At 60.3% G+C, this 46,475-nt stretch carries 47 protein-coding genes; 24 read left to right on the top strand and 23 right to left on the bottom strand.

From position 1 onward, the window contains the following. Window positions 1–143: 143 nt before the first annotated feature. Complete coding sequence (locus GIV35_RS20130) at window positions 144–1,466, bottom strand: putative porin (RefSeq protein WP_003193136.1); 1,323 nt, start codon at window positions 1,464–1,466, stop codon at window positions 144–146. Window positions 1,467–1,751: 285 nt separating this feature from the next. Here GIV35_RS20130 and GIV35_RS20125 point away from each other — a divergent pair, with 285 nt between their 5' ends. The 3 genes from GIV35_RS20125 to GIV35_RS20115 all read left to right on the top strand — a co-directional run bounded on the left by GIV35_RS20125 (window position 1,752) and on the right by GIV35_RS20115 (window position 3,458). Then, on the top strand, window positions 1,752–2,876 hold the full coding sequence (locus GIV35_RS20125) for a GNAT family N-acetyltransferase (protein ID WP_213153241.1): 1,125 nt from the start codon (window positions 1,752–1,754) through the stop codon (window positions 2,874–2,876). A gap of 77 nt (window positions 2,877–2,953) precedes the next feature. Further along, window positions 2,954–3,232 carry a BrnT family toxin gene (locus tag GIV35_RS20120; RefSeq protein ID WP_003193132.1) on the top strand — a complete coding sequence of 93 codons (279 nt, stop codon included), beginning with the start codon at window positions 2,954–2,956 and terminating at the stop codon, window positions 3,230–3,232. Beyond that, window positions 3,210–3,458, top strand: a complete 249-nt coding sequence (locus GIV35_RS20115; protein ID WP_032895852.1) for a BrnA antitoxin family protein — start codon at window positions 3,210–3,212, stop codon at window positions 3,456–3,458. Before GIV35_RS20120 ends, GIV35_RS20115 begins: the two co-directional genes overlap by 23 nt. Before the next feature lie 148 nt (window positions 3,459–3,606). On the opposite strand, the gene aqpZ is transcribed toward GIV35_RS20115, so the two are convergent. The 5 genes from aqpZ to GIV35_RS20090 form a co-directional block, all read right to left on the bottom strand. Further along, window positions 3,607–4,308: an aquaporin Z gene (gene aqpZ, locus GIV35_RS20110; RefSeq protein ID WP_044275039.1), complete on the bottom strand. Its 702-nt coding sequence runs from the start codon at window positions 4,306–4,308 to the stop codon at window positions 3,607–3,609. A gap of 175 nt (window positions 4,309–4,483) precedes the next feature. Then, entirely contained in the window at window positions 4,484–6,316 is a 1,833-nt protein-coding gene (locus GIV35_RS20105; protein WP_073527169.1) for an ABC transporter ATP-binding protein, read from the bottom strand. An 82-nt stretch (window positions 6,317–6,398) separates the two neighbouring features. Then, the gene (locus GIV35_RS20100) at window positions 6,399–6,962 is read right to left on the bottom strand and encodes a peptidylprolyl isomerase A (RefSeq protein WP_014719428.1); all 564 of its coding nucleotides are present in this window, start codon (window positions 6,960–6,962) and stop codon (window positions 6,399–6,401) included. A gap of 3 nt (window positions 6,963–6,965) precedes the next feature. Continuing rightward, complete coding sequence (locus GIV35_RS20095) at window positions 6,966–7,769, bottom strand: alpha/beta fold hydrolase (protein ID WP_054920239.1); 804 nt, start codon at window positions 7,767–7,769, stop codon at window positions 6,966–6,968. A gap of 14 nt (window positions 7,770–7,783) precedes the next feature. Then, window positions 7,784–8,707: a LysR family transcriptional regulator gene (locus tag GIV35_RS20090; protein WP_003193120.1), complete on the bottom strand. Its 924-nt coding sequence runs from the start codon at window positions 8,705–8,707 to the stop codon at window positions 7,784–7,786. A gap of 49 nt (window positions 8,708–8,756) precedes the next feature. Here GIV35_RS20090 and GIV35_RS20085 point away from each other — a divergent pair, with 49 nt between their 5' ends. The 3 genes from GIV35_RS20085 to GIV35_RS20075 all read left to right on the top strand — a co-directional run bounded on the left by GIV35_RS20085 (window position 8,757) and on the right by GIV35_RS20075 (window position 10,895). Further along, window positions 8,757–9,071 carry a 3-phosphoglycerate kinase gene (locus GIV35_RS20085; protein WP_034128295.1) on the top strand — a complete coding sequence of 105 codons (315 nt, stop codon included), beginning with the start codon at window positions 8,757–8,759 and terminating at the stop codon, window positions 9,069–9,071. 151 nt (window positions 9,072–9,222) lie between these two features. Continuing rightward, window positions 9,223–9,822, top strand: coding sequence for an FMN-dependent NADH-azoreductase (locus GIV35_RS20080; RefSeq protein ID WP_034128296.1), 600 nt, complete (start codon window positions 9,223–9,225; stop codon window positions 9,820–9,822). A gap of 203 nt (window positions 9,823–10,025) precedes the next feature. Next, window positions 10,026–10,895, top strand: a complete 870-nt coding sequence (locus GIV35_RS20075; protein ID WP_034128297.1) for a carboxylate/amino acid/amine transporter — start codon at window positions 10,026–10,028, stop codon at window positions 10,893–10,895. Here GIV35_RS20075 and GIV35_RS20070 read toward each other — a convergent pair. Beyond that, complete coding sequence (locus tag GIV35_RS20070; protein WP_223023659.1) at window positions 10,852–11,880, bottom strand: NADP-dependent oxidoreductase; 1,029 nt, start codon at window positions 11,878–11,880, stop codon at window positions 10,852–10,854. The two genes, GIV35_RS20075 and GIV35_RS20070, sit on opposite strands and share 44 nt — an antisense overlap. A 61-nt stretch (window positions 11,881–11,941) precedes the next feature. After that, the gene (locus GIV35_RS20065; RefSeq protein ID WP_213154258.1) at window positions 11,942–12,730 is read right to left on the bottom strand and encodes an SDR family NAD(P)-dependent oxidoreductase; all 789 of its coding nucleotides are present in this window, start codon (window positions 12,728–12,730) and stop codon (window positions 11,942–11,944) included. Between the two features lie 125 nt (window positions 12,731–12,855). On the opposite strand from GIV35_RS20065, the gene GIV35_RS20060 reads away from it, so the two are divergent. Then, on the top strand, window positions 12,856–13,422 hold the full coding sequence (locus tag GIV35_RS20060) for a TetR/AcrR family transcriptional regulator (protein ID WP_213154261.1): 567 nt from the start codon (window positions 12,856–12,858) through the stop codon (window positions 13,420–13,422). Between the two features lie 16 nt (window positions 13,423–13,438). On the opposite strand, the gene GIV35_RS20055 is transcribed toward GIV35_RS20060, so the two are convergent. Beyond that, a complete protein-coding gene (locus GIV35_RS20055; RefSeq protein ID WP_200648009.1) occupies window positions 13,439–14,731 on the bottom strand; it encodes a mechanosensitive ion channel family protein in 1,293 nt (430 codons plus the stop codon). A gap of 192 nt (window positions 14,732–14,923) precedes the next feature. On the opposite strand from GIV35_RS20055, the gene GIV35_RS20050 reads away from it, so the two are divergent. Continuing rightward, window positions 14,924–16,270 carry a DEAD/DEAH box helicase gene (locus GIV35_RS20050; RefSeq protein WP_003193110.1) on the top strand — a complete coding sequence of 449 codons (1,347 nt, stop codon included), beginning with the start codon at window positions 14,924–14,926 and terminating at the stop codon, window positions 16,268–16,270. Between the two features lie 47 nt (window positions 16,271–16,317). Here the strand turns inward: GIV35_RS20050 and GIV35_RS20045 are convergent, their stop codons facing one another. Next, window positions 16,318–16,593 (bottom strand): hypothetical protein, encoded by a 276-nt coding sequence (locus GIV35_RS20045; protein WP_105227694.1) that lies wholly within the window; start codon window positions 16,591–16,593, stop codon window positions 16,318–16,320. A gap of 153 nt (window positions 16,594–16,746) precedes the next feature. Here GIV35_RS20045 and GIV35_RS20040 point away from each other — a divergent pair, with 153 nt between their 5' ends. The 5 genes from GIV35_RS20040 to copD all read left to right on the top strand — a co-directional run bounded on the left by GIV35_RS20040 (window position 16,747) and on the right by copD (window position 21,172). After that, window positions 16,747–17,136, top strand: a complete 390-nt coding sequence (locus GIV35_RS20040) for a hypothetical protein (RefSeq protein ID WP_034128303.1) — start codon at window positions 16,747–16,749, stop codon at window positions 17,134–17,136. Window positions 17,137–17,262: 126 nt separating this feature from the next. After that, window positions 17,263–19,020 (top strand): copper resistance system multicopper oxidase, encoded by a 1,758-nt coding sequence (locus tag GIV35_RS20035; protein WP_223023661.1) that lies wholly within the window; start codon window positions 17,263–17,265, stop codon window positions 19,018–19,020. 10 nt (window positions 19,021–19,030) lie between these two features. Continuing rightward, on the top strand, window positions 19,031–19,858 hold the full coding sequence (locus tag GIV35_RS20030) for a copper resistance protein B (protein ID WP_197883405.1): 828 nt from the start codon (window positions 19,031–19,033) through the stop codon (window positions 19,856–19,858). Between the two features lie 49 nt (window positions 19,859–19,907). Further along, the gene (gene copC, locus GIV35_RS20025) at window positions 19,908–20,294 is read left to right on the top strand and encodes a copper homeostasis periplasmic binding protein CopC (RefSeq protein WP_213154256.1); all 387 of its coding nucleotides are present in this window, start codon (window positions 19,908–19,910) and stop codon (window positions 20,292–20,294) included. Continuing rightward, window positions 20,291–21,172, top strand: a complete 882-nt coding sequence (copD, locus tag GIV35_RS20020) for a copper homeostasis membrane protein CopD (protein WP_105227686.1) — start codon at window positions 20,291–20,293, stop codon at window positions 21,170–21,172. Before copC ends, copD begins: the two co-directional genes overlap by 4 nt. Here the strand turns inward: copD and GIV35_RS20015 are convergent. The 3 genes from GIV35_RS20015 to GIV35_RS20005 all read right to left on the bottom strand — a co-directional run bounded on the left by GIV35_RS20015 (window position 21,169) and on the right by GIV35_RS20005 (window position 23,216). Continuing rightward, window positions 21,169–22,035, bottom strand: a complete 867-nt coding sequence (locus GIV35_RS20015; RefSeq protein ID WP_236264994.1) for a DUF6279 family lipoprotein — start codon at window positions 22,033–22,035, stop codon at window positions 21,169–21,171. The two genes, copD and GIV35_RS20015, sit on opposite strands and share 4 nt — an antisense overlap. Before the next feature lie 66 nt (window positions 22,036–22,101). Next, entirely contained in the window at window positions 22,102–22,824 is a 723-nt protein-coding gene (locus GIV35_RS20010) for a TorF family putative porin (RefSeq protein ID WP_057976196.1), read from the bottom strand. 212 nt (window positions 22,825–23,036) lie between these two features. Beyond that, on the bottom strand, window positions 23,037–23,216 hold the full coding sequence (locus GIV35_RS20005; RefSeq protein ID WP_003193095.1) for a hypothetical protein: 180 nt from the start codon (window positions 23,214–23,216) through the stop codon (window positions 23,037–23,039). A 324-nt stretch (window positions 23,217–23,540) separates the two neighbouring features. Here GIV35_RS20005 and GIV35_RS20000 point away from each other — a divergent pair, with 324 nt between their 5' ends. Both GIV35_RS20000 and GIV35_RS19995 read left to right on the top strand, forming a co-directional pair. After that, window positions 23,541–24,377, top strand: a complete 837-nt coding sequence (locus tag GIV35_RS20000; RefSeq protein ID WP_054897831.1) for a CvfB family protein — start codon at window positions 23,541–23,543, stop codon at window positions 24,375–24,377. A gap of 159 nt (window positions 24,378–24,536) precedes the next feature. Next, a complete protein-coding gene (locus GIV35_RS19995) occupies window positions 24,537–24,935 on the top strand; it encodes a DUF2177 family protein (protein WP_080757723.1) in 399 nt (132 codons plus the stop codon). On the opposite strand, the gene GIV35_RS19990 is transcribed toward GIV35_RS19995, so the two are convergent. After that, window positions 24,879–26,057 (bottom strand): MFS transporter, encoded by a 1,179-nt coding sequence (locus GIV35_RS19990; protein WP_223023662.1) that lies wholly within the window; start codon window positions 26,055–26,057, stop codon window positions 24,879–24,881. The two genes, GIV35_RS19995 and GIV35_RS19990, sit on opposite strands and share 57 nt — an antisense overlap. A 104-nt stretch (window positions 26,058–26,161) precedes the next feature. Between GIV35_RS19990 and ptrR the strand changes: the two genes are divergently transcribed. Both ptrR and GIV35_RS27290 read left to right on the top strand, forming a co-directional pair. Further along, window positions 26,162–27,055, top strand: coding sequence for a putrescine utilization regulator PtrR (gene ptrR / locus GIV35_RS19985; protein WP_034136141.1), 894 nt, complete (start codon window positions 26,162–26,164; stop codon window positions 27,053–27,055). Between the two features lie 142 nt (window positions 27,056–27,197). Continuing rightward, complete coding sequence (locus GIV35_RS27290; protein ID WP_003193089.1) at window positions 27,198–27,320, top strand: PA1414 family protein; 123 nt, start codon at window positions 27,198–27,200, stop codon at window positions 27,318–27,320. Window positions 27,321–27,464: 144 nt separating this feature from the next. Here GIV35_RS27290 and GIV35_RS19980 read toward each other — a convergent pair whose 3' ends face one another. Together GIV35_RS19980 and speB are read right to left on the bottom strand one after the other, a co-directional pair. Further along, entirely contained in the window at window positions 27,465–28,847 is a 1,383-nt protein-coding gene (locus GIV35_RS19980) for a sodium:solute symporter (protein WP_236264992.1), read from the bottom strand. A 163-nt stretch (window positions 28,848–29,010) separates the two neighbouring features. After that, window positions 29,011–29,961, bottom strand: a complete 951-nt coding sequence (speB, locus tag GIV35_RS19975; protein WP_065909690.1) for an agmatinase — start codon at window positions 29,959–29,961, stop codon at window positions 29,011–29,013. A 185-nt stretch (window positions 29,962–30,146) separates the two neighbouring features. On the opposite strand from speB, the gene GIV35_RS19970 reads away from it, so the two are divergent. The 7 genes from GIV35_RS19970 to GIV35_RS19940 all read left to right on the top strand — a co-directional run bounded on the left by GIV35_RS19970 (window position 30,147) and on the right by GIV35_RS19940 (window position 37,930). Next, window positions 30,147–31,040, top strand: a complete 894-nt coding sequence (locus tag GIV35_RS19970; protein WP_032895879.1) for a LysR family transcriptional regulator — start codon at window positions 30,147–30,149, stop codon at window positions 31,038–31,040. Window positions 31,041–31,047: 7 nt separating this feature from the next. Beyond that, a complete protein-coding gene (locus tag GIV35_RS19965) occupies window positions 31,048–31,647 on the top strand; it encodes a tRNA-uridine aminocarboxypropyltransferase (protein WP_105227670.1) in 600 nt (199 codons plus the stop codon). A gap of 105 nt (window positions 31,648–31,752) precedes the next feature. After that, complete coding sequence (gene cysM, locus GIV35_RS19960; protein ID WP_236264991.1) at window positions 31,753–32,655, top strand: cysteine synthase CysM; 903 nt, start codon at window positions 31,753–31,755, stop codon at window positions 32,653–32,655. Further along, window positions 32,655–34,007, top strand: coding sequence for a 23S rRNA (uracil(1939)-C(5))-methyltransferase RlmD (gene rlmD / locus GIV35_RS19955; RefSeq protein ID WP_236264989.1), 1,353 nt, complete (start codon window positions 32,655–32,657; stop codon window positions 34,005–34,007). Before cysM ends, rlmD begins: the two co-directional genes overlap by 1 nt. Before the next feature lie 121 nt (window positions 34,008–34,128). Beyond that, on the top strand, window positions 34,129–36,372 hold the full coding sequence (gene relA, locus GIV35_RS19950) for a GTP diphosphokinase (protein WP_005790193.1): 2,244 nt from the start codon (window positions 34,129–34,131) through the stop codon (window positions 36,370–36,372). 153 nt (window positions 36,373–36,525) lie between these two features. Further along, window positions 36,526–37,359 carry a nucleoside triphosphate pyrophosphohydrolase gene (gene mazG / locus GIV35_RS19945; RefSeq protein ID WP_236264988.1) on the top strand — a complete coding sequence of 278 codons (834 nt, stop codon included), beginning with the start codon at window positions 36,526–36,528 and terminating at the stop codon, window positions 37,357–37,359. A gap of 25 nt (window positions 37,360–37,384) precedes the next feature. Beyond that, window positions 37,385–37,930, top strand: a complete 546-nt coding sequence (locus GIV35_RS19940) for a DUF2058 domain-containing protein (RefSeq protein ID WP_014719402.1) — start codon at window positions 37,385–37,387, stop codon at window positions 37,928–37,930. Window positions 37,931–37,996: 66 nt separating this feature from the next. Here the strand turns inward: GIV35_RS19940 and GIV35_RS19935 are convergent, their stop codons facing one another. The 7 genes from GIV35_RS19935 to purM all read right to left on the bottom strand — a co-directional run bounded on the left by GIV35_RS19935 (window position 37,997) and on the right by purM (window position 46,429). After that, complete coding sequence (locus GIV35_RS19935; protein ID WP_213154222.1) at window positions 37,997–40,117, bottom strand: TonB-dependent receptor; 2,121 nt, start codon at window positions 40,115–40,117, stop codon at window positions 37,997–37,999. A gap of 2 nt (window positions 40,118–40,119) precedes the next feature. Beyond that, window positions 40,120–41,340 carry an MFS transporter gene (locus tag GIV35_RS19930; RefSeq protein ID WP_236264987.1) on the bottom strand — a complete coding sequence of 407 codons (1,221 nt, stop codon included), beginning with the start codon at window positions 41,338–41,340 and terminating at the stop codon, window positions 40,120–40,122. Then, entirely contained in the window at window positions 41,330–43,255 is a 1,926-nt protein-coding gene (locus GIV35_RS19925; protein ID WP_236264985.1) for an IucA/IucC family protein, read from the bottom strand. The genes GIV35_RS19930 and GIV35_RS19925 overlap by 11 nt, the downstream gene beginning before the upstream one ends. 188 nt (window positions 43,256–43,443) lie before the next feature. Continuing rightward, a complete protein-coding gene (locus GIV35_RS19920) occupies window positions 43,444–43,632 on the bottom strand; it encodes a hypothetical protein (RefSeq protein ID WP_034128323.1) in 189 nt (62 codons plus the stop codon). A gap of 366 nt (window positions 43,633–43,998) precedes the next feature. Beyond that, a complete protein-coding gene (locus tag GIV35_RS19915; RefSeq protein WP_116667000.1) occupies window positions 43,999–44,712 on the bottom strand; it encodes a DUF3108 domain-containing protein in 714 nt (237 codons plus the stop codon). An 8-nt stretch (window positions 44,713–44,720) separates the two neighbouring features. Next, window positions 44,721–45,371: a phosphoribosylglycinamide formyltransferase gene (gene purN, locus GIV35_RS19910; protein WP_105227660.1), complete on the bottom strand. Its 651-nt coding sequence runs from the start codon at window positions 45,369–45,371 to the stop codon at window positions 44,721–44,723. Continuing rightward, on the bottom strand, window positions 45,371–46,429 hold the full coding sequence (gene purM, locus GIV35_RS19905) for a phosphoribosylformylglycinamidine cyclo-ligase (RefSeq protein ID WP_014719398.1): 1,059 nt from the start codon (window positions 46,427–46,429) through the stop codon (window positions 45,371–45,373). The genes purN and purM overlap by 1 nt, the downstream gene beginning before the upstream one ends. Window positions 46,430–46,475: the final 46 nt, after the last annotated feature.

The following is a 46,475-nucleotide window of genomic DNA, read 5'->3' as shown; positions in this document are numbered from 1 at the left end:
ATGTTGGCCAGAAGCTGTTTGGAGCTTCCTCGGATAGGCCTGATACATAGATGCAACCGGGTACCAATGTTTGAAAAGCGGGTTGAAAGTGGAGGGCGAGTCCATACATAGGAGCGAGCTTGCTCGCTCCTACATGTTAAGCGTTAGAACTTGGCTTCAGCATCCAGCTGCAAGGTGTTGGTATCGGCATCCCGCTGAGTCCGGCTGGCAAAGTCAGCCTTGGTCAGGAAGTAGGTGGCGCCAATGGCGAAGTTCTTGTCGATGTCGTAGCTGACTTTCATCTTGTGACCGCGCGAGCCGGTGGTGCCGTTGGCGAAGTCCGAATCGGTGAAGGCGCCTACGACGGCATTACGTTGAACGTCGCGGTAGTTGTAGTCCAGGTTCAAACCGAACACCTTGGACTTGGCACCCAGCAACCAGGCGGTGTCCTGGTCGGTCACTGCATCGTTGTTTTTCACGTATTGGCCGTAGAACGACAGCGGCACGGCCAGGCCACCGATGTCTGCTTGCGCAAAGCCTTCGTACAGGCGGAATTCATTGTTGGCCGAGTTGCCGTTGACCGCCAGTGCGCAAGGCGTGGTGGTGGTTGTGCAGCGGCTGTCCTCGTCATTCTTGTAGGCGTAGATACTGCCGCCCAAGGTCATTTTCAGGTTGTCGGTGACCGAGAACCGCGTGCCCAACTGGCCGGACGTCAGGCGCAGGTCATGGCGAAATTGCACGCCGTCACCGTCCACGTTGTCCTTGAGGTTGTAGTTACCCAGGCTGCCGAACAGCTCAGCGCTGCTACCCAGTGGGTATTTGTAGGTGACGGCCAGGCCTTCAGGGTTGATGTCGCTATCCCAGATCACATCGCCCATGTTCACCCACGGCTGCAGCATCTTGCCGCCGATCACGTGCAGGTTCTTGATCTGGTCCGGGTGGTAGTCGATGTAGCCGAGGTCCAGCCAGATCGACTTCTTATCGAAGTAACCATCCTGGTCCTGGTTGGTGGAGCGTGCATCATCGCCGCCGCCGGTGGCGATACGGATACCAGTGTCCACTTGCGGGTTGATTTCGGTGTAGGCACCCAGGCGGGCACGGATACGTTGACGGTCCTTGTCACGCCCACCGTTGTTGGGCTCGCCGTCGATCTTGATGGTTTCCTGGCGGAAGCGCACGTCACCCTTGAACTGGGTCTTGGCTGCCCAAGCCAATTTCTGGTCGAAGCTGCTCAGCTCGTTGGTTTTTTTCGCAGTGGCCGCGATCTGCTCGTTGGTCTCTTGTTGAGCCTGGCGTGCGATCTGCTGCTCTTTCTGATCCCTGGCCAGTTCCATTTGCAGTTCGGTGTACTGTGCCGCGGTGATCTGGCCGTTGGCCTTGAGCATGTCGAGCAATTTAGCGTCGACTGCAGCGCTGGCCGGAACGCTCAGTGCCAGCAACAGGCCGCCACACAGGACCGCCGCAGTTTTAGTGGAAGCAAGACGCATATCAATCTCCGAAAGTGAGGAGGGAGGGCAACACCCTCCAGGACACAACCGACCCATGACGGACGGAAAAAATGTCGCCCGGTAGACCCGGACGCTCTAAAAACTGGCGTCAGTATCGCGACCGTTTATGACGGAGTAGTGGCTAAGTGATTTCATCTAGATGACAAATCGTTACGCTACGGAACTAAGGGTTTTGACGTCTGTCCGCGTGTTTTGAGGATGTGTGCGCGGCTGTGATCAGCGATACTCCCCAGGTTTTCATGCCAAGAAACGATGAGGATGCCGATGCCGCTGCAACGCCTGGACAGCCTGTCCGATATCGCTGCGCACACGTGGGATGCCCTGATGCCACAGGCCCAGCCGTTTATGCAGCATGGGTTTCTCAGTGCGCTGGAAGACAGCGCCAGCATCGGCCCGCATTCGGGCTGGCAGACGGAGCACTTGCTGCACTGGGAAGGCGACCGGTTGATGGCGGCATTGCCGGGTTATCGCAAATGGCATTCTTATGGCGAGTACGTGTTCGATCACGGCTGGGCCGACGCCTGCGAGCGCGCCGGCATCGACTATTACCCCAAGTTGCTGACGGCCGTGCCCTTCAGCCCGGTCGGTGGGCCGCGTGTGTTGGCTGCCAGTGCCGCAGACGCTTTCGAATTGCTCAATAGCCTGCCGGGGTATCTGGAGATCGAAGGCCTGTCGAGCGCCCATATCAACTTTACCGATGCCCTCGCCGATGAAGCCATGGCCCAACACCCCGGTTGGTTGCAACGCCTGGGTTGTCAGTTTCATTGGCAGAACCGTGGTTACCGCGACTTCCAGGATTTCCTCGACGCCCTGAGTTCACGCAAGCGCAAACAGATGCGCAAAGAGCGCGAACAAGTGGCAGGGCAGGGTATCGAGTTCGAGTGGTTGCAAGGCCATGAGCTGAGCGAATCCCAGTGGGATTTTGTTTACGCCTGCTACGCCAACACCTACGCGGTGCGTCGGCAATCGCCCTACCTGACCCGCGCATTTTTCAGCCTGTTGGCTGAGCGCATGCCCGCAGCCATACGCGTAGTCTTGGCCAAACAAGGCACGCGCCCGGTGGCGATGGCCTTCAGCCTGATCGGTGGCGACAGCTTCTATGGCCGCTACTGGGGTTGCCTGGCGGAATTCGACCGCCTGCATTTCGAAACCTGTTTCTACCAGGGCATGGACTACGCCATCGCCCACGGCCTGCAACGCTTCGATGCAGGTGCCCAGGGTGAGCACAAATTGATTCGCGGGTTTGAGCCGGTGATTACGCGGTCATGGCACTACCTGCGCCACCCTGGGTTGAAGAACGCTGTGGAAGATCTTCTTGAGCGCGAACGGGTCGGGATTCTGGCGTATGCCGAAGAGGCGAGGGCGGCCCTGCCTTATCGGCAGGTCTGAACCATCGGTCTGGCAACCCTGCTGACTAACAATAAAACCGCTAATCTGTATGTACAGACGTACATACAGGATGTGTCATGCATTTTGAGTGGGATGAATCTAAGAACAAAGCCAATATTTCTAAGCACGGCATCGACTTTAACGACGTCCCAGATATTTTTCGGCATCCAATGCTGGCCTTGCGCGATGATCGGGCAGATTATGGCGAAGAGCGTTGGATCAGTATTGGCTGGATCAAATTGTTAATGGGTGTGGTCGTATATACCGAGCGGTGTGGTGATGTGATCCGTATCATATCTGCGCGAAAAGCAACCAAGAAGGAGGCCAAATACTATGACGCAAACATCGAAAACTGATTGGGAGCGCCTGGCCAACATGAATGATAAAGAAATCGACACCAGCGATATTCCTGAGCTGGACGCCGAATTTTTTCGACGCGCCGAGTTACGTGTTCCGGTGAAGCAGGCCGTGACCATTCGACTGGATGCCGATGTTCTGGAGTGGTTCAAAGGCCAAGGCACCGGATATCAGACACGTATTAATCAATTGTTGCGTCAGTACATGCAAGCCCACCAAGGTTGAAGCGCATTCAATTGAAGTCAGCCAGTAAAACACCCTGTAGGAGCGAGCTTGCTCGCGAAGAACGTGCAGACGACGCGGGTTTACAGCTGTAAGCACTGCGTCATCGTTGGCGTTTTTCGCGAGCAAGCTCGCTCCTGCAGGGATTGGGTCAAGCGGTTTTTTCTGCACCCAACCATCGGTACGTAATGCCGCCGATCACCGCGCCGAGGATCGGCGCGAGCCAGAACAGCCACAATTGCTGCAGCGCCCAGCCGCCGACAATCAACGCAGGCCCTGTGCTGCGGGCCGGGTTGACCGAGGTGTTGGTCACCGGGATGGAGATAAGGTGGATCAGCGTCAGCCCCAGGCCAATGGCGATGGGCGCGAAGCCTGCCGGGGCTCGACGGTCGGTGGCGCCAAGGATGATCAGCACGAACATCGCCGTCATCACCAGCTCACAGACAAAGCCTGCCGCCATTGAATAACCACCGGGTGAATGCTCGCCATAACCATTGCTTGCCAGCCCGGAGGCCAGTTCGAACCCGGGTTTGCCGCTGGCGATGAAGTACAGCAGTGCGGCGGCGATGGCGCCACCGATCACTTGCGACACGATGTAGGCCGGCAACTCCTTGGCCGGGAATCTGCCGCCGACCACCAACCCCACCGAGACGGCCGGGTTAAGGTGACAGCCGCTGATATGCCCGATGGCAAATGCCATGGTGAGCACCGTGAGCCCAAAGGCCAGGGATACGCCGAGCAGGCCGATGCCGACGTTGGGGAACGCTGCGGCCAACACCGCACTCCCGCAGCCACCCAACACCAGCCAAAACGTACCCAGTCCTTCCGTTACGGAACGTTTGAACAGTGACATGAACACTTCCTTAGATTGCTCTATCTGATTAACGGTCTGTGTGGCTTCCCTGCTGCCTTAAATCAGGGCCATCCTGGGGCCTGATTGCAGTACAGCAGGATTGTGTCGCAAGACCAGCCAGATAGAGAAAGCTGTCAGAATTGTTCGGAATTGAGCGGGGCTTTACCCAGCAAAATCAGTCTATGCCGACAAAACCCCCGGTCTGATGCTGCCATAACCGCGAATAAAGCCCGCCGTATGCCAGCAACTCGGAATGGCTGCCGCTTTCAGCAATCTGGCCTTTTTCCAGCACCACCAGGCGGTCCATTCGTGCGATGGTCGACAACCGGTGTGCAATCGCGATCACCGTCTTGCCCTGCATCAGGGTTTCCAGGCTCTCCTGGATCGCCGCTTCCACTTCCGAGTCCAGCGCGGAGGTGGCTTCGTCCATGATCAGGATCGGCGCGTCCTTGAGCAGCACGCGGGCGATAGCGATACGTTGGCGTTGCCCGCCGGAGAGTTTCACCCCGCGTTCACCCACATGGGCATCCAGCCCGGTGCGGCCCTCGGAATCCGACAGCAGCGGGATGAATTCATCGGCGCGGGCCTTGTGCACCGCCGCCCACAGTTCTTCGTCTGTCGCGTCGGGCTTGCCATACAGCAGGTTGTCGCGGATCGAGCGGTGCAGCAACGAGGTGTCTTGGGTGATCATGCCGATTTGTGCGCGCAGGCTCTCCTGGGCGACCTCGGCGATGTCCTGGCCGTCGATGAGGATGCGCCCGCCCTGCAGGTCGTAAAGGCGCAGCAGCAGGTTGACCAGCGTCGACTTGCCCGCGCCGGATGGGCCGATCAAGCCGATCTTTTCCCCGGCCTTGATCTCAAGGTTGAGGCCGCCAATGATTCCGCTCTTCTTGCCGTAGTGGAAGTCCACTTGCTCAAAGCGTACCTGGCCGTGGGGTACCGTCAGGCGCGGAGCGTTTTCACGATCGATAACGGCCAGTGGCTGGGCGATGGTCTTCAGGCCGTCTTGCACAATGCCGATGTTTTCGAAGATGCCGTTGACCACCCACATGATCCAGCCGGACATGTTGACGATGCGGATCACCAGGCCGGTGGCCAGGGCAATCGCGCCCACGGAAATCAGCGACTGGGTCCACAGCCACAGGGCCAGGCCAGTAGTGGTGACAATCAGCAGGCCGTTCAGAATACAGATCACGGTGTCCATGCTGGTGAGCACGCGTGCGGCCAGTTGGGTTTTTTCGGTCTGCTCGATGATCGCTTGCTTGGCGTATTCCTGTTCGTTCTGCGTATGGGCGAACAGCTTCAAAGTGGTGATATTGGTGTAGCCGTCGACGATTCGGCCCATCAACTTGGAGCGCGCCTCCGAGGAGACCACCGAGCGTTCTTTCACCCGAGGTACGAAGTAACGCAGGGCCAGGCTGTAGCAAACGATCCAGGTGATCAGCGGAATCATCAGCCGCCAGTCGGCCTCGGCAAACAACACCAGGGCACTGATGGCGTAGATCGACACGTGCCAGATAGCCTCCGCGGTCGCCACCGCCGAGTCACGCAAGGAGTTGCCGGTTTGCATGATCCGCTGGGCGATGCGCCCGGCGAAATCGTTTTGAAAGAAATTCAGGCTCTGCTTGAGCACGTAGCTGTGGTTCTGCCAGCGAATCAGGCTGGTCATGCCAGGGTTGATGGTCTGGTGCACCAGCAAGTCATGCAGGCCGTTGAAGAGCGGGCGCAACAACAGGGCGACCACGGCCATCCAGATCAGCTCTGCGCTGTGGATCTGGAAAAAATTCGCTGGTGGCGTGCCCTGGGCCAGGTCGATGATGCGGCTCAGGTAGCTGAACAACGCAACTTCGATCAGGGCGCCGACCAGCCCCACCACCAGCAGTGCGGCGAAGCACGGCCACACCTGGCGCAGGTAATAAAGATAGAAGGGCAGGACTTTTTCGGGAGGGGCCGCGCTGGGGGCGTCGCGGAAAATATCGATCAGTTGTTCAAAGCGACGATAGAGCATTGGGTTTGACGCCCGCCGGGCGGGCTCTCCTTTCAAAGGTGCACGGTGCCATGCGGGCACCGTGCAAAGCTGCCTGCAGACCTCAGTCGATGCGCTTGGCCGACTTGATGATCACAGGATCGATAGGCACGTTCTGCATGCCTTGCTTGGTGGTGGTCTGGGAGTTGACGATGATGTCGACCACGTCCATGCCCTTGACCACTTTGGCGAACACGGCATAACCGGCATCGCGGCCCGGGTCGAGGAAAGCATTGTCGGCCACGTTGATGAAGAATTGGCTGGTGGCCGAGTTCGGGTCATTGGTGCGAGCCATGGACAAGGTGCCACGCACGTTATGCAGGCCATTGCTGGCTTCGTTCTTGATCGGTGCTTCGGTCGGCTTTTGTGACATTTGCTGGGTGAACCCGCCGCCCTGGACCATGAAGCCGGGGATCACGCGGTGAAAGATCGTGTTGGTGTAGAAGCCCTTGTCGACATAGGCCAGGAAGTTCTTGGTGCTGATCGGCGCCTTGACCGGGTCCAGTTCGATTTCAATCTGGCCGTTGGTGGTGTCGAGCAACACGTGTGGCGCCTTGGCCGGCTCGGCCGCCATCAGGTTGGCAGCGAACAGGGCGGAACCGGCAAAGAAGGCGATTTTTTTCAGCATGGGTCAGTGATCCTGGGTAGTGGTTTCGACGGTCTTTAGAAACTCGAGCAAGGTCGCGTTAAAGACCTCGGGTTGATCCAAGGGCGTGGCATGGCGGGAATCTTCGATGACCACCAGCCGCGCATCGGGCAGCAGTTTTACATAGATTTCTTTCTGCGCCACGGGGGTGTAGTCATGGTCGGCGCTGATGACCAGGGTTGGACAGGCAATTCTCGACAGTTGTTCCTGCACGCCCCAGCCCACAATGGCGTCGAAGCTGGCGAGATAAGCACGTTTGTCGTTGCTTGCCCAGCGTTCGGCCATCTTGCGGCGCAGGTCGGCCTGCTCAGGTTTTGGGAACAGCCGATCGCCCAAGGCCTTGCCGATGGTGCCCAGGCTGAGCACGCGGGCCAGGGTCCAGCGTTTGGCCCACTGCCAATAGTCGTCGGCACTGCGCACCTTGACCTCAGGCGCGCTGTTGACGATGCACAGGCTCTTGACCCGCAGGGGTTCATCCACCGCCAGTTGGAAGGCGATCATGCCGCCCATGGATAAACCCACCACGTGGGCCGCTGGCAGGTCCAGGTGTTCGATCAGGGCGACCAGGTCGAAGGTAAACCCTTTGATGCTGTAGCGCTCCCGGGGTTTGTCCGAGCGACCATGGCCGCGCACGTCAACCACGATCAGGCGGTAGTGGCGGGCGAGTACCGGTATTTGCAGTTCCCAATCCTGGCTGCTGGAGCCCAGGCCGTGGATCAGGATCAGGGGGTTGCCATGGCCGTATTCCTCGTAATGCAGGCTGCAGCCTTCATGATCGAACCAGGCCATGGATGAACTCCGTTTCAGGCTTGTTGGGGAGCGGCGAAGGGCGCGTCCAGGGGAGCGGTGTCAAAGGTGCGCAGCAATTCCACGAGGATCTGCGTGGCGGGCCCCAAGGGTTTGTCTTTGTTGGAGTACAGGTAAAACGTCGGGTTGCGACTGCCACCTTTTTCCAGGGGAAGCTGCTTGAGCACGCCTTCCTTGAGTTCGCGCTCGATCATGTGCCGGGGCAGCCAGGCAAAGCCCAGGCCGCTGCCGACGAAGGTGGCGGCGGTAGCGAGGCTGCCGACAGTCCAGCGCTGTTCGGCGCCGAGCCAGCCGACGTCGCGAGGTTGCTGGCGGCCCGAGTCACGGATCACCACCTGCATCTGGCTCTCCAGGTCGTGGAAACTCAGCTCACGGTTGAGGCGATGCAGCGAGTGATCGGGGTGGGCCACGGCGACAAACTCCACATCGCTCATTTCCGTGCCCAGGTAGCCCGGGATGATAAACCCGCAAATGGCCAGGTCCGCCATGCCGTCGAGCAGCAACTCTTCGACGCCGGACAGCACTTCTTCGCGCAGGCGCACCCGGCAGCCACGGCTTTGGGGCATAAAGGCGGTCAGCGCGCGAACGAGGCGTGCGCTGGGGTAGGCGGCATCCACCACCAGGCGCACTTCGGCTTCCCAGCCCTGCTCCATGTGATGGGCGAGGTCTTCCAGTTGGCTGGCGTTTTTCACCAGTTGGCGGGATCGGCGCAGCAGCACTTCACCGGCCTCGGTCAGCACCGCCTTGCGCCCGTCGATACGCAGCAAGGGGACACCGAGTTGGTCCTGCATGCGCGCTACGGTGTAGCTCACTGAAGATTGCGAACGGTGCAGCGCTTCGGCGGCTTGGGCAAAGCCGCCATGATCGACCACGGCTTGCAAGGTGCGCCATTGATCGAGGGTAACGCGGGGCGCTTTCAAGATGAGCTCCTCTTGTCCTAAGCTGGCGGTCCTTATTGGAGACTGCCGAATGAGAAAATTGTGTTGTGTGTTGCTGGCGCTGCTGCCGATGAGCGCGTTTGCCTACCCTATCGACGTGACGAAAAAGATCGATGGCGTGAGCATTGATTACACCGCCTCCGATGTGGACGGCGACATCAGTTCGATCCAGCTGAACAACTACGGTACCCAGGACGCGGTGTGCAAGGTTACCTTCACCAACGGCCCGGAATCGCCACGCCGTCGCACCGTGACTGTGCCGGCAGGCAAAAGCACCAACACCACGGTCAAGTTCAACCGCGCCATCATCAAGATGCGCATTGCCTTGGACTGCGCGCCAAAATAAAGCGGTAGCGGGGCATGCCCACAGGAATACTCCGCTTATAAACGAATTTCTAGATGGGTTGTAGCAGTTTTTTGCGCTTTTTTATCGAATAGGCCCTGGTTAACCTTCTCTCCATCGACTTACAGCAATTACCGATGGAGCCTACGAAGCCATGTCCAATGTTCTGATCATCGAAAGCAGTGCGCGCCAGCAGGATTCCATTTCCCGCCAGCTCACCCAACAGTTCATCAGCCAATGGCAAGTCGCCCATCCGGCAGACCGTATCACCGTGCGCGACGTTGCGCTCAATCCGGTACCCCACCTGGATGCCAACCTGCTGGGCGGTTGGATGAAACCGGCGGAGCAGCGTAACGACGACGAACAGGTGTCCCTGGACCGCTCCAACGAGTTGACTGACGAACTGCTGGCCGCCGACGTGTTGGTGATGGCCGCGCCGATGTACAACTTCGCTATCCCCAGCACCCTCAAAGCCTGGCTGGATCACGTGTTGCGGGCCGGTGTGACTTTCAAATACACCGCCACTGGGCCCCAGGGCCTGTTGACCGGCAAGCGCGCCATCGTGCTCACCGCACGCGGCGGTATTCACACGGGTGCTACCTCGGATCACCAGGAACCGTACCTGCGCCAGGTCATGGCATTTATTGGCATTCATGACGTCACCTTCATTCACGCCGAAGGCGTCAACCTGGGCGGCGACTTCCAGGAGAAGGGCGTCAATCACGCCAAGGCACTGCTGGCCCAGGTGGCCTGAGGCGTTAATCGTCAGATAATCCCGTGCTGCTTATATAGCCCCACGCAAACCCTTCAAGTACGCGTATCGAACCTCCCTTTGCACTTTTTGCTCCTGAGTGCTCCTGCCCGACTGCCGCTTTAGCGAGGTCGGGTTTTTTTTGCGCCGAGTTTCTTCAAAAACCAAAAAGCTTTAATGTCGCGCCCATTCGAAACGAGGCGCGCATGGGCTATTTACTGGTTGTCACCCTGATTCAGGCATTTTCCTTCAGCTTGATTGGCGAATACCTCGCCGGTCACGTCGACAGCTACTTTGCGGTGCTGGTGCGCGTCGTGCTGGCCGGGCTGATTTTTATTCCGCTGACGCGCTGGCGCTCGGTGGAGCCCGCGTTCATGCGCGGCATGTTGGTGATCGGTGCGTTGCAGTTCGGCGTGACCTACGTATGCCTGTACCTGAGCTTTCGCGTGCTGACGGTGCCGGAAGTGCTGCTGTTCACCATCCTCACGCCGCTGCATGTGACCCTGATCGAGGACGCGCTTAATCGCCGCTTCAATCCCTGGGCGCTGGTGGCGGCCCTGGTGGCGGTGGGCGGTGCGGCGGTGATTCGTTTCGATCAGATCACCCCGCACTTCCTGATGGGGTTCTTGCTGCTGCAATTGGCCAACTTCACCTACGCCGCCGGGCAAGTCATGTACAAACACCTGGTGGCGCGGTATCCCAGTGACCAGCCGCACTTCCGGCGTTTCGGTTATTTCTACCTGGGTGCCTTGTTGGTGGTGTTGCCGGCGTTCCTGCTGTTCGGCAAGGCTGACTTCCTGCCGCAAGCGCCGCTGCAATGGGGTGTGCTGGTGTTCCTCGGGTTGGTCAGCACCGCGCTGGGCATGTACTGGTGGAACAAGGGCGCCTGCCTGGTCAATGGCGGCACCCTGGCGGTGATGAACAACCTGCATGTGCCGGTGGGGTTGCTGCTGAACCTGCTGATCTGGAACCAGCACGAACCGCTGGGCCGTTTGGCCCTGGGCGGTCTGGTGATTCTGGGGGCGGTTTGGATCAGCCGGCTGGGTGTACGTCGGGCGGTGTCGTCTCCATCGTGATCACCACCTTGCCTTTGGCGCGGCCTTGTTCGACATAGTCCAGGGCCGCCGCTGTGGATTCGAACGGAAAGGTACGGTCGATAACCGGCCGGATACTGCCGGACTCGACCAGCGCGGTGATTTCATCCAGTTGTGCGCCACTGGCACGCATGAAGACAAACTCATAGCTCACGCCTTGCTTGCGTGCTTTCCTGCGGATACCGCTGCTCAACACACCCATGACCAGGCCCAATAACCAGGGCAGGTTCTGGGCGCGGGCGAAGGCGGGTGTCGGCGGCCCGGAGATGGAGATGAGCTGACCGCCGGGCTTGAGAATCTTCAGTGACTTGGCCAGCGCATCTGGGCCCAGGCTGTTCAGCACCACATCGTAATCCCGCAGCACGGCCTCGAAGGCTTGCTGTTTGTAGTCGATCACTACATCCGCGCCCAACGCCTTGACCCACTCGACATTGGCGGTGCTGGTGGTGGTGGCGACAAAAGCGCCCAAATGCTTGGCCAGCTGAATGGCGATACTGCCCACCCCGCCTGAGCCCGCATGAATGAACACCTTCTGGCCTTTCTTCAGCTTCGCGGTTTCCACCAGCACCTGCCACGCCGTGAGCGCGACCAGGGGCAGGGACGCGGCTTGCTCCATGCTGATGTTGTCGGGTTTGCGCGCCAGTGCGTCTTCGTGCACGGCAATCCGCTCGGCGAAGGTGCCAATACGTTGCTGGGGCGGGCGAGCGTAGACTTCGTCCCCCGGCTTGAAGCGTCGTACCGCAGCGCCGACGCTGAGCACCACGCCGGCCAGGTCGTTGCCCAGTGTCAACGGCAACGCATAGGGCAGGATCAGTTTGAATTCGCCCTTGGCGATCTTTGCATCCAGCGCATTAACGCTGCTGGCCCGCACCTGAACCAGCACGTCATGTTCACCCACAACAGGCGCGGGGGCCTCGATGAGGCGGCCGGGCTGCTTGCCGTACCGTTCGATGGAAAATGCCTTCATGGTTCAACGCTCGTTGCTTCGGTGAGAAGGGCAGGCGCGGAGCACGCCTGCTACCGGTTGATCAGGCGTTGACCAGGTAACGCTCGGCAACCTGGGACTGCTTGATCTGCGCCAGCAAGCCTTGCCGCGCAGCCTGCAACGCGTCCCAACGGGCGCCATCCTGCAACGGTGGAATGGTTACCGGCTCGCGGCGGTCGAAACCGACCAGCGCCGCGTCCACCAGATCACCCACTTCCATCACGTCCGTGAGGGTGTTGATATCAATGCCCGCACGCTCCCAGATCTCGGTACGCGTGGCAGCGGGTAGCACGGCTTGCACGTACACGCCTTTGGGCGCCAGTTCCAGGCTCATGCCCTGGGACAGGAACAGTACGAACGCCTTGGTCGCGCCGTACACCGTCATGCCAAATTCCGGGGCCAGGCCTACTACCGAGCCAATGTTGATGATCGCGCCGTTGCCGGCTGCCGCCAGGCGCGGGGCGATGGCACTGGCCAGGCGTACCAGCGCCGTGGTGTTGAGGGCGACCAACTGCGCGACGCTTTCGGTGGACTGTTCAATAAAACTGCCGGACTGCGCGGCGCCTGCATTATTGACTAGCGTGCCAATGCTGGCGTCATCGCGCAGGCGCGCTTCAACTGCGGCCAGGTCAGCGCTTTGGGTCAGGTCGGCCGGGAGGATATCAACGCTGACGGCGTGGTGCTCACGCAGCCTGGCGGCGAGCGCTTCCAGGCGCGTGATGTCACGGGCGACCAGTACGAGGTCGTGGCCGCGTGCGGCAAAGCGTTCGGCGTAGGCGGCGCCAATGCCGGTCGAAGCGCCAGTGATCAGAACGGTAGTGGAAGTGCTCATGGTGTGATGCTCTGTGAGTGCGAGGAGGTTTTATGATGTCGATCATAATCAAAGCTGTCAACGGTTTTGATTATGATCGACATCATAGTAATATGCCTATCTCGCAAGCTGGCAGGACCACAGACATGAAGATCACCAAGGCGCAATCACAGAGCAATCGGGCCCATATCGTCGCGACAGCTTCGGAGCTGTTCCGCGAGCGGGGTTTCGATGGGGTGGGCGTGGCCGAGTTGATGGCTGCGGCCGGTTTTACCCAAGGCGGCTTTTACAAGCACTTCGGTTCCAAGGCGGACCTGATGGCGGAAGCAGCCGCCAACAGCCTGGCGCAGTCACTGGCCGACAGCGCGGAGATGGAGGTGGAGCAGTTTTTCGAGGTTTACCTGTCCAGGCAGCACCGCGACCATCGCGGCGGCGGATGCACATTGGCGGCGTTGTGTGCCGATGCCGCCCGTCAATCGGACACGCTGAAGGCGACCTTTGCCAACGGTTTGGAAAATACCCTGCAGGCCCTGGAAGCAAAGTACAACGCAGCTCATGAGACGCCACAAGAAGGCGTGCGCGCGAAAATGCTCGACAGCATGGCCCATGCCATCGGCGCAATCATGTTGTCGCGGGCGTGCCCGGATGATTCCGCACTGGCCGATGAAGTGCTTGAGGTTTGCCGCAAGGAGATTACGGCGTCACTGCCGTAATCCCGTTTGCATCACCTCATGCCGTTTCGGCGACGGACACCTGCGTGGCCCCGGCCAATGCCGGCAGCACGCCGGCGCGCAGGTCGTTGCCGCTCGGCTGCTGATACAGGCTCAGCCCGAACTCCGGCAACACCGCCAATAGATAATCGAAGATATCGCCCTGGATCCGCTCGTAATCGCCCCACGCGGTGGTGCGGGTAAAGCAGTAGATCTCCAGCGGCACGCCCTGGGCGGTGGTTTGCATCTGGCGCACCATGCAGGTCATGTTCGGCTGGATGTCCGGGTGGCTTTGCAGGTATGCCAGTGCGTAGGCGCGGAAGGTGCCGAGGTTGGTCATGCGCCGACGGTTGGCCGACAGTTGCGCGCTGTGGCCCTGAGCCTCGTTCCAGGCCTTGAGTTCGGCCTGCTTGCGGCTGATATAGCCGCTGAGCAAGTGCACCTGGGTCATGCGCACTTCTTCCTCGTCGTTCAGGAAGCGTACGCCGCTGGCGTCGATGTACAGGCTGCGCTTGATACGGCGCCCACCGGAGGCCTGCATGCCACGCCAGTTCTTGAACGACTCGGACATCAGGCGCCAGGTGGGGATGGAAACGATGGTCTTGTCGAAGTTCTGCACCTTCACCGTGTGCAGGGTGATGTCCACCACATCGCCATCGGCACCCACCTGGGGCATTTCGATCCAGTCACCGACGCGCAGCATGTCGTTGCTGGTCAATTGCACACTGGCGACGAACGACAGCAGCGTGTCCTTGTACACCAACAGAATCACCGCCGACATCGCACCCAGGCCCGACAGCAGTAACAGGGGTGAGCGGTCGATCAGGGTGGCGACGATGATGATCGCGCCGAACACGAACAGCACCATTTTCGCCAGTTGCACATAGCCCTTGATCGAGCGGGTGCGTGCGTGTTCGGTGCGTGCGTAGATATCCAGCAACGCGTTGAGCAGGGCACTCATGGCCAAAACCATGAACAGAATGGTGATCGCCAGGGCGACGTTGCCGATAAACAGAATGGCGGTCTTGCTCAGGTCCGGCACCAGGTACAGGCCGAACTGGACCACCAGCGATGGCGTCATCTGCGCCAGGCGATGGAAGACTTTGTTATGCCGCAGGTCGTTCAGCCAGTGCAGGGCCGGCTGCCGGCCGAGCAATTTGACCGCGTGCAGGATGAGGTAACGGGCGACCCGTCCCACCACCAATGCCACCACCAGCAACACCAGCAAGCCGAGGCTGGAATGCAGGACCGGGTGTTCATCGAGGGCGCCCCAAACGTCTTGGACGTTGAGCCAGAGCTGTTTGATATCCATGAGTGAACCGATTCTTCTGTAAGACAACACGGGGCGATTAGAGCATTTAAGTGCAACAAAGTTGACGCTCTGGACAAAATCGCTGACAAAAAAGCAGCTGATTAGCCCCGTTCGCGTAAAGAAACTCGGTTTGGGCGCCCGAAACCGGTAACCTATGCAGCTGATATTTTGTATTTCTTCGAGGTAGCACCCGTGTTTTCCCAATTCGCCCTGCACGAACGCCTGCTTAAAGCCGTGGCCGAGCTTAAATTTGTCGAGCCTACGCCTGTGCAAGCAGCGGCCATCCCGCTCGCGCTGCAAGGGCGTGACCTGCGGGTGACGGCGCAAACCGGCAGCGGCAAGACCGCCGCTTTCGTCCTTCCGGTACTTAACCGCCTGATCGGCCCGGCCAAAGTGCGCGTCAGCATCAAGACCCTGATCCTGCTGCCGACCCGCGAGCTGGCCCAGCAGACCCTGAAGGAAGTCGAGCGCTTCTCGCAGTTCACCTTCATCAAGTCCGGCATCATTACCGGTGGCGAAGACTTCAAGGTCCAGGCCGCGATGCTGCGCAAGGTACCGGACATCCTGATCGGTACCCCAGGGCGCATGATCGAGCAGCTCAACGCTGGCAACCTCGACCTCAAGGAAGTCGAAGTGCTGGTGCTCGACGAAGCCGACCGCATGCTCGACATGGGCTTTGCCGATGATGTGCAACGTTTGGTCGGTGAGTGCGTCAACCGCCAGCAGACCATGCTGTTCTCCGCCACCACCGGTGGTTCGACCCTGCGCGATATGGTCGCCAAGGTGCTGAACAACCCTGAGCACTTGCAGGTCAACAACGTCAGCGACCTGAACGCCACCACGCGCCAGCAGATCGTCACCGCTGACCATAACGTGCACAAAGAACAGATCCTGAACTGGTTGTTGGCCAACGAGACCTACCAGAAGGCCATCGTGTTCACCAACACCCGTGCCGCCGCCGACCGTATCTACGGGCGCCTGGTTGCGCAGGAATACAAGGCGTTCGTGCTGCACGGCGAGAAAGACCAGAAGGACCGCAAGCTGGCCATCGACCGTCTCAAGGCGGGCGGCGTGAAGATCCTGGTGGCCACCGACGTGGCCGCACGCGGCCTCGACGTCGACGGCCTGGACCTGGTGATCAACTTCGACATGCCCCGCAGCGGCGACGAATACGTGCACCGTATCGGCCGTACCGGACGGGCCGGCAATGATGGCCTGGCCATTTCGCTGATCTGCCACGGCGACTGGAACCTGATGTCGAGCATCGAACGCTACCTGAAGCAGTCGTTCGAGCGCCGCACCATCAAGGAAGTCAAAGGCACGTACACCGGGCCGAAGAAGGTCAAGGCGTCGGGCAAGGCCGTTGGCGTGAAGAAGAAAAAGACCGACGCCAAGGGCGACAAGAAGAAAACCGGCGCCAAGTCGCCGACCAAGCGCAAGATCGCCAACCGGCCGAAGACCGACAACCTGTCGCTCGTCAGCAAGGACGGCATGGCGCCGCTCAAGCGCCGCAAGCCAGAAGCTCCGGCTGCCGAATAAGCAGGTGGGCCTAAAAAAACCGGACGATGTCCGGTTTTTTTTCGCCATCAGTTTTTAGTCTTGGCGGCCGCTTCCTTGAGCTCCTTGAGCCGTGCATCGATCAACTGGCACTTGTCAGGAAACTCGGCGCTTTCGGTATCCAAGTCCATCTTCTGCAGCTGGTCATTCATCTCCTTGGCCTTGGTCGGGTCCTGCTCTGTGAGCTTGGTCACTTCCTTGGCCAGCTCCTCCCGCTTGGCCGTGGCCTCCTCAGGCGTGCAGGCCCAGGCGGGCAGGGCGCTCAGCAGCGTGGCGGCGAGGGTCAGCTTCATCAAGGTTTTCATGGTCGGACTTCCTTGGCAGTGATGTGCAGTTGAGGCGGCGAACCTCTGGAAAGTTCAGAGAAATGACGCCCGTCCGTTCGGTTGAACGGCCAGTGCCGGAGCGTGTCACTCCCTTAGACGGGCTAACTCCATCGGCCTGCAGGAGGAATCAGGATGACGACTTACAATTGGGATCTGATCGAACGTCTGCTGCATGAAGTGCAGAACGGCGAGGGCAGCTTTGCCCCGCGCAAATACGCCGAACAGGAAGCCGCCGAGAAGGCGACGGCCGGCGAGGACACTGGCAACCTGGACGCATTGAAGAAGACCGCTGCCGATTACGAGGCGCTGCTGTTCAAGCGTGGCTTTATTGAGTCGCGGCCTGAAGAAGAGGGCGGCAATGGTGAGAATTTCATTCTGACGGCGCTGGGTGCGCAATTGCTGGCGCTGATCGACAGTTCGATTCCGGGCAATGATCATCCACGTCAGGTGTTGGATGAGCAGGAGGACGCGCTTGATCCGGCAACGTTCGCTGAAGTGGCCTCAAAAGCCCAGATCGCCTGATCTTCTTATGCCCCGGCGCCCCCGAGGGAGCCGGGTGAACCTGTCGAATCGGTAATCTGCCGCTAAGGTTGCTGACAGCCGGCGACGCCTAATCTGCAGCCATTCAACTCACGGACTTGAATCGGCATGCACTCCACAACCTCCAGACGCACATTCGTCAAAGGCCTGGCCGCAGGCGGCCTGCTGGGTGGGCTCGGGCTTTGGCGCCCCCCTGTGTGGGCACTGACCAGCCCCGGCCAGCCCACGGTGCTCGCCGGCAGCGAATTTGACCTGTTTATTGACCAGACTCCCGTCAACCTGACCGGCCGTGCGCGCACCGCGTTGACCGTCAACGGCAGCCTGCCCGGCCCGCTGTTACGCTGGCGCGAAGGCGACACCGTGACCCTGCGCGTGAAAAACCGCCTTGACGAGCCCACCTCGATCCACTGGCACGGCATCCTGCTGCCATCGACCATGGACGGCGTGCCCGGCCTGAGCTTCAAGGGCATCGAACCGGGTGGCCTTTACGTTTACCAGTTCAAGGTCAAGCAGCACGGCACCTACTGGTACCACAGCCATTCCGGACTTCAGGAGCAGCAGGGCGTGTATGGCCCGCTGGTCATCGACCCCAAGGAACCCGAGCCGTATACCTACCAGCGCGATTACGTGGTGATGCTGTCGGACTGGACCGACGAAGACCCCGTCGCCCTGATGAAAACCCTCAAGAAGCAGTCCGATTACTACAACCTGCACAAACCCACACTGGGCGATTTTATTCAGGATGTGGGCAAGCAGGGCTGGTCGGCCACGGCTGCCGACCGGCTGATGTGGGCACAAATGAAGATGAACCCCACCGACCTTGCGGACGTCAGCGGCGAGACCTACACCTACTTGCTCAACGGCCAGCCGCCGGGGCAGAACTGGACCGGAGTGTTCAAGGCGGGGGAAACGATTCGCCTGCGTTTTATCAATGGCTCGGCGATGACCTATTTTGATGTGCGCATTCCAGGGTTGAAGATGACTGTCATCGCCGCGGATGGTCAGCCGGTAAAGCCGGTAAGCGTCGACGAGTTCCGTATCGCCGTGGCGGAAACCTACGATGTGCTGGTCGAGCCTGTGGCAGAGGCCTATACCCTGTTTGCCCAGTCCATGGACCGCACAGGCTATGCCCGTGGCACCCTCGCCCGGCAGATGGGTGCGACCGCCTCAGTACCGCCGCTTGATCCGCGCCCGTGGCTGACCATGGAGGACATGGGTATGGGCGGCATGGACCACGGTGCCATGGCCGATATGCCGGGCATGGAAGGCATGGACCACGGTGCCATGGCCGATATGTCGGGCATGGAAGGCATGGATCACAGCGCCATGGGCGCGATGGCGATGCAGAAACACCCCGCCAGCGAGCAGAACAGCCCGCTGGTAGACATGCAGGCGATGAGCCCGGTGCCCAAGCTGGACGACCCTGGAATCGGCCTGCGCAACAACGGCCGCCGCGTGCTCACCTATGCCGACCTGCGCAGTACCTTCGAAGACCCCGATGGCCGCGACCCCTCGCGCACGCTTGAATTGCACCTCACCGGGCATATGGAGAAGTTCGCCTGGTCGTTCAATGGCGTGAAGTTTTCCGATGCCGAGCCCTTGCAACTGACTTATGGCGAGCGCGTGCGGGTGGTGCTGGTCAACGACACCATGATGGCCCACCCGATTCACCTGCATGGCTTATGGAGCGACTTGGAGGACGAAAACGGCCAGTTCCTGGTGCGCAAACACACCATCGACATGCCACCGGGCTCCCGTCGCAGTTACCGCGTCACCGCCGATGCCTTGGGGCGATGGGCCTATCACTGCCACCTGCTGTACCACATGGAAATGGGCATGTTCCGCGAGGTGCGCGTGCATGAATAAGGAAGCGAGCATGAACCGTTGCGTCTCGTCCCTTTGCATCGCTTTCGCCACGCTGGGGTTCGCCCCATGGGCGTTGGCGGCCGAGGATGAATTTCAGGGCATGAGCCCGGCGACGCCAGCGTTGACGCAAAGCCGTACGCCGATTCCGGCGCTGACCGACGCAGACCGCGCAGCGGTCTACAACGCGCCGGGAGGGCATCAGGTACATGACAGCGGCGTCAACTCGATGCTGCTGGTCAACCAGTTGGAATGGCAGGGCGGCGACGGCAACGCGCAGAGTTGGGACATCAAGGGTTGGGTCGGCGGTGACATCGACCGGTTGTGGCTACGCAGTGAAGGCGAACGCAGCGCCGGCCGCACTGAAAGTGCCGAAGCCCAAGCGTTATGGGGGCACGCAATCAGCCCTTGGTGGGATGTGGTCGGCGGCGTGCGCCAGGACTTCAAGCCCGGTGCCAGCCAGAGCTGGGCGGCCTTTGGCCTACAAGGCATGGCGCTCTACAACTTCGAGGCCGAAGCCACGTTGTTTGTCGGCGAATCGGGGCATACCGCCGCACGCCTTGAGGGTGACTACGACATTCTGCTCACCAATCGCCTGATCCTGCAGCCCACCGCAGAACTCAATTTTTACGCGCAGAACGATCCGCAACGCGGCGTTGGTTCGGGCTTGGCGGAAAGTGAGCTGGGCTTGCGTCTGCGCTACGAAGTTCGCCGCGAGTTTGCGCCTTATGTCGGGCTCAGTTGGAACCGCACTTATGGCCAGACCGCGCAATACGCACGGGACGAAGACGAAGACATCAATCAACTGCGCTGGGTGGTCGGCGTGCGCTTGTGGTTCTGACGGGTTTCCCTTTTTATTATTCGCCGCCTGGCGCGGCCTGGAGTCTTGCATGTCTATGTTGAAAACCACGCTGCTGGGTGCTGCGTTGTGGGTAGGTTTAAGTCTTAGCCTGCCCGCTTCGGCCCACCCCAAGCTGCTGTCATCCATTCCGGCGGCAGGCGCACAGGGCGCCGCTCCCTCCGTGATTGAATTGCATTTCTCAGAAAACCTGCTGACCCAGTTTTCCGGGGCCAAGTTGATCATGACCGACATGCCGGGCATGCCCAATTCGCCGATGCCGGTGAAGGCCAGCGTGTCGGCGAGCAGCGACCCCAAGGTGATGTTGATCAAGCCGGCCTCCGCACTCACCACTGGCAGCTATCGGGTGGATTGGCGTGCCGTGTCGTCCGATACGCATCCGATCACCGGTAATGTGGTGTTCCGCGTGCAGCCATGAGTGAGCTGATCCCCATCGTATTGCGCTTCGCGCTCTATCTCGACCTGATGGTGCTATTTGGGCTGGGGCTGTTTGGCCTTTATGGCCTGCGCGCAGAGCAACGCGGGCGGCTCAATCTCAGGGCCTGGATGGGATTGACGGGCGGCTTGGGGCTGGCGTTTTCGGTGGCGTCGCTATTGATTATGACCCAAGCCATGAGCGGCGCCACGGATTGGCAGACGCTGTGGCCGCACCTGCAAATGATGCTGTGGCAGACCGACCTGGGGTTGACGTGGTGGGTGCGTATCGCGGCGTTGATTGTTGCGGCACTGAGTCCGCACCTGGCGCTGGCCACGCTGTCGGCTGGCGTGGCGTTGGTCACCCTGGTGTGGACAGGGCACGGCGTGATGCACGAAGGTGCGCAAGGTGTGTGGCATATCGTCAGCGACAGTGCACACCTGTTGGCAGCGGCGGGTTGGGTGGGGGCGTTGGCGGCATTTGGTTTGTTGTTGATGCCTGCGCCGTTGCCACATGATGATCGGGTCCAGGTTCTGGCCAGAGCATTGGCAGGCTTTGAGCGCATTGGCGCGGGATTTGTCCTGGTGCTGATCGGCACTGGCGTTGCCAATTACCTGTTTGTTGTCGGGCCGAATCTGGGGGGCATCAACGGCGGAGTCTACGCGGTGCTGCTATGCCTGAAGCTGGGGTTGTTCGGCCTGATGCTGGCCTTGGCGGCGCTCAATCGCTTTCACCTAACGCCGCTTCTGCAACGATCCATCGCGTCGGGCGACTATAACGTGGCGATCCGTGCGTTACGGCGCAGCATGGCCCTGGAGTTTGGCGCTGTGGTGCTCATCCTTGGCCTGGTGGCCTGGCTGGGCACCTTGGCGCCTGACTAAGACTGTGCGCTTTTCAGGCATTTGAGCGCCTGGAAGTCGCTGCGGACTTTGTCGATTTTCTGGGTGAGTTTCAGGCGCTGCGCTGGGGAGCTTTGGGCCATCACATCAATGAGCAAGCTGCGCGCGGCGGCTTCGGTCTGTGCGTAGGCGGCGCGGTATTGTGGGGTCCACAGGCTTTCGCGATCGACCAGCAGTTGTTGGATTTTCTGTGGGAAATCGGCACTGTGGCGCTGTTGCAGCGCCTCGATAAATTGCGTCTGCCAATGGGCGCGGTTGCCGATCCATGCCTGGTTTTGTGCGCCCAACTCGGCGGACCAGGCCGTCACGCGATTTTGCTGGCCCGGACTCAATGGGCCGATCCAGGCGTCCAGGCGCTTGCTCATGCGCTGGGCGCGTTCCTTGATCTGCTGGGCCAGCGGCGGCTTGAGGTATTCGTCCTGGCGTTTACGCAGGTCCTTGGCCAGGGCGTCGCTCATGTCCTTGACCTGCTGATCGTCCAGGCCTTGCAGCAATTGCACGGCTGAGGGCGTGATTTCCCGCGCAATCTCGGCAATTGCCTGTTTGGCTTCGACTGTACGGGTTTGCAACGCGGCGTCGGTGACCTGGTTGCTGTCGACCATCTGTTGCAGGCGGTCGAGCCAGTCCAGGTAGCCAGGCAATTGCGTGGTGCAGTGCCAGGCCAGGTGTTCCTTGAGGGTGTCGTTGAACCAGCTTTTTTGCCCGGCATTCATGTCCAGGTAGTCGTTGAGGGTCCAGGGGATGATCACGTCGAGGTTACGGTAGGCCAGGCCCACGCGATTGCAGCCGGCGAGCACCAGGCTCAGGGTCAGCAGTACCATCAGGAATTTGAGCCGGCGCAACATGGGCAGGTCCTTGCATGGAGGGCGTTAATGCATGTGAACCTGCGCGGGGTGCGACAGTTCAGCCCATCAATAAAACGACCGCGCGGCCTTCAAGGTCAACAGCCCGTCACATTGCGAGTTGTGTCCGGAGTAGGCCGAGCAGTCACTGCCGCTGAGGCTGGAGCCGCTGTAGATCAGGTCCAGGTCAATGCCTTTCCAGGCCCGGGAAAACTGTACCGACCAATCGCTGAAACTGCTGATGGCGCCGTTCTCTACCGAGACCGGTGTGCCCAGTTGATGGGTTGTGTACTTCATGCTGACGCCGATGCCGAAAGGCTGGGTGCCGCCCAGATCTGCAAACAGGGTGCTGTCCTGGCGGTCGGGGTCGTTACTGAAAGACACGCCAAAGCGATTGCCCAACAGGTTCAGCCCGCCGTAGAACTCCTGGCTGTCGAGGGGGCTGAGCTTGGGGTAGCTGTAGTGGATCAAGCCGACTTCATAGCCCAGGGTCTGGTCGAACGGACGCTTGAAGCCCATGTAGGAGTCGACTTCAAGGTTATTGGCCGACGACAGGCCCATGTTCGGGGAAAACTGGCCGAAATACAGGCCGCTGTCGTGGGTAAGGTCCAGGCCTCCGTGGAACGAGTCGCTGCCAGGGGCGGTCGGCTTGACCAGGCCCTGGGCCATGGTGCGGCTGGGGGTTGTACCTAATTTCAGGTCGAAGTCACCCAATTCGCGCTGGAAGATATGCGCTTCGGCCAAAGGGCTGGCGACCAGGATGCTGACCACGAAAATACAGCGTTTAAGCATGCTTCACTCCATGAAAAGCGAGGAGCAGTAACGGAAAGATTCAGGCAGATGCCCGTGCTAGACGTGTGCAAGGATACCGGCGAATGCCAGGCATTGAGGCCCGTTCGTCGATTAGCTGCGTATTGAGGGTGTCGGGAGGGGGTGGTAACTCTAGTCCTAGCGCCTCGAAGGCAAGACGCTTAGGGACCAGATGCAGTGCGCGGGTATGACTATTACTTCTTGCCCAGGCTGATCTGCTTGGACGGGCCGAAAGTCTGGCCGCTCACGCCCTTGGCAATTTGCTGGATTTCGCCGCCGGACTTGAGGAACGCAGCGATCTGGCTGTTGATCGATTCGCTGGTTTCAACGGCGGGAGCTGGCTTTGCTTTGCTGTTGGATGCTTTTACACGCATGGCGGCCACTAACCTGTAGAAAATTAACTTGGCCAGCTATCGTACAGGAAATACTTGACAATTGCTTGGCAAATATCCCTCGAGAATAAGTGCTCGCGGTTGGAAATAGCCGAAGTTCAGCGCTGAAATAAAGCGCTAACTTACTGTTTTAGCTGGAAACCCGAGGCTGGTGGACACGCTGATGGCCTGCTCAAAGTGAACCGAACGATCAGACGAGTGGGGCGATGCCACTGGAACGCCATGCCAGCCCGCGATTTTTCAGGCGTGTGCGCGTGCAGGGCCCAACTCGGGTAGAATGCCGCCCACGCAATGAGGGTATTGGAAATGGCTTTAGTCGGGCGCTACAACAGCTTGCAAGTGGTCAAGCACACTAACTTTGGTTTGTACCTCGATGGTGCGCAAGATGGCGAAATCCTCTTGCCTAATCGGTATATCCCTAAAGATATTCCCAGTGAAGATGAAGACTGGCTCAACGTTTTCATTTATCTGGACAGCGATGACAAACTTATCGCCACCACCGAAAAGCCCAAAGTTCAAGTCGGTGAATTCGCCAGTTTGAAAGTTGTGGAAGTCAACAGCATTGGCGTGTTCCTTGATTGGGGTTTGCCCAAGGATCTGCTGCTGCCTTATTCGGAAGAAAAACGCCAGATGACCGCGGGTGAATATTGCGTGGTGCACGTCTACCTCGACAAGCACACCAAGCGCATCACCGCCACCGCTCGCCTTGACCGTTACCTGGACAAGACGCCGGCGAACTATCAGGTGGGCCAGGAAGTCGACCTGCTGGTGGCCGAAGCCACTGACATGGGCTTCAAGGCGATCATCAACAACAAGCACTGGGGCTTGATCCACAAGAACGAAGTGTTCAAGTTCCTGCGCCCGGGCAAGGAAGAGAAGGGCTTTATCAAAGAGATCCGCGCCGATGGCAACATCAGCCTGAGCCTGCAGCCGGTGGGCCAGGAAGCGGCCTCCAGCCTGAACTCGAAGATCCTCGCCAAGTTGCGCGACAACAATGGCAGCCTGCCGGTCAGCGACAAAAGCGACCCGGCGGTGATCAGTAACTTGTTCGGCGTGAGCAAGGGCAACTTCAAGAAGGCCATTGGTGCGCTCTACAAGCAGGGCCAGATCGTGATTCATGCGGATCGCATTGAACTAAGCTGAGTACGCTTCGCTCTCCTGTAGGAGCGAGCTTGTTGTGGCGAGGGAGCTTGCTCCCGCTCGACTGCGTAGCAGTCGCAAGCTTTTTTGGGGGCGCTTCGCACCCCAACGCAAGCAAGCTTGCTCGCCACAACAAGCTTGCCTTCACAGTAGGGCTTGCTCATGTCCAGAAAGTCGTTGTATGCCTACCTCGGTACCTTGCTCGCCTTCCTGGTCCTCGACGGCCTTTGGCTCGGCGTGCTCATGGGGCCCACCTACAAATCCCTGCTTGGCGCGCTGATGCTTGATCAGCCACGCCTGTTGCCTGCTGTATTGTTCTATCTCCTGTATGTCCTCGGTTGCGTGGTGCTGGTTATCTTGCCCAGCGCCAGTTGGCAGCGCGCTGCGCGTTTGGGCGCCTTGCTTGGCCTGGTGGCCTACGGCACCTATGACCTGAGCAACTGGGCCACGCTTCAAGGCTGGTCCGCTGGGTTGGCGCTGATGGACATGGCGTGGGGCACGTGCCTAACCGCCATTTGCTGCACTGTTGGCCATTTGTGTGCAAATCGGCTGTGGCGGTAGAGGGCGGTTGATCAGTACTGAACCTGCTAATAACAACCCGGTACCGGCAGCGACCAACGCCGGTTGCAGGCCGCCACTGAGGTGGCTGCTGACCGACGCCAATAGTGGCCCGCTCAATTGGCCGACGGCGAAGCTGGCGGTCAGCAGCCCCGTGCTGCGTTGGTAGCCATGGGGTGCGACCTCCCTTAATCGCGCCATCACCAACTGCATGCAGGCCAAAAATGGCGCACCGCACAGCAACACGCCCAGCGCCAAGCCCCAGCCATTGCCCAGCAGGCAGGCAAATACCCCGGCCGCTTGCAGCCATAAAGTCGCCATCAGCCAGCGACGGGTGGTGTTCGGGTGCTTGCGGCGCAGGCTGGCCACCCCCACTCCCAGCGCGGCCGCCAGGCCAAAGCAGGGCCAGAACAGATCGGCCTGCCAGGCCCCGTTGAATTGAGCGCTGGCCATCTGCGACAGAAAAGTCGCCGGGATGATGTAGCCCAGGCCGTACAGGAAATAAATCCAGCACAGGTGCGCGATGCTGCCGTTGCTCCCCGCGCTGGAGACCTGGGTAACAGTGACGGCCGGCTTGGGTAAAAACGGCAGGATCGCCAGCAGCATCACCAGCGCCACCGTCCCGTAGATCAACCACAGCGCGGCAGAGCTTTGCCCTAATAGGTTCGACACCAGCGCCAGCAGCCCCGTCAGCACAATCCCCAACCCCGGCCCAGCAAACACCAGCGCCCCCAGGCGCGGGCGGCCGGCGGCAATCGCCAGTGGCTGGCTCAGGCTGGTAATCATCACCAGAGCCCACGCACTGGCGACCCCGGTGCCGAAACGCAGTAACAAATGCGGCCAGAACCCGTTAGCCCAGTAGGACGCCAGGGTCAGCAATACGCACAACCACAGCCCGCCGTAGAGGCGCCCGCGCACATGCTGATGGCTACGGGCAAAGATCGAGTCCACCGCGCCGACAAAATAGCCCAGGTAATTGGCGGCTGCGATCAGGCCGGCGCCGGTCAGGTCGATCTGACCTTCACTGAGCAAATGCGGCATTTGCGGAGTCAGGGCGAAGCGGCCAATACCCATGGCCATCATCAGGGCGACGAAGCTGGCGAGTAAACGAATCAGCGGGGACATGTTCAGGTTTCCTGCAAAGAAGCGAATGCCTTGCAAGTTAAGACGGATTGACTTTCTGTAAAATTGAATAATAGTGAGTAACTTGTTCAGTTTTGGAGAAAGTAATGGAGTTCAGTCAATTGCGCATTTTCCAGGCCGTGGCGGAAGAGGGCTCCATCACCCGCGCCGCTGAGCGCCTGCACCGCGTTCCCTCGAATCTGTCGACCCGGCTTAAACAAATGGAAGAGCAACTGGGTGTCGATCTGTTCGTGCGCGAGCGCCAGCGTTTGCAGCTTTCTCCGGCAGGCAAGGTACTGCTGGACTACAGCACCCGCCTGCTGGCGCTGCACGATGAAGCCCACGGCGCCGTACAAGGCGGGCAACCGGCCGGTGATTTCGTATTGGGCAGCATGTACAGCACCGCCGCGGTTCATTTGCCCAAGCTGCTGGCGCGCTATCACAAGACTTACCCCATGGTGAATCTGCAGGTGCAGTCGGCGCCCAGCGGGGAGTTGCTGGAAGGGCTGATTACCGGGCGCCTGGACGCAGCCTTCGTCGACGGCCCGCTGACCATCGCCACCCTGGATGGTGTACCGCTGTGCGAAGAGCGCCTGGTGCTGATTTGCGAGGCCGATCATCCGCCGGTGCGTGGCCCCCAGGATGTGGCGGGCCGTGCGGTGTTCACGTTCCGGCGCAGTTGCGCCTACCGTACGCGCCTGGAAACCTGGTTTTCCCATGAGCGTGTGGCGATGGGGCGGGCGATCGAGATCGAGTCCTACCAAGGCATGCTCGCCTGCGTGATCGCGGGTTCCGGCGTGGCGTTGATGTCTGAGTCCATGCTCGACAGCCTGCCCGGCAAGGACAGCGTGTCCGTTCATCCGCTGACTGGGCCTTTTGCCACTGCGACCACCTGGCTGATGTGGCGAAAAGGCATGCTCGGCGCTAACCTCAATGCATGGATAGACCTGCAGCAAGACGGCAACCCGCGATGCGTGCAAGACACACGCGCCATTGCTTGAACGATCCGTCAGGATTCGGATCAATTCAGTAATAGTTCGTTGTGGTTTCCTTCAAGCATTACCTAGGACTTAGGGCTACTATCACTGTAGGAAACGGCGACAGAACTCCCGCCGGCCAGCACTACCCTCAAAGGGGGCAATCATGAAAGAGAAAATCCAAAACTGGCTCCACGACCTCGGCGTTGCATTGGGCTTGATCGAGCCTCCGCTGCAACCGGTGCCGATTCGCACGGATGACGAGCAACGTCGGCCACGTCGCCGCTAATCACGCGGTCCAGAAAATGTGGGAGCGGCGGTGCGACGATTCGACTTGCTCGCTCCCACAGTTGTTTTGTACCAGGCGAAAAAAAACGGGCGCGACCTCCGACGTCGCGCCCGCTGAAGAAAATATCCCCGCCTTTGTTATAGCTCAAACCACCGCAGCCGCCACCTTTGTCGGCCGACGCGACAGCAGGCTCACCAGCACAAAGCTCACCAGCGCCACCGCCAGGCTGTAGTAGATCGGCGTGTTTGCATCCAACCCATCCTTGAACATAAACACCAGCGCGGTCACAAAGCCCAGGCTCATGGACGTGATTGCGCCCGAGGTGGTCGCGCGCTTCCAGAAGATCGCGCCGATCAAGGGCACCAACATACCGCCCACCAACAGGTTATAGGCCAGGGTCAGGGCGCTGATCACATCGTTGACCACCAAGGCGATACCCAGCACGGCAACGCCGGTCAACAGGGTAAACAGGCGGTTGATACGCAGGCTCGACGCCTTGCCGCCGCGCAGGCGGGGCAGCAGGTCTTCGGTCAATACGGTGGAGGCGGCGAGCAGGCCGGCGCTGGCGGTGGACATCATGGCGGCCAGCGCGGCGGCGATGACCAGGCCGCGAATGCCGTCCGGCAGCGAAGCTTTGACGATCGCGGCGAAGGCATTGTTGACGTTGTCCAGGTCCGGGATCAGCACATGGGCAGCCATGCCGATCAGCGCACAGGCCAGGCCGTACAGGATGCAATAGAAGCCGGCAAAAGTGCCTGCGTACTGGGCGACCTTTTCGTCACGGGCGGTGAAGACCCGTTGCCAGATATCCTGGCCGATCAGGATGCCGAAGAAGTAGATCATGAAGTAGGTGATGATCGTGTCCCAGCCGATCGCGGTGAAGCTGAAGTTTGACGCTGGTAGCTTGGCCACCAGTTCATCCCAGCCGCCGACGCGGTACAGGCAGATCGGCAACAGGATGAACATCAGGCCGACGGTCTTGATCACGAATTGCACAATATCGGTGAGGGTCAGCGACCACATGCCACCGATGGTCGAATACACCACCACCACGCCGCCGCCCACCAGTACCGACATCCAGAACGGCAGGTCGAACAGCACTTGCAGCACGGTGCCGATGGCCAGGATCGAGGTCACGCCGATCATCAGCGCATAGGCCAGCATGATCACCGCGCTGGCCTGGCGGGCCATCGGGTTGTAGCGTTTTTCCAGGACCTGGGTGACGGTGAAAATTTTCAGCTTCAACAGGGGCTTGGCCAGGAACAGGTTCAGGGCAATGATGCCCGCGCCCAGCGCGGCGCACAGCCAGAAGCCCGAAATACCATGCACATACCCCAGACGCACGGTGCCGACGGTGGACGCACCGCCCAGCACCGTGGCGGCCATGGTGCCCATGTACAGCGATGGGCCGAGGTTGCGGCCGGCGACCAGGTAGTCTTCGTGAGTCTTGGCACGACGCATGCCGTAGTAGCCGAGCACCAGCATGCCGGCGGCGTAGATGAGTACGACGAATAAATCCAAAGCCATGACGGCGGTTCTCCGATTATATTTTTTATGGGCGATCAGGCGGCAGCTGGCTCGGTAAACACGCGAGCGAAAGTCAGGTACATCGTTGTCGGGGATCTGTGCGACCCCCCTTGGTTATGAGTGTGAAGACGCGGTTTTTATTGTTCTCAGCGCGTTCGCCTTATCAGCGATGCGCGACGCCAGGCAATACGCAGAGCATTTCGTACAGCAAGTTGGCGCCCAGCAACGAGGTATTGCCGGTGGTGTCGTAAGGCGGCGAAACTTCTACCAGGTCGCAACCAATCAGATCGAGGCCCTGGCAGCCGCGGATGATTTCGATGGCCTGGATGGTGGTCAGCCCGCCGATTTCCGGGGTGCCGGTGCCGGGCGCCCAGGCGGGGTCGATGCCGTCGATGTCGAAGCTCAGGTACACCGGGCCACCGCCGACTTTTTCTCGCACTTCGGCCATCAGCGGCGCCAGGGAGTGATGCCAGCATTCTTCGGCCTGGACCACACGGAAGCCTTGCTTGCGGCTCCAGTTGAAGTCTTCGGCGGTATACCCCTGGGCGCGCAGGCCGATCTGCACCACGCGGTCGCAATCAAGCAAGCCTTCTTCCACGGCGCGGCGGAAGGTGGTGCCGTGGGCAATTTTCTCGCCGAACATATGGTCGTTGACGTCGGCGTGGGCATCAATGTGCACCAGCCCGACCTTGCCGTGTTTCTTGTGGATAGCCCGCAGGATCGGCAGGGTGATGGTGTGGTCGCCACCCAGGGTCAGGGGGATGACGTCGTGCTCGAGGATCTCGTCGTAGGCCTCTTCGATGATGCGCACCGCGTCGAGCAGGTTAAAGGTATTGATCGCCACGTCGCCGATATCGGCCACCGACAGTGAGTCGAACGGTGCGGCGCCGGTGGCCATGTTGTAGGGACGGATCATCACCGACTCGGCGCGGATTTCCCGTGGGCCGAAGCGCGTACCGGCGCGCAGCGAGGTGCCGATATCCAGAGGCACGCCGACGAAGGCGGCGTCCAGGCCCTTGGCGGTTTGCAGGTGGGGCAGACGCATCATGGTGGCGATGCCGGCGAAGCGCGGCATTTCGTTGCCGCCCAGTGGTTGGTGGAAAATCTTGTCCACGGGATTGCCTCATCGTTGTTTTGTTTATTGATGGCCGATTCTGCGAAAAGCCTGGCTTAGGAAGAATCGGCAGAGGCAAATACTTAGTTCAGATTTTTCTAAACTAAAGCCTGGGGTAAACTCCATTCAAATGTGGGAGCAGGCAAGCCAGCTCCCACAATTTTAGTGTGTCCCCTGGAGCCCCCATGGCCAACGCCTTGCCCGACCTGAAACTCTTGCGCATCTTCGTCAGCGTCGTGCGCCACCAAGGGTTTGCCAACGCCCAGCACGAGCTCAACCTGTCGACGTCGGCCATCAGCACCTACATGAGCCAACTCGAGTCAGCCTTGGGCCTGGTGCTGTGCCATCGTGGCCGTGGCGGCTTCAGCCTGACCAGCAAGGGCGAGCTGTTTCATCAGGAAACCCTGCGCCTGTTGGGCGAACTCGAAGGTTTCGAGCAATACGCCGCCGCGTTGAAAGGCGAGTTGCGCGGCACCCTCAAGCTCGGAGTGCTCGACTCCACCGTCAGCGACAAGGCCTTGCCGTTCGCCGAAGTGATTGGCGCCTACAGCCTGGAGCACCCGGCAGTGCATTTGCACCTGTCGGTGATGAGCCCCTACGAATTGCAACTGGGGGTGCAGGACAACCGCCTTGACCTGGCCATCGGTGCGTTTTCCAACCGCATGAGCGGGCTGGTCTACATGCCGCTGTACCGCGAACAGCACTGGTTGTATTGCAGCACCCGGCACCCATTGTTCAACGAGCGGCGCATCCCGGAACAAGTGATCACCCAGCAACGCATGGTCGGGCGAGGTTACTGGAGCCAGGCCGAGCTGGCGCGCCACGGCTTCAAGCACAGCGCTGCCACGGTGGAAAGTATGGAGGCGCAACTGATTCTGGTGCTGTCGGGCGCTTATATTGGCTACCTGCCCGAACACTACGCCCAGGCCTGGGCTGACAAGGGCGACCTGCGCGTTTTGCTGCCGGCCACCTTCGGCTACCAGGCGCCGTTTTCGATGATCATGCGCCGTGGTCGTAGCCGCGAGCCCCTGATCCAGACCTTCCGCGATTTGCTCAAGACCCAGCTCAACCAGGCCTGAACACACCATGTCCCGACCCCATTGCCCGCGCTGCCTGCGCCCGACCACGCACTGCCTCTGTGCGCTGATCCCCCACCTCGACAGCCGCACCCGCGTGTTGCTGTTGCAGCACCCGAGCGAGGTCGGCCATGCACTCAATACTGCGCGGTTGGCGGCGCTGGGCCTGAACAACGCGCAGTTGGTGGTGGGGGAGGTGTTTGATGACCTGGCGACGCTATTGAACCCGCCTGGCTATCGGGCACGCCTATTGTTTCCGGCGGATGACGCCGAGCCGCTGCACGCCTACGCACCTGACGATCAGCCAATGCTGTTGGTGGTTCCCGATGGCACCTGGCGCAAGGCGCGCAAACTGTTGCACCTCAACCCCTTGCTGGCGGCGTTGCCCCGGGTGACATTGGCCGAAGGTGGCGTTTCCCGCTATCGCTTGCGCAAGGCGCCGGGGCCTGGCGCCTTGTCGACGGTCGAAGCGATCACGCAAGCGTTGCAGGTATTGGAAGCGCCGACGTCGTTTGAGCCACTGCTCAAACCCTTTGAAGCGCTGATCGAAGGGCAGATTGCTGCGATGGGCGATGAAGTATTCCAGCGCAACCATGGCGACCCGACATAAACCCGGCTTATGCCTTTAAGCCATAAGCACCACACTTTGCGTGATATGGCCCGCCGGCCTTTCCCGGTATGATGTGCGCCCCGCAGTCTGGATTGCGAATACGCCATGACCTTGCAGTACCCAACAATCGCCGATTGTGTCGGCAACACGCCCCTGGTCCGCTTGCAACGCATGGCGGGTGAAACCAGCAATATCCTGTTGCTCAAACTCGAGGGCAACAACCCGGCCGGCTCGGTCAAAGACCGCCCGGCGCTGTCGATGATCGCCCGTGCCGAGTTGCGTGGGCAGATCAAACCCGGCGACACCCTGATCGAAGCCACCTCGGGTAACACCGGGATCGCCTTGGCCATGGCCGCGGCGATCAAGGGTTACAAGATGGTGCTGATCATGCCCGACAACGGCAGCGCCGAGCGCAAGGCGGCGATGACCGCCTATGGCGCCCAGCTGATCCTGGTGACCCAGGAAGAAGGCATGGAAGGCGCCCGCGATCTTGCCGAGCGCATGGCCGCCGAAGGCCGTGGCGTGGTGCTCGATCAGTTCGCCAACGGCGACAACCCCGAGGCGCACTACACCAGCACCGGCCCGGAGATCTGGCGCCAGACCCAGGGCACCATCACTCACTTCGTCAGCTCCATGGGCACCACCGGTACCATCATGGGCAACTCGCGCTACCTCAAGGAGCAGAACCCGGCGATCCAGATCGTCGGCCTGCAACCGATGGAAGGCGCGGCCATCCCGGGTATTCGTCGTTGGCCCGAAGAGTATTTGCCGAAGATCTACAACGCGACGCGGGTAGACCGCATCATCGACATGGCCCAGCGCGAAGCCGAAGACACCACGCGCCGTCTGGCCCGTGAAGAAGGCATCTTCTGCGGCGTGTCCTCCGGTGGCGCCGTGGCCGGTATGTTGCGCTTGTCCAAAGAAGTGGAAAACGCGGTGATCGTCGCGATCATCTGTGACCGAGGCGACCGTTACCTGTCGACCGGCATTTTCGACGAACCCAACTGATGGCCAAGCACGAGAGAGGCCTGCGCTTTCAGCCGACGGGCGGCAGCCGGGCCCCACAGATACCCGTGGGCAAGAAACAGCGCCTGACCATCGAGCGCCTGGCCAATGACGGCCGGGGCATCGCGTTCTTTGAAGGCCGCACCTGGTTTGTGAATGGTGCGTTGGCCGGCGAAGAGGTGGAAGCACGGGTGTTGGGCGCCCATGGCAAAGTGGTCGAGGCGCGCACCGAGCGGGTGTTCCAGGCCAGCGAGTTGCGTCGCCCGGCACCCTGCGCCCATGTTGGCCGCTGCGGCGGTTGCAGCGTGCAGCACCTGCCCCATGAAGAACAACTTGCCCTGAAACAGCGCATGCTTGCCGAGCAATTGTCCCGGGTGGCCGGCGTCGAGCCGCAGGAGTGGGCAGCGCCGTTGAGCGGGCCGGAGTTCGGTTATCGGCGCCGTGCCCGCGTGGCCGTACGTTGGGACGCCAAGGCGAAGAAACTCGAAGTGGGTTTTCGCGCCGTGGCCAGTCAGGACATCGTCGCTATCGATGATTGCCCGGTGCTGGTACAGGCCTTGCAACCGATCATGCAGCGTTTGCCAACGATGCTGCGTCGCTTGAGCAAACCGCAGGCGTTGGGGCATGTCGAGTTGTTCAGCGGTTCGTCCATCGCCGTGTTGCTGCGGCATATGGCGCCGTTGTCCGAGGCTGACCTGCAGATCCTCAAGGAATTCTGCACCTTCCATGACGCCCAATTGTGGCTGCACGGGGAAGGGCAGCCGGAGCCCGTCGAGCCGGGTCAGGCCCTGGGCTTCCGTTTGGAGGCGTGGGATCTGGAGCTGGCGTACCGGCCGGGCGACTTTGTGCAGGTCAACGCCGTGGTCAACCAGGCGATGGTCGCCCAAGCGCTGCAATGGCTGGCGCCACAAGCCGACGAACGGGTACTGGACCTGTTTTGCGGCCTGGGCAACTTTGCCCTGCCACTGGCTCGCCACGTACGCGAAGTGGTGGCGGTGGAGGGCGTACAGGCCATGGTGGACCGTGCGGCCCTCAATGCCGTCAGCAACCATTTGCATAACGTACAGTTTTTTCAGGCCGATTTGTCCCAGCCTTTGACCGACGCAGAATGGGCCAAACAGGGCTTTTCTGCGGTACTCTTGGACCCACCCCGCGATGGTGCCCTGGAGGTTGTGCGCAAACTTGCAGCCTTGGGGGCCAAGCGCCTGGTGTATGTGTCCTGCAACCCAGCCACGCTGGCGCGGGACACGGTTGAGTTGGTCAAGCAAGGCTACCGGCTAAAGCGTGCCGGGATCCTCGACATGTTTCCGCAGACCGCGCATGTCGAGGCCATGGCGTTATTTGAAGCGGGCTAGGATGCCCGTTTAATCCGACTGGCCTGCGTTCTCCAGGGCCTGAACACTGCCACGGAGCTCGCAGTAAAAGTCGGCGATGATTTTGGCGCATCGAAGGTGCGTCGTAGGGAAGGTAAGCAAGATGGTACAGGTGAGAGCACACCAGCCGATCAACACCGACGGCAGTATCAATCTCGAGGCATGGCTGGATCATGCCGTCAGTGTCGACCCGGCACTGGACCGTGAAGCCTTGAAAGCAGCCTGCGAGTTCGCTCGTGAGTCTGAACAGCAAGACAATGCGGCCAAGAACCTGTGGGCCGAAGGCACTTCAAGTTTTCGCACTGGCCTGGAAATCGCCGAGATCCTCGCCGATCTCAAGCTGGACCAGGATTCGCTGATCGCCGCCGTGCTCTATCGCGGCGTGCGCGAAGGGCATATTCCGTTGGCCACCGTTGGCCAGCGTTTCGGTTCGGTGGTGGCCAAGCTGATCGACGGCGTGCTGCGCATGGCCGCCATCAGTGCCAGCCTCAGCCCGCGTCAGTCCATGGTGCTGGGCACCCAGGGCCAGGTAGAAAACCTGCGCAAAATGCTGGTAGCGATGGTCGACGATGTGCGCGTCGCCCTGATCAAGCTGGCCGAGCGTACCTGCGCGATCCGTGCGGTGAAGACCGCCGATGACGAAAAGCGCAACCGTGTGGCCCGCGAAGTCTTCGACATCTACGCGCCGCTGGCCCATCGCCTGGGCATCGGCCACATCAAGTGGGAGCTGGAGGATTTGTCCTTCCGCTACCTGGAACCCGACCAGTACAAACAGATCGCCACGTTGCTGCACGAGCGGCGTCTGGATCGCGAGCGCTTTATCAGCGACGTGATGGGCCAGTTGCGTTCGGAGTTGCAGGCTACCGGCGTGGACGCCGATATCAGCGGCCGCGCCAAGCACATCTATTCCATCTGGCGCAAAATGCAGCGCAAGGGCCTGGCCTTCAGCCAGATCTACGACGTGCGTGCGGTGCGCGTGCTGGTGCCGGAAATGCGCGACTGCTACACCGCGCTGGGTATCGTCCACACGCTGTGGCGGCACATTCCCAAGGAATTCGACGACTACATCGCCAACCCCAAGGAAAACGGCTATCGCTCGCTGCACACGGCGGTAATCGGCCCTGAAGGCAAGGTGCTGGAAGTGCAGATCCGCACCCACGCCATGCACGAAGAAGCCGAGCTGGGGGTGTGTGCGCACTGGCGCTACAAGGGCACCGACGTCAAGGCCGGGTCCAACCAGTACGAAGAGAAAATTTCCTGGCTGCGCCAAGTGCTGGAATGGCACGAGGAGCTCGGCGACATCGGCGGCCTGGCCGAACAACTGCGGGTGGATATCGAGCCGGACCGGGTCTATATCTTCACGCCTGACGGCCACGCCATCGACTTGCCCAAGGGCGCCACGCCGCTGGACTTCGCCTACCGCGTGCACACCGAAATCGGGCATAACTGCCGCGGCGCCAAGATCAACGGGCGCATCGTGCCGCTCAACTACAGCCTGCAAACCGGTGAACAGGTCGAGATCATCACCAGCAAGCACGGCACGCCGAGCCGCGACTGGCTGAACCCGAACCTGGGCTACATCACCACCTCGCGGGCGCGGGCGAAGATCGTCCACTGGTTCAAGCTGCAGGCACGTGACCAGAACGTCGCCGCTGGCAAGACCTTGCTTGAACGCGAACTGGCGCGCCTGGGCCTGCCTCAGGTGGACTTCGACAAGCTGGCCGAAAAGGCCAACATGAAGATCGCCGAAGACATGTTCGCCGCCCTCGGCGCGGGCGACCTGCGCCTGGCGCAACTGGTCAACCTGGCCCAGCAACTGGTCGAGCCGGAGCGCGGCAACGAACAGCTGGAGCTGATCCCGCGCAAAGCCACTGGCTACAAGCCGGGCAAGCGTGGCGATATCCAGATCCAGGGCGTGGGCAACCTGATGACGCAAATGGCCGGCTGCTGCCAGCCGTTGCCGGGCGACGCCATTGTCGGCTACATCACCCAGGGCCGTGGCGTGAGCATTCACCGCCAGGATTGCGCCTCGGTGCTGCAACTGGGCGGGCGCGAACCGGAGCGGATCATCCAGGTCAGCTGGGGGCCGGTGCCGGTGCTCACTTACCCGGTGGACATCATCATCCGTGCCTACGACCGTTCCGGCTTGCTGCGTGACGTCTCGCAAGTGCTGCTCAACGAGCGGATCAACGTGCTGGCGGTCAATACCCGTTCAAACAAGGAAGACAACACTGCATTGATGTCCCTGACCATCGAGATTCCGGGGTTGGACGCACTGGGACGGTTGCTGGGGCGGATTTCCCAGTTGCCGAACATCATCGAAACCCGGCGTAACCGCACCCCATGATTAGCAGGATGATTGCTCACTGACATGTGGAGTTGTTTTCTGTGGGAGCTGGCTTGCCTGCGATAGCATCACCTCGGTTTAACTGAAGCACCGAGTCGCAAGCATCGCAGGCAAGCCAGCTCCCACATTAGATATTCAGCGGAAAGAGATACGATGTATTCACTCGAAGACCTGCTTCACCTGATGAGCCGCCTGCGCGACCCGCAGTACGGCTGCCCGTGGGACATCAAGCAAACCTACGCGACCATCGTCCCGCACACGCTGGAGGAGGCCTATGAAGTGGCCGACGCCATCGAGCGCGGCGACTTTGACCATCTGCAAGGCGAGCTGGGCGACCTGCTGTTCCAGGTGGTGTATTACAGCCAACTGGCCCGGGAAGAAGGGCGCTTCGAATTTGCCGGCGTGATCGACAGCATCACCCGTAAGTTGATTCGCCGGCATCCTCACGTGTTCCCAACCGGCGACCTGTACGCACCGCTGGATATCCCGCAGTTGAGCGAAGAACAGGTCAAGGAACGCTGGGAGCAGATCAAAGCTGAGGAGCGCGCAGAAAAGTCCGACGCTCCCGAGCAACTCTCCCTGCTCGACGATGTGCCCACCGCCTTACCGTCGTTGTCCCGTGCGGCCAAATTGCAAAAGCGCGCCAGCCAGGTCGGTTTCGACTGGCCGTCCGCGTTGCCGGTGGTGGATAACGTGCGCGAAGAGTTGGACGAAGTGCTCGAAGCCATGGCCGATAACGACGCGGTGGCCATCGCCGATGAAGTCGGCGACCTGCTGTTTGCCGCGGTCAACCTGGCGCGTCACCTCAAGGTCGACCCGGAAACCGCCTTGCGCGGTGCCAATGCCAAGTTCGAACGACGTTTCCGATTTATCGAACAGGCATTGCGCGATACGCACCAACCCATAGAAGATTGCACCCTCGAAGAGTTGGACGCCCTGTGGGGCGAAGCCAAACGTCAGGAAAAGAATGTGTCCAGCTGCGGTTGAGCAGTTGCCTAAGTGAGTAAGCACCATGAGCCTTTCCCTTCGCGACCAGTTGCTCAAAGCAGGTCTGGTCAACCAAAAGCAGGCCAAGCAGGTCGGCAAAGAGAAACAGAAACAGCAGCGCCTGGTCCACAAAGGCCAGGCCGAAGTCGATGACACCCAGGCGCGCCTGGCTGCCGAGGCCCACGCCGAGAAGGTCAAGCGTGACCAGGAGCTGAACCGTCAGCAGCAGGAAAAAGCCGAGGCCAAGGCGCGTACCGCCCAGGTCAAGCAACTGATCGAGACCTCGCGCCTGCCCAAGCTGACCACCGAGGACTACTACAACTTTGTGGATGACAAGAAGGTCAAGCGCCTGTCGGTCAACACCTTGATGCGCAACAAGCTGAGCAACGGCTCCCTGGCCATCGTGCACCACGGTGGCGGCTACGAGGTAATCCCGCGGGAAGCGGCGCTGAAGATCCAGGAGCGCGCTCCGGAGCGTATCGTGCAGCTCAACATCCTCACCGAAAGCCAGGTGCCGGATGAGGATGATCCGTACGCCGCTTACCAGATCCCTGATGATCTGATGTGGTAAGCATCTAGAAACGACAAACCCCGCCAAAAGGCGGGGTTTGTGTTTTAAGCGTGCAGCACCAGCCGGTTACCAATCCACTGCGTAACTCAGGCTGAAGGTACGACCCTCGGCATTCGGGTACGGTGCGCGAGCATTGGCCTGGGCGAACATGTTCTGGTAGTTGCGGTTGGTGAGGTTGTACACCGCCCCTTCGAGGCGGCCTACCGGTAGCCTTACCGAGCCCAGCAGGTCGACCAGGGTGTAGCCCTGGATATCGCGACCGTTGTTGTCCTTGGCCGCAGCGTCATAATTGGCCAGGCGCATACCTTGCAAGCGCAGGCTGTAGTCGTCACGCTCATAGCCGACAAACGCTGTGGTCTTGGCGGGGGAGATGCGGGTGGCAGGCAGGTCGATCCACTTGCCGTTCTGCTGGGTCTCGCCTTTGGCGTAAGCGTAAGTACCACCGACGGACCATTGGTCGGTGATGTTATAGGTCAGGCCGGTTTCGACGCCACGCACGCGTTCTTTCTGATTGATCAGGCGCAGCACACGATCATTGGCGTCATAGAACTGCGTGACATCCGAGGTGTTTTCGTACGCGGTGACACTGGCCTGCCACTTGTCCCAGTCGCCACGCCAGCCCAGCTCGTAACTGTCGACCTTCAAGGCCTGGGCATTGAGGTCCTGGATATCGTATTTGCTGTTCACGTCACGCAGGAAGCGCTGGATATCCGGCAGGGAAAAGCCCTGGCTGAAGTTGACGAACACGTCCTGGTTTTCGGTCAGGTGATACACCGCCCCGAGGTTATAGAGCGTGTCATCGTATTTGAGCGTGCCGCCGGGCAGTGTCGCGCGGTTGCCGGTCTGGACGATTTCCCCGTACGCGATGCTGTCGGAGACTTTGCTCTCAATCCACTCGCGACGTACACCACCGCGTAAGGTCCAGTCATCGATGTCGTAAGACAGCTGGCCAAAGATGGCTTTGGTGGTGGTCTCGATATCCGGGCCCAGTTCGAACGTGGTACCGGTTTTGCTATAGCTCAGGCCATTGACCCGGTATTGGTCGCCACGCTGGCGTGAGGTTTCATGGTCGTAGTCCGCGCCCCATACCAGGTTGCCCGTTGCCGGGCCGATGTCTGGCATCTGGGTATCGACCGCTGCACGCAGGCCGTAGACGTCCTGCACGCTGTTGTTGTCTGACACGCCTGCCCGGCCCCGGGACAGGTCGGGGAAGAACAGTGCGTCGGCCCGCCGCCAGTAGCTTTCGATCTGCAGGCCCTGGCCGTAGAAATCCTTGTCGGCGTAGTTGAGGTTGACCGCCTGGTTGTGGGTGTAGGGTTGGTCGCCCAGGTCCAGGCCTTTTACGGCGACTGCGTTGCTGGTGATGCGGGGGTTCTTGGTATAGCGGGTGTCTTGTTCGTCCTTGTAGTCTTGCAGCGACAGGCTGATCTTCTTGTCGTCATCAAGCTCATAGCCGAAGCGACCTTGCAGGTCGTAGGTATCGGTGTCCATGTTGCTGCCCTGGGACGTGTCCTGGGGAATGCGCTTGCCATTACCGTCGAACTGATCGTTGCGCTGCACGGTGTTGCCCGAGAGGTACCAGTCCACCGGGCCTTTGCGCCCGGTGGCGCTTTGGAACGCCTGGTAAGCGAACCCCTTGTGGCTGAGGTTGTTGCCGGCGGTCATGCCGATCTTGCTGCTGAACGCCAGGTCTTCACCTTGGTTGCGTTTGGTGATGATGTTGATGATGCCGCCCGATGCGCCTGCGCCGTAGACACTGCTGGCGCCGGAGATCACTTCGATACGCTCGATGCTTTCCGGTGCCACGCTGTTGAGCTGGCGGAAGTTATCGCGCGTGGCGTTTTGTGAAACCCCGTCGATCAGGATCAGGGTATTGCGCCCGCGAAGCGTCTGGCCGAAGTTGCTCATGCCGCCGCTGGAAGGGGCAATGCCAGGTACCAGTTGGCCGAGGATATCTGCAACCCGACGTCCTGCCCCGGTCTGCTGGCGGATTTGCGCTTCATTGATCACCTGCACTGAGCCTGGAATCTGCGCAATGCTGGTTTCGCTGCGCGTGGCCGATACCACTGTCGCCTGTAGTTGCAAGCTGGTCGGCGCTGCTTGTGTCTGTTCTGTCTGATCGGCCCAGGCAGGGGCACTTATTGACCCAAGAAGTGGCAGCAGTACTGCCCATTGCGATGTGTTCATGATCATGTCTCAGAGTTATTAGAAGTATTGACAGAAAAATCGGATGTCTCAGGCGCTCGCGCAAACGAACGGATGGCGCGGATACTCACGGCGGCCAAGGCATAGGTCAGTGCGACCAGCCAGAAGCTGTGTGCCAGGCCTACCCACCCCATGCCGATACCGCCCAACAATGCGCCGCACAGCGCACCAGCTTTCGCGGCGCTGTTGCCCATGCCCAGGGCAAAACCCTGCTGGCTGTGCGCTACGGTAGTAGCGATCAGTGTGTAGGCCACGGGCAACAAAGCCCCCTGCCACACGCCCCACAGCAGCCTGCTGGCGATGAACCCCAACCACTCACTGGCCAGCGCCGTGCAGGCCAGCGTGAGCGCGCAGGCCCAGGTGACCCACTCGATGATGCGCAGCGTATGGGCTGGCTGATGTCGATCGAACAGGCGGCCCCATAACGGCGCGGACAGTGCCAGGGTCAAGGCACTGGCGCCATAGCTGGCGCCGATCAGCCACGCGGGCGCGTGCAAAACCTGGGCGACATATAAGGCGTAAAACGGTTGCGGCATCATCCTGGCTGCCTGAATCAATACGATGATCCCCAACATCGCGCCAATCCAGCCTTTGGGGAGTGCGGCAGGCTTGGACGTGCGGGCAGGTCTCGATCGTGGTGAGTCACTGGGTAAAAACGCGCTGATTATCGCGCACAGCAGGCAGACGGCGGTGGCGCTGTAGCACAGCAATGCGAAACCGGATATGTCCATCAACCAGCCGCCCAATACCGGCCCGGCCAGGGAGCCTACAGCGGTGGCTGATTGCAGCCGCGCAAGAATGCGCCCCCGTCCGCCGTCGCCGCAGCAGGCCAGTGCGTAGGCTTGGGCTGCGGCGATGAAACCGGCCAATGCGCCCTGTACCACGCGGATGGCCACCAACCACCATGGGTCAGGCGTAATCGCAGCCAGCGCCTGGCATACCGCCAACGCCAGCAGCGCGCGGATAATCATCAGCTTATGGCCGGTACGGTCGCCGAGTCTTCCCCACAGGGGCGTGAGAATCATCGCTGCCATCATCGGCCCGGCATACACCAGCGACGACAGCAGGCCGGTGTACTGAGCATTTGCAGTGCCCAGCAACTTCTGGATTTGCAGCGGCCAGAACGGGCCGCTCATTTCCATCGCCCCCATCGACACCAACTGAATCACCACCAGCAGCCGCAGCGCTGTGTTGTTAGTCGGCATTGGCGGCCGCGCTCAACGGGTTAGGCAACCGCCCGACGATATCGGCATGACTCTCCAGCAGGCGCATGCGCATGAACGACTTGGCCGGCCATGCTTGCTCCAGCAGTGCTTCGCGCTCGGTGGCCCAGCGCTGCGGATCAACCTGCGAGCGCAGGTCGTCAAAACACTGGCTGACCTGAGCCGACAGTTCATTCCAGAGCAGCGCCTGGGGGATGTCGAAGTGGCGCGCGGCAAGCAGGATGAGCTCGCCAAGATGGCACATGAATACGGTGTGCAGCAGCTTGTCCCGTACGAAACCCGCGTCGTCGTACAGCGTCATCTTCGGGTCGTGCAGTTCAATGTCCAGGCCGTGGGCGTGCAAGGTTTTGCGGTCGATTCGGATATCGCCGAAGTCGCGCAACAGAAGGCGGCTCAATTGTCCGTCTGCGGCCATCACCATGAAGGAGTTCTGTTGATGGGCCTCAAAAGCGATGCCGTAGCGCAAATACATGCCCAGCAGTGCCGGCACACTGATCGCCGCGTAATCATGGAAGAAGGCGAGCATGGCCGCCGCGTCATCCTTGCCTTGGCTCAGGCGCACCCATTGGCGCAGCAGCGGCTGGCCGTGGTGATCAATGGCAAACAGGCTGCCCACAGGCACGGCCATTTCGTCCGGCTGGAGCTGGCTCTGGGGATTGTCGCGATAGAGCACCGCCAAGTGGCGGGAGTGCTCGTCATTGGCCGGTTGTGGCTGGAAATGCACACCGATCCGCTCGGGAACGATGTTCAGGCATTTTTGAATCGCAGGCTCGCGTTCCAGGATGCTCAGCAGCAGATGGCTGATCCGTGGGCCCATGCGCGCTGAACGCGGCGATACGGTGCGCTGTACGCTGGTCAGGCGCAGTGACACGGGCAGTTTGACCATCGGTGCATCGCGACGGCCTTCAGGCAACACGGTTCTGAATGACATGGTGGGGTGGGCAGTAAACGCGACGATATCGGTCAGCACCAGCAGTTTGTCGCCGATTTCGTTGGCGAACAGTTGAGGCAACTCCTGGCGTGCCTGCCAAGGGTGGGCAGGCAACGGCAGATAATCGTCTGCTTCAAGGCCTTGTGCTTGAAGTGTGGTGGTTAATTGCTGCGCCGCGTGCGGAAAGTGATTGCTCCACCACTGCCAGTAATCTGCCGTCCCGGCCAACGTTTCGACATGGGCAAACTGGCGATGCAGCGCGCACAGCAGCACCGGGAAGCGTGCTTCGAACTCCGGCGAATAGTCGATGACTTGTGCGGTATTCAGGCCCAGCTTGGTCTTGTAGTTGGGGTGCCATGGGTGACCCAATGTTCCCCACTGTTCAAGCACGGAAGTCGGGTTAATAACGCTCGGGCTGTTCTTGAGATGACTCAGCAGGTTGTCTTGATGCACCGGGTCCATTGACGCATGCAGCTTGAGCGTCCATTGCTCATGGAAGGCGAGGCACAAGGTGTCGTTGATGAAGCTGTCGTCGATCTCTACGTTGAGGCGGTTGAGTACTTCCCGGTCGGCAGGCGACTCAAGGCTGGCGTTAAGTAACGTCAACAACTGCGATGGGAACTGGATTTTCTGTTCGGGCTGGTCTTCGCGCAACAGGATGACTTCGCCACGCAGGTCCCAGCTTGCCATGCGGCCAGGGTGCAAATGTTCGAAACGCAATCGGGCCTGGCAAGCCAGTGTCAGCGAGCAATGCCCATGTTCGTCATAGAGGAGAGTGCTGGGGTCCAGCAGGCTTTCACGAAACAATGCTTGGATCAGGCGTTGGAAGCTACGTTCGGCGGCGGGGGCCAGCGTATTGATCAAGGCGTCGAGGCCGATGTGGCTGGCCTGAAATTGCGCGGTGGCAAGCGCTTCGCTCCAGCGTTCCAGCAACGTGTTTTCCGGCTTCCTGCTATTTCCGTGCATCAAATTGATTCCCTAATCGTGAGCCTGAATGAAAGGCGCACGAATGATATCGAGAATCATTATTTGTGTGTGCTTTTGTTACATTAATTTATACCGAATCTTTGACAAAAAAACCGCGCTCGAATGGCGCGGTTTTTGATGTAGACGGCCCGGCTGCGTGGGCCGGGCGTCAACATGATTTCAGAGCTTCAGGAGCTTTTTGCCTGGCGTTGCAATTCGAGAGTTTCGAGCTCGTTTTTATAATTGTTGGCGTCGCTCTCGTTGTGAAACATGCCGACCAATACGTCTTGCTGATGGACATCCCAGATGTGAATCCCGTGGCCTACTGCTTCGTGGGACATATGTTCATCGTCGCGTTCAGTTACTTTTACAGTCATCTGCTTGCTCCAATCTCTGGTTGATCTGCGGCAAGGCGTCGCAGGCCTCTGTTATATGATTTGTTAGCTTGCTAAGTAAACTGATTTTGCGCGCAATAATTCATTGCGGGGAACGCAACAATGCTGCAGGCCGCGTAAACCAAGGCATTGCGTCGCCATCGCAGCGGCTTTATGACAAAAGTTTCATGTTCAGGTCGGCTAGGTTGACCTCGGCACCGCTATCGCAGGCAAGCCAGCTCCTACCTTGGAATGCATTCCAAGGTGGGAGCTGGCTTGCCTGCGATAGCGGGAGTGGCGTCCCCTAAAAATCCCAGGCAAAAAAAAGCCCCGCATTCAGCGAGGCTCTTATTCAACTCATCAGCGCAATCAGCTGCCCTTGACGGCCTGGCCGTCAACAGTGCCATCCTGCAGCATGATGTTGTATTCCTTGCCGTCAGTCTCGACCTGACGCAGGGCAACCAGAATGCCGCCCTGGTCCTTGGCAAACCACATCTGTGTGATGCGCTTGCTCTGCGACGGGTCGCGCACGCGCTCGACCTTGATCGCGTCGATCGAACCGACCTTGGTCTGGACCTTTTCCGAGCCAATCACGCGGAAGTCGTAGGTATCGGTATCAGTACCCTCAACCACGCGGTAGCTCATGCTCTTCTTGCCCGCGGCAACATCGCGTTGCAGAGCAAGTTGGTAGGTGGACTTGTCGAGCATGCCACTTTCGAGCGTGACATTGACCGGGTCTTTGTTTTCAAAGCCGGTGACTTTCTTGGCGCTTTGGTCGAAGTCCAGATTGATCTTCTTCGCCTTGCCCAGGCCGCCGCGTTCGAAGCTGTAGCTCTTGGGTTGCAGGGTGTCCTTGTCGAACAGGATCACACTGGTTTCGGTCAGGCTGGCAATCATCATCGAGGCCTTGAAATTCAAGGTCCAGGTACCGTCGCCATTCTTGCTCAGGCTGCGTTCAGCCGAACCGCTCATGGGCAGTTGTTTCCAGTCGGCGGTGTAGCTGACGGAGAAGGGGTGAAGGTCTGCCGCTTGTACGGCAGGCAAAGCGAACAGCGCAAAAGCGAAAAGCAGGGCGCGACGCATAAAATCTCCTAGGTTCGAATCAAGTGGCCGCTGGCCGCGAGTAACTGGCCGTCCAATAATGCACCCTGGTCGCCAAGAATCAACCGTCCTTCGGCAAACCAGCGAACGGCCAGCGGGTAAATCCTGTGTTCCTGGGTATGAACCCGTTGCGCAAGCGTCTGCGCCGAGTCGCCTGACTCTACCGGAACCACTGCCTGTACGACCAGAGGCCCGCCATCGAGTTCCTCGGTCACAAAGTGCACGCTGCAGCCATGTTCACGGTCGCCGGCGTCGAGCGCGCGCTGGTGGGTGTGCATGCCTTTGTACTTGGGCAGCAGGGAGGGGTGGATATTGAGCAGGCGCCCTTCGTAGTGCCGGACGAAATCTGCGCTGAGGATGCGCATGAAACCGGCAAGGACAACAAGTTTTGGGTTGAAGGCGTCGATCAGTTCGATCAAGGCGCTGTCGAAGGCCTCGCGACCGTCGAACGCCTTGTGATCCAGGGCACGGGTGTCGATACCCGCGTCCCGGGCGCGTTGCAGGCCGTAGGCGTCGCTGCGGTTGGAAATCACCGCAGCGATGCGCACCGGGCTGTTGCCGGTGCGCGTGCTGTCGATCAGGGCCTGCAAGTTACTGCCGGTGCCGGAAAGCAGCACCACGACATCACAGGTCTGGGGCATCAGTGAGCCTTGAGGTTCTTCAGTTCAACCTGGGCTGCACCTTCGGCAGCAGTGGCGATCTGGCCAATGACCCAAGGTTGTTCGCCGGCTTCACGCAGCACGTTCAGCGCGGTTTCAACGTGTTCCTGCGCGACGCAGATCACCATGCCTACGCCGCAGTTCAGCACGCGGTGCATTTCGGTTTCGTTGACGTTGCCTTTTTCCTGCAGCCAATCGAAGACTGCCGGGCGCTGCCAGCTGGCCACGTCGACAATCGCCTGGGCACCTTTTGGCAGGACGCGCGGGATGTTGTCCAGCAGGCCGCCACCGGTGATGTGGGCCATGGCCTTCACGGCGCCGGTGTCCTTGATCAGCTTGAGCAGTGGCTTGACGTAGATGCGGGTCGGCGCCATCAGCAGGTCGGTCAGTGGCTTGCCGTCGAGCTGGATGTTCTCGATGTCGGCGCCGGACACTTCGATGATCTTGCGGATCAGCGAGTAGCCGTTGGAGTGCGGGCCGGACGATGGCAGGGCGAGCAGGGCGTCGCCAGCAGCTACTTTGGAGCCGTCGATGATCTCGGCTTTTTCCACCACACCCACGCAGAAGCCGGCCAAGTCGTAGTCTTCGCCTTCGTACATGCCTGGCATTTCAGCAGTTTCACCGCCGACCAGGGAGCAACCTGACAGTTCGCAGCCGGCGCCGATGCCGGTCACGACCTGGGTCGCGGTCTCGACATTGAGCTTGCCGGTGGCGTAGTAGTCGAGGAAGAACAGCGGCTCGGCGCCGCACACCACCAGGTCGTTGACGCACATGGCGACCAGGTCGATGCCGATGCTGTCGTGTTTGTTCAGGTTCAGGGCCAGGCGCAGCTTGGTGCCTACGCCGTCGGTGCCGGACACCAGTACAGGCTGCTTGTAGCCGGCCGGGATTTCGCAGAGGGCGCCAAAACCGCCCAGGCCACCCATGACTTCAGGGCGCGCAGTGCGCTTGGCGACGCTCTTGATGCGTTCGACCAATGCTTCACCGGCGTCGATGTCTACACCGGCGTCCTTGTAGCTCAGGGAGGGTTGCTTGCTCATGATCCAGGCCTTTAGGGGGGATTTCTGGGTAACGACCGGGCGGGCG

The organism is Pseudomonas sp. PA-1-6B (assembly GCF_021609545.1).
Classification (GTDB): Bacteria; Pseudomonadota; Gammaproteobacteria; order Pseudomonadales; family Pseudomonadaceae; genus Aquipseudomonas; species Aquipseudomonas fluorescens_BV.
The sequence above is the reverse complement of the archived record's forward strand: the minus strand, read 5'-3'. Positions and strand labels throughout refer to the sequence as shown.

Excerpts from the sequence above, each read along its gene's own strand:
- GIV35_RS20130 (WP_003193136.1), bottom strand. The coding sequence starts at position 1,466 with ATGCGTCTTGCTTCCACTAAAACTGCGGCGGTCCTGTGTGGCGGCCTG.
- GIV35_RS20125 (WP_213153241.1), top strand. The coding sequence starts at position 1,752 with ATGCCGCTGCAACGCCTGGACAGCCTGTCCGATATCGCTGCGCACACG.
- GIV35_RS20120 (WP_003193132.1), top strand. The coding sequence starts at position 2,954 with ATGCATTTTGAGTGGGATGAATCTAAGAACAAAGCCAATATTTCTAAG.
- GIV35_RS20115 (WP_032895852.1), top strand. The coding sequence starts at position 3,210 with ATGACGCAAACATCGAAAACTGATTGGGAGCGCCTGGCCAACATGAAT.
- aqpZ (WP_044275039.1), bottom strand. The coding sequence starts at position 4,308 with ATGTCACTGTTCAAACGTTCCGTAACGGAAGGACTGGGTACGTTTTGG.
- GIV35_RS20105 (WP_073527169.1), bottom strand. The coding sequence starts at position 6,316 with ATGCTCTATCGTCGCTTTGAACAACTGATCGATATTTTCCGCGACGCC.
- GIV35_RS20100 (WP_014719428.1), bottom strand. The coding sequence starts at position 6,962 with ATGCTGAAAAAAATCGCCTTCTTTGCCGGTTCCGCCCTGTTCGCTGCC.
- GIV35_RS20095 (WP_054920239.1), bottom strand. The coding sequence starts at position 7,769 with ATGGCCTGGTTCGATCATGAAGGCTGCAGCCTGCATTACGAGGAATAC.
- GIV35_RS20085 (WP_034128295.1), top strand. The coding sequence starts at position 8,757 with ATGAGAAAATTGTGTTGTGTGTTGCTGGCGCTGCTGCCGATGAGCGCG.
- GIV35_RS20080 (WP_034128296.1), top strand. The coding sequence starts at position 9,223 with ATGTCCAATGTTCTGATCATCGAAAGCAGTGCGCGCCAGCAGGATTCC.
- GIV35_RS20075 (WP_034128297.1), top strand. The coding sequence starts at position 10,026 with ATGGGCTATTTACTGGTTGTCACCCTGATTCAGGCATTTTCCTTCAGC.
- GIV35_RS20070 (WP_223023659.1), bottom strand. The coding sequence starts at position 11,880 with ATGAAGGCATTTTCCATCGAACGGTACGGCAAGCAGCCCGGCCGCCTC.
- GIV35_RS20065 (WP_213154258.1), bottom strand. The coding sequence starts at position 12,730 with ATGAGCACTTCCACTACCGTTCTGATCACTGGCGCTTCGACCGGCATT.
- GIV35_RS20060 (WP_213154261.1), top strand. The coding sequence starts at position 12,856 with ATGAAGATCACCAAGGCGCAATCACAGAGCAATCGGGCCCATATCGTC.
- GIV35_RS20055 (WP_200648009.1), bottom strand. The coding sequence starts at position 14,731 with ATGGATATCAAACAGCTCTGGCTCAACGTCCAAGACGTTTGGGGCGCC.
- GIV35_RS20045 (WP_105227694.1), bottom strand. The coding sequence starts at position 16,593 with ATGAAAACCTTGATGAAGCTGACCCTCGCCGCCACGCTGCTGAGCGCC.
- GIV35_RS20040 (WP_034128303.1), top strand. The coding sequence starts at position 16,747 with ATGACGACTTACAATTGGGATCTGATCGAACGTCTGCTGCATGAAGTG.
- GIV35_RS20035 (WP_223023661.1), top strand. The coding sequence starts at position 17,263 with ATGCACTCCACAACCTCCAGACGCACATTCGTCAAAGGCCTGGCCGCA.
- GIV35_RS20030 (WP_197883405.1), top strand. The coding sequence starts at position 19,031 with ATGAACCGTTGCGTCTCGTCCCTTTGCATCGCTTTCGCCACGCTGGGG.
- copC (WP_213154256.1), top strand. The coding sequence starts at position 19,908 with ATGTCTATGTTGAAAACCACGCTGCTGGGTGCTGCGTTGTGGGTAGGT.
- copD (WP_105227686.1), top strand. The coding sequence starts at position 20,291 with ATGAGTGAGCTGATCCCCATCGTATTGCGCTTCGCGCTCTATCTCGAC.
- GIV35_RS20015 (WP_236264994.1), bottom strand. The coding sequence starts at position 22,035 with ATGTTGCGCCGGCTCAAATTCCTGATGGTACTGCTGACCCTGAGCCTG.
- GIV35_RS20010 (WP_057976196.1), bottom strand. The coding sequence starts at position 22,824 with ATGCTTAAACGCTGTATTTTCGTGGTCAGCATCCTGGTCGCCAGCCCT.
- GIV35_RS20005 (WP_003193095.1), bottom strand. The coding sequence starts at position 23,216 with ATGCGTGTAAAAGCATCCAACAGCAAAGCAAAGCCAGCTCCCGCCGTT.
- GIV35_RS20000 (WP_054897831.1), top strand. The coding sequence starts at position 23,541 with ATGGCTTTAGTCGGGCGCTACAACAGCTTGCAAGTGGTCAAGCACACT.
- GIV35_RS19995 (WP_080757723.1), top strand. The coding sequence starts at position 24,537 with ATGTCCAGAAAGTCGTTGTATGCCTACCTCGGTACCTTGCTCGCCTTC.
- GIV35_RS19990 (WP_223023662.1), bottom strand. The coding sequence starts at position 26,057 with ATGTCCCCGCTGATTCGTTTACTCGCCAGCTTCGTCGCCCTGATGATG.
- ptrR (WP_034136141.1), top strand. The coding sequence starts at position 26,162 with ATGGAGTTCAGTCAATTGCGCATTTTCCAGGCCGTGGCGGAAGAGGGC.
- GIV35_RS27290 (WP_003193089.1), top strand. The coding sequence starts at position 27,198 with ATGAAAGAGAAAATCCAAAACTGGCTCCACGACCTCGGCGTTGCATTG.
- GIV35_RS19980 (WP_236264992.1), bottom strand. The coding sequence starts at position 28,847 with ATGGCTTTGGATTTATTCGTCGTACTCATCTACGCCGCCGGCATGCTG.
- GIV35_RS19970 (WP_032895879.1), top strand. The coding sequence starts at position 30,147 with ATGGCCAACGCCTTGCCCGACCTGAAACTCTTGCGCATCTTCGTCAGC.
- GIV35_RS19965 (WP_105227670.1), top strand. The coding sequence starts at position 31,048 with ATGTCCCGACCCCATTGCCCGCGCTGCCTGCGCCCGACCACGCACTGC.
- cysM (WP_236264991.1), top strand. The coding sequence starts at position 31,753 with ATGACCTTGCAGTACCCAACAATCGCCGATTGTGTCGGCAACACGCCC.
- rlmD (WP_236264989.1), top strand. The coding sequence starts at position 32,655 with ATGGCCAAGCACGAGAGAGGCCTGCGCTTTCAGCCGACGGGCGGCAGC.
- relA (WP_005790193.1), top strand. The coding sequence starts at position 34,129 with ATGGTACAGGTGAGAGCACACCAGCCGATCAACACCGACGGCAGTATC.
- mazG (WP_236264988.1), top strand. The coding sequence starts at position 36,526 with ATGTATTCACTCGAAGACCTGCTTCACCTGATGAGCCGCCTGCGCGAC.
- GIV35_RS19940 (WP_014719402.1), top strand. The coding sequence starts at position 37,385 with ATGAGCCTTTCCCTTCGCGACCAGTTGCTCAAAGCAGGTCTGGTCAAC.
- GIV35_RS19935 (WP_213154222.1), bottom strand. The coding sequence starts at position 40,117 with ATGAACACATCGCAATGGGCAGTACTGCTGCCACTTCTTGGGTCAATA.
- GIV35_RS19930 (WP_236264987.1), bottom strand. The coding sequence starts at position 41,340 with ATGCCGACTAACAACACAGCGCTGCGGCTGCTGGTGGTGATTCAGTTG.
- GIV35_RS19925 (WP_236264985.1), bottom strand. The coding sequence starts at position 43,255 with ATGCACGGAAATAGCAGGAAGCCGGAAAACACGTTGCTGGAACGCTGG.
- GIV35_RS19920 (WP_034128323.1), bottom strand. The coding sequence starts at position 43,632 with ATGACTGTAAAAGTAACTGAACGCGACGATGAACATATGTCCCACGAA.
- GIV35_RS19915 (WP_116667000.1), bottom strand. The coding sequence starts at position 44,712 with ATGCGTCGCGCCCTGCTTTTCGCTTTTGCGCTGTTCGCTTTGCCTGCC.
- purN (WP_105227660.1), bottom strand. The coding sequence starts at position 45,371 with ATGCCCCAGACCTGTGATGTCGTGGTGCTGCTTTCCGGCACCGGCAGT.
- purM (WP_014719398.1), bottom strand. The coding sequence starts at position 46,429 with ATGAGCAAGCAACCCTCCCTGAGCTACAAGGACGCCGGTGTAGACATC.